We start from the raw sequence: 57671 nt of genomic DNA, 5'->3' as shown, positions 1-57671 counted from the left end.
AATTCCGCCTGTCATAACATTACTATCATAAGAAATCACACCACCTTCCAGAAGAATTCCTGCATATAATAAAGGAGGCAACGTCTGAGTAGATTTATCAGTTTCCTTGAGATATTCTTGTCTTGTAGATCTTATAATTTGTCTTTCATTAAGGAGATTCGCGATATTTTCTCTTTCTATTGGTAAAAACCATCTGCTGTCTTCCAAAGCTTTTATCAGAATCGTTGTTGTTCCTTGAGGAACTGCTGTGCTCCAGTTGCTTCCTGTTTCCGAAGGTTTATATTGCCCCGTCTGATCTCGGAATTTATAAACTCCTATCACGATTTTTTCTTTTGGTTGAGGAAGATTTTTGAGCTCAGTTGTATAAGAAGTTATTTCACCTAAAGAAGATTTTTCACTATTGATAGGCAAATTGAATAACGTACTGCAATTTTGAAATAATGAAAGTACGAAAACACAAAGCCATTTAGGATTAATATAAGTTTTCATCAGATTTGGTTTTAATTTTTATTTCGGAATTACAATTTCTGTTTGTTCTCCGTTATCGGTATTCAAAATATTGATTAGTAAACCTTGGGAAGATTGTGTAACCTGCAGATATAAAGAACCGAACATATAATTACCTGGCGTTAAAGGTCCATTCCCAAACTGATCTTCAAATAATTTTTGAGATAATTGACTAAGGATTTGTCTGTTTAGACTTTCCGTAAAACTATCCATAGAATTAAGACCGTCAAGAAGATTCTTGTAACTATCTTCATCATCAAATGGATTCTGTGCATTAGCCGAACTCAAAAGCCATTGATAATTAAAAGTATCACCGCCAAATGCGGGATTAATCGGTTTATAAACTAACTGTTGGGATTTCGCAAGGATTCCACCAACAGTTAGTAACATAAGAATAAATATAGTTTTCATCTTTTGTGTTTTTAGAATAAGAATTCGTTTTTAATAAGACTTTTTTTGAAATTATAATCTTTGATATACCGAAAAGTCATTGCAAGCTGCTCTTTCTGATAATCCTCATTAGGATTGGTCATAAAACTGTAAATTGTTTTATCATCAATCACGATATTAATTTGTCCGTTTGTTCCTCTGGAAGGCAATTCTGAGATGACAATTGTATTATTAATTTTATCCGGCATTTGGCTGTATTGGAGATAGAAAGCATCATAAAAATCTCTTCCGATTTTGGTTTTGGTTTCATCTATCGTGAGTCCATTCAGTTCAAATGATTCGGTTTCTTCAACTTTATTGAGTTTTTTTCGGAAAGAATCATCATTAATATTAAGACTATCTTTTGCAATGAGTTTTTGGGTTTGTTCATCTCGAATGTACAGGAAAGCTTTTAACGCATCTTTATCGTTTAGATTAACACTAATCTCAGAAAGTTTTTTAGTTTCATTGGGATTAATAGAGAACTTGCCACTTTGTTTGTTATTAGAAAGATTTCCATTACTTCCTTTTTTAATAGAAACCAATAGATAATTCAGTTCTTGAAAAATGGCGGAATTATTAGTAACTGTTGCATTTAGTTTCAATTGTCCTTCTATATCTTTGCTTTCTATTTTTGCTATAATTTTTTTCTCATCTTGTCCTTTGATTTTTAGAATCGGAAAGCAAATCACTATAAGAAACATTAGAACATATAAATTTTTCATCTTCAATAATTTTAGTAGTTTCTCATAAAAATGATCATATTATCACCTTTGACGGTTAGTTTCAGATTTTCAGAAATACTGTTATTGCCTGTGATATCTATGATATTGTTAAATCCCTGAGTTATAATGGAAGTTTTAACTTCTGTCTCTGTAAAAGAATTATTATAGAAAAGTCTGTTATAATCTCCAATCTGCTGTAATAAAATATTGCTTTTATCATTGAGATAAAGCTCAGCGTTATTAGAATTACCAATTTGCAATGTAGAAGAATATGATTCCAATGTTGGAGTTTGTTTAGTAATAATTTCTATAACATTATTGCTATTAATCTGCATCCAGCTAATCTGTTGCGATTTAGTTTTCATTGAAAAAAAAACAAGAATCAAACAAAACAATATGGTAAATATTCTTTTCATCTTTTTTATATAAAGTTACGCTGGAACAAAATGGTAAAAAACACGGTTAGTTGGTAAAGATTAAAAATCACGGTTTTCCGTTAGTCTTAATTAATTCAAAAGACAAAAAAATAGGAGAAACCTCAACTTCTCCTATTCTTTTTTACATAATCAAAAACAAAATAACTGTAATTAATTAGATTGATTTACAATCAACGAGTTACTGTTACCAACTTGTAATCCCATATGGAAATGAGAATCTCCAGTTTGAGTTACGCTTGTATAGTTGCTATTTCCGATTTGAGCATCCAAAGCAACATTATCATCGCCATATTGGTATTGGCTCAAATAGTTACTATTTCCAACTTGCAACCCCATAGTTGTGTTATCATCACCATATTGATGAGAATCCGCAACATTATCGCTACCAAACTGAAGATGAGTTGCGCTGTTATCATTACCAGACTGCAATTGATGGATGTAGTTATCTGATCCTAGTTGAAATGCATAAGCCTCATTTCTTCTACCCATTTGGTCTTGCCAGATATCGTTATCTGTACCAATTTGGAGAGCAGTTGCGCTGTTTCTTCTACCATTTTGATATTGACTGATATAATTCCCAGCTCCTAATTGGGTAGCAGAAGCGTCATTTCTTCTACCGATTTGTAATTGATCCACTTCATTGAATAATCCAATCTGTAAAGTCTGTGCAGAGTTTCTATTACCATATTGGCTGGTAGTATTAGAGTTTCCGATTCCCCATTGGTCTACATCTATAGAGTTTCTGTTTCCCATACTTAGAGCAACATTGCTGTTTACCCATCCTACTTGGTCTATATCTGCATCGTTACGATTACCGTCTTGTAATAAGGCGTTGAAGTTCAAGATTCCTGTTTGATCCACTGTAGCAGTGTTAAGGTTTCCAATCTGTGCACTCAAATCAATGTTAGATTGTGCGGATACGAAGCTCACAAAAAATAGTGTGATAACTCCAAAAATAAATTTTTTCATTGTAGTAATTTTTATTGATTAATTGTAGAACAAATGTAGAATGATAAGCAAAACCAAAAACCACCATAAAAGTGTAAATTCTAAAAATCACTATTTATAATGACAAACCAACAATGATCTTCCAAATACTTACCTTTGCAAAATGGAATTACAACCAATCTTCGAAAAACTGCAGATTCAGGATATGAATCAAATGCAGAAATCTATATACAAAGCATCTGAGAATGAAACCGACGTGGTTTTATTGTCACCAACCGGTTCAGGAAAAACATTAGGATTTTTATTTCCTGTTCTTAGAAATTTGAAATCTGACGTCAAAGGAATTCAAACCTTGATTTTGGTTCCGGCAAGAGAATTAGCTTTACAAATCGAACAGGTTTTCAAATCGATGGGAACAGATTTCAAAGTTTCTATTGCTTATGGCGGACACGATAAAAAGATAGAAATCAATAATTTGATTGAAGCACCTGCAGTTTTAATCGGAACACCGGGAAGAATTGCTTATCACTTGAAAAATGAAAATTTCAATCCGGAAACCATCAAGACTTTGGTTTTGGATGAGTTTGACAAAGCTTTGGAATTGGGCTTTCAAGAAGATATGGAATATATTATTGGTTCTTTGACAAGCCTTTCTCAAAGAATCTTGACTTCTGCAACGGTGATGGACAACATTCCGAAGTTTGTAGAACTCAATAACGAAAAGAAAATTAATTTCCTCAAAGAAAACGAGTCAAAACCGAACATTCAGCTAAAAAAGGTAATGACAACGCCAGAGGAAAAACTGAATACTTTGTTCCAATTGATCTGTAAAATTGGCAACAAAAGAACATTGATTTTCTGTAATCACAGAGATGCAGTGGACAGAATTTCTGAACTTCTGAGGGAAAAAGGAATCCAGCGGGAAACTTTCCACGGCGGAATGGAACAGGACGAGCGCGAACGTGCTTTGCTCAAATTCAGAAATGATTCTGCGAGAATATTAATCACAACAGATTTAGCTTCCAGAGGTTTGGACATTCCTGAAGTAGAATCGATTGTGCATTATCAATTACCTCCGAAAGAAGATGCTTTCATCCACAGAAACGGGCGAACGGCGAGAATGAACGCGAAAGGTTTTGCTTATCTTATAATGACCGAGGACGAGAATTTCCCATTCATCAAAAGCAATACGCCGGAAGAAAATGTTTCGGAAAGTAACCGTGTTCCGGAAAGAACACCAAATCAAACGATTTACATCAGCGCCGGAAAGAAAGACAAAGTCAATAAAGTTGATATTGTTGGTTATCTAATCAAAAAAGGCGGTCTTGGAAAAGATGACATTGGATTGATTGAAGTAAAAGACACGACTTCTTACGTCGCTGTCAACCGTAAAAAAACCATCGAATTGCTCAAACAATTAGCCAACGAAAAACTGAAAGGCAAAAAGATAAAAATAGAAATCGCTTATTAATAAGCGATTTTTTTATTTGATTCCGGAGACATTCATAGGCAAAACATAAACAGAATGCGACGCTGTGATGAACAAAGTAGAGTTATTTTTTCCGCCAAAAGTCACATTGGAAGTCCATTCCTCATCAATCGGAATATAGGTTAATTTTTTGCCTTTATTATTGAAAATCGTTACACCATTTCCTGTGAGATAAAGATTTCCTTTACTGTCCAAAGTCATTCCGTCCGAACCCATTTCGCAGAACAATTTCTTTTCAGATAATTTTCCTTTACCAAGGATATCGTAAACATAAGTTTTCCCGGCATTGATATCAGAAACATAAAGTTTCTTAAGTTTTTCAGAACCGATAATTCCATTAGGCTGAACGAAGGTTTCCAGTTTTGTAATCGTTCCGTTTTGATTTCTGTAATAAAGGTTTTTCTCAGGAATCTCCTCTTTGAAGTTTTTCCAATAATCTCTTTTGTACAACGGATCTGTAAAATAAATTCCTCCAAATTTATCGATCCAAAGATCATTTGGTCCGTTCAGTCTTTTACCTTCAAAACCTTTTGATAAAACCTGAATATCCTTATTTTTATTGATTTTCCAGATCTCACCGTTGTCATCGGAACAAGTAATGAGATTATCATCTTTATCAAAATAAGTTCCGTTCGCTCGTCCTGTTTTAGCAAGAAATAATTCCAACTGATTGGTTTTCCAGTTCCATAAATAGATCTTATCATTGGGCTGATCTGTAAAATAGACATTTCCTTCTTTATCAAAAGCCGGTCCTTCCGTAAAAGTAAATTGACTTGAAAGTAATGTCGGCGGAACGTCAAACAATTTTTCATTGGTATTTTGAACTTTGCAATTCATCAGAATCAACAAAATCGCCACATAACGAAACTTCCAAAAACTTTTCATAGCATAAATAATAAAGTCGCAAGTTACAATTTGCTTAAAAGAATTAAAAATAATTATCTTTGAGAATTCGATTTTTATCAATGAAACTCAATCTTCCGGACAAACTCTACTATTCTATTGGCGAAGTTGCCAAGGCTTTTGATGTAAACACGTCCCTAATTCGCTATTGGGAACAGGAATTCCCTATCATCAAACCTAAGAAAAACAAGAAAGGAAACCGCTATTTTACACCTTCTGACATCGAGAATTTGAAGATTATTTATCATCTCGTAAAAGAAAAAGGTTATACGCTGGACGGCGCAAGAGTTGCATTGACAACCAATACAAAAATCTCTGAAACCATCACGATTATTGACAGATTGGAATTTATCAAAGCGGAACTTTTGAAGTTAAAAAACTCTTTGAACGATTAAATAAAATTATTTTTTCCAACTATTAATTTTTCGATTCATTTTTTATTTAACTTTGGTTAAAACACAAAAGATGAATCCAAAATTACCTTTCCAAATCCGGAAAAGGCAGATTTTCAGCCTTGCAATTTTCGGGATTCTTGTTATTTTTTCGCAGACTGCTTTTTCGATTTATAAGAAAAATCAGCATTATGAAAAGCCTCAAATCACTTTCATTACACCGAAAGTTGAAGAGATTATTCTGACTGAATTTAATCCAAATGATTTAGACGAAAATCAGTGGAAGAATCTTGGTTTCAATGAAAAGCAGATCAAAACAATTTTGAAATATAAGGAAGTTGTTGGCGGAAATTTCAAATCTAAGGAGCAGTTCAAAAAATGTTACGCACTTACGCCAGAGAAGTATGAACAGCTGAAAAATTACATTCTTCTTCCTGAAAATAATTCTGATTTTAAAAATAATGAATTTGCTTACAAACCTTACGAAAAGAAGAAACTCAATATCAAAGGGAAATTTAACCCAGATTCTTATTCTCAAAAAGATTGGGAAAACTTAGGTTTTTCTGAGAAGCAATCGGCTGCCATTTTAAAATATAAGAATTATCTCGGCGGAAGTTTCATCAGCAAAGAAAAGCTGAAAGAGTGTTTTATGATTAATGACGAGCAATTTTCCCAAATGTCACCTTTCTTGATTTTACCTAATAAAACGCCGGAAAATCTGGCTAACAAATTTGAGAAAAAGAAAGAAAAAGAAGTGGTGAAAATCAGTCACTACTTTGACCCCAATGAGTTGAATCAAGAACAATGGCAACAATTAGGATTTTCTGAAAAACAAGCTATTTCAATTTTGAAATATCGAGATAAGATTCTAAAAGGCTCTTTCAAATCACTGGAAGATGTTCAGAAATGTTTTATGATTTCGTCGGAAAAATTTGAGGAAATGAAACCTTGGATTAAGCTTTCTGTTGTTGACAAACCTAAACAAACTGATGAAAAAATTACAGTTGCGGAAAAAACTGATTTTTCAAAAATTAATCTCAATCAAATCACTTTCAAACAACTGCAGGAATTTGGATTTACTGAAAAAGATGCGGCAGGAATTTTAGCTTTCAGAAAGAAACTTGGTGGTTTTATCAATAAAAACCAACTGCTAGAAACATATGAAATCGACCGAGCTTTGGGCGAAAAATTAATCTATGTTGCAAAGCTTGACAACTCAGATGTTCCGAAATATTCTTTAGCCGAAGCACCTGAAGATTGGCTGAAAAAACATCCCTATTTCCGATATTCTGCCGACAGAATAATCTTTTACAGAATTTCTTATCCTGATGATAAAAAGATTTGGAAATATTTGAAATTGAAGCCAGAATACGAGGAAAAAATGAGACTTTATATTATTAGTTATAAATGATAGTTGATAATTGAAAATTGAAAATTATGTATAAAAAAAACTCGCAGATTTTAGAAATTAAGCAGATTTAAAAAAATCACTCAAACGTTTTGCTGGAATCTTCTAATAATCCATTTAATTCTTTCATTTCTTCTGCTGTCAAATCGCGCCATTTTCCAACGGGAAGATCAAGTTTGATATTCATTATTCGGATTCTCTTGAGTTTCTTTACTTCATAATCCAGATGTTCGCACATTCTTCGGATTTGTCGGTTGAGACCTTGCGTTAGAACAATTCGGAAGTTCATTGTGTCAATTTTTTCGACTTCACACTTCTTAGTTACTGTATCAAGAATAGTAACGCCGTTTCTCATTTTTTCAAGGAACTTTTCCGTGATTGGTTTATTGACTCTTACGTAATATTCTTTTTCGTGATTGTTTCTAGCCCTAAGAATTTTGTTGACGATATCGCCATCAGAAGTTAATAAAATTAGACCTTCGCTAGGTTTATCCAATCTTCCGATTGGGAAAATACGTTTTGGATGGTTGATGTAATCAATAATATTATTTTTTTCACGCTTCGTATCTGTTGTACAAACGATTCCAACAGGCTTATTGAAAGCGATATAAACAAACTCCTCTTCTACTTTTTTGATGGTTTTTCCATCGACAAAAATTTCGTCTTCATCAGAAACTTTAGTCCCTAATTCTGGAACTATACCATTGATTGTAATTCTGCCTTCTTCCAAAAGCTTATCAGCTGCTCTTCTGGAGCAAAATCCAACTTCTGACAAATATTTATTGATTCTAATTTTTTCCAACTCTTCTAAATCTATATGCAAAAATATGCTTTATTAAAACTTAACACAATAAAAAAAGCCTCACTTTAAAAGCGAGGCTATGATTACATCAAAATAAATGATTTATTTTTTGATTACTTTTTTAGTATAAGAAGCATTTTCTGTTTGTACTTTAACTACATAATTACCTTTGCTAAGTTCAGCTACGTTTAATGATTTTTCTCCATTTTTAGACGTTTTAACTAGTTTACCAGCAGCATCATAAACTTCAACAGAATTAATTTTTCCAGCAACATCAAAATTCACAACATCTACAGTTGGATTTGGATAAACTCTGAAGATGTCTTTTTTACCTGCTTCAGCAACAGCTAACGTAGCATCTTTAACTTGGATATTATCAACACTGAAACCAGAACCATAATTTTCTATAGATAGGTCTAAAAATGAAAAATTTGTAGCTGTCAATGTTGTTGAGTAAATAACATTTCCGTTCACATAATATTCAAGTGTGTTATTTGCTTTATCAATTACAGTTTTGAAGTTATACCAAGTTGTAGAGTCCCATTCTAAATCAGTTTCCACATAAGTTTCTTGAGCCGGATCATAGACCACAAAATTCCAGCTTTGGTATGTTAACCAAAAATCTGCAACTACATCTCCATCTTCAGTATATAGTCCTACTGCATAATCAGAATCAAAACCATCAAGATAAACATCTGCAGATACTTCCGTTTTACTATAGTTTGGTATTGTTGTGAAAGCATTACTCCACTCTTCACTCGCATCATCCTCGATATATAAAGAGCTTGTTCCATCTGTAGCTCTATTGTTTGATACTTTAAAATAAGAACTTGAAGCAGTCCAATCTTTTTGACCATCTACATTACCAGCAGTATAACCTTCTGAAGTTTCAAAAGAGATTTTTGTTTGTGCGTTAGCTGAAAAGAAAATTGCCGATGTAGCAATAAAAGATAATAGAAGTTTTTTCATATTATTTATTTAAATTAAACGATTGTTTTAAAAAATGGAAGGCGAAAATAGAGATTCCCTTCAGAATAAACAAAAGAATTAAACAAATATTTAGTTTTTAACTTCTCTTTAAGATTAATAATTAATTTTAAATAAACATTATAAAATAAATTATATTCAACAGTAATAGCAAATACATTATTAATAATGTAAAATAAAATTCTTTAATTATTAAAATGGAAATCGTTTTCGAGATAATCAGAAGTAGCACTTTCTATTGAATAATTTCCAATTTTTGTCCTTCTGAGCTGTGTCAAATAAGCGCCAACCTTTAATTCTTGTCCAATGTCGTGAGCCAAACTTCTGATATAAGTTCCTTTGGAACAACCTACAATAAAAGAAACATAAGGCAGATCAATCTCTATATTATTAAGATAATGAATCGTAGTTTTTCTGGACTTCATTTCTACTCCTGCTCCAGCTCTTGCCAGATCATAAGCCCTTTTTCCATCAACTTTTAAGGCTGAAAAAACAGGTGGTTTCTGATCAATTTCTCCAATGAATTTTTCTAAAGCTTGATGAATATCTTTCTCGGTAATGTGAGAATAATTGATTGGTAGGATTTCTGGCTTCTCGGTGTCGTAAGATTCGGTTTGAACTCCGATTTTTATTTCTGTCCAATACTCTTTCGGCGCATCTTGGATTTCCGGAATTTTCTTTGTGAATTTTCCTGTACAAATAATCAATAATCCTGTCGCTCGCGGATCCAAAGTTCCAGCATGACCAATTTTGAATTTTTTAGGTAATTCCTTGAACTCATTTTTAAGTTTATATTTCAGCTTATTGACAGCCTGAAAACTTGTCCAATCCAAAGGTTTGTCCAATAAAAATATCTGTCCGGATTGTAATTCTTCTGCTGTCATTTATTTGAAGAAATAAAAATAAATCAACAGTGCAATTCCAACAAAAATACGATACCAACCCCAAGGTTTGAATCCATATTTATTCAACAAAGCAATGAAGGATTTGATAGCAATCCAAGCAACAACAAACGCAACGATATTTCCGATTACAAAAATCAAAATATGATCTTGTGAAGCTAAAATCATCTCATAACCTTTTTGTGGATTCCCATTTTCTTTGCCCCAAGTTTTTACAAAAACCGAGTAAAGCGTTACAGCCAACATCGTGGGAACAGCCAAGAAAAATGAAAATTCCGCTGCAGCTTTTCTGGACAATCCCTGAGACATCCCACCAATAATAGAAGCTGCACTCCTACTCGTTCCAGGCATCATTGCCAAACATTGCCAAAAGCCTATTGCCACTGCTTTTTTAATCGTGATTTCCTTCTCGTCGTGAATAATTGGATTCTTGAACCAATTATCTGCAAACAACAAAACGACTCCACCTAAAACCAAAACAGATGAAATAGCGATTTGATTTCCCAGAACAGATTCAATAACATCATCTAAGAAAAAACCAATTCCCAAAGCTGGCAAAACGGCAAAAGCTAATTTGTAATAAAACTGCAGATTGCTGAAATCAAAGAATTTTTTCCCATAAGCCACAACCACAGAAAGTATTGCCCCGAACTGGATAGAAACCTGAAACATCTTGAGAAATTCAGTTTCTTCTAATCCCATCAGGCTTGCAGCAAATCCCATATGAGCAGTTGAAGAAATTGGTAAATATTCGGTAAGTCCTTCTATGATTGCAATGATAATTGCCTTGATCAAATCCATAGTTTGTTTGTTTATTAAAAAAAACTTTGTCTCAGTTTCACCAAGACAAAGTTATTATTGTATTTCTTATTAAAGTTTAATCTTTGTTTCTCTTCAGAATTGCAAAAACCTGAACCACAAATCCTGCAATGACCAACATTGGCGCTAATCTGATTCTTCTGAAAGAGAAAATCTCTTCGTTCCAGTAATTCGGGTCAAATTTTCCGTCTGGTGTTGTATTAGCGTCCGCTCCCATCATTAGAACAAATCCTAAAAGAATCAATCCCAATCCGATTAACATCAATTTAAAATTCTTGTTTCCGAAATAAAAAGCATTTTTTTCAGCAGTTTCAGTAGGTTTTCCTATTTGATCTGCAGAATATTTATTCATTTTTTTTGCCATTGTTAAGAGTAATATAGATCATCTACGTTGCTTCGTAAAAATCTCCAGGTTGCAAAGATAGTACTTGCAATGGTTATAAAAACCCCTACTAATAAAATTATTATTACCAAGAAAACATATTGGTTTGTATCCTGAACAAAAGGTGTCCCAATCTGGCTTGTGAAATAATACCAAACACCTCCTAAAGCTAAAAGTCCTATAAATGCACCAATTAATCCAAGTACCAAGGCTTCTTTTATAAAAGGCATCAGAATAAATCTCCTCTTAGCTCCAACCAATTGCATGGTCTTGATGATAAATCTCTTTGAGAATATTTTCAGTCTGATTGAATTATTAATTAGAACCATTGCGACAATCAAGAATAAAATTGAAAATGCCAAAATCCAAGTCAGAATTCTATTCAAATTGTTATAAACATCGATGGTTAATTGATTATCATTAGCCACATCTTTTACGCCTTTTATCGCCTTAAGTTGTGTTACAACACCATCAATTTTTGCAGGATCAACAAATTCCGGTTTTAAAGTCACTTCGACAGAAGCAGGAAATATATCTTCTTCAAAAAGCGCATCAGCGTCTATTCCCAACTGTTTTTTCGCCAAAACAGTAGCTTGTTGCTTGGAAATATATTTAGCTTGCTTTACATAATTCTGCTGCTTGATAGTGGTAAACGTTTCCTCTTGGAATTTAAGCGTTTTAGCAGAGTCGCGTGGATCCAAATACTCATCAAAATAAGCTTCCACCACCAATTGCTCCTTGATATAATCCGAATATTTTTGAGCATTGATCAATATCAATCCAAATAATCCCACAAGGAATAAAACCAGCGAAATACTGATGACCACAGTAATATTACTTGATCTCAGTCTGCTTTTATTAAAATCGTCAACTGTCTTTGGCATCAAAAAAATTTTTGCTAAAATAGAAATTTTCGTTTAAAAAGCCGTTGTGACCTCTGTTAATAAAATCATAAAAACATCATTATGACTTAATTTTTACAACTTCTTTCCTCCTAATTCTAAAATTGAAAAATCGGCATTTTTATTGTTTAGGAAAATTATCAAATCAAAATTATGAAACTTACCCGCCAAGCTACAGGAAAAAATTTTTCTTATTTCGATAAAAATAAAGAGAAACTAAAAGACCCACAAAAAATCGAATATATAAAGTCGTTGGTCATTCCACCAGCTTGGACCAATGTTGAAATCACAACCAATAAAAGCGCAAAAGTACTGGCAATCGGGAGAGACCAAAAAGGCAGAAAGCAATACATCTACAATCCAAAATTCCGAGCTAAGAAAGACGCGGACAAGTTTGACAGGATTTTACATTTTGCCGAAAATCTCGAACATATGCGACGTGTAACTGGACAACATCTGAGAAAGAAAAAAATGACCCGTGAAAAGGTTTTAGCGGCAATGGTCAGACTTTTAGATTCTGCTTATTTCAGACCAGGAAGTCCAAAGTATACACAACAAAACCAGAGCTATGGCTTAACAACCATCCGCAAAAAACATCTTAATATTGAAGGTGACGAAATGATTTTTTCATACAAAGGAAAATCAGGAAAATTTCAAGAAAAACATATTATCAATGCTAAATTGACAAAAGTCATTTCCGATTTGGAAGATCTCCCAGGTTACAGACTTTTCAAATATTATGATAAAGACAACAATCTTATTACGGTTGAAAGTCAGGATTTGAATCAATACATCAAAGAAATTATGGGTGAGGAATTTTCTGCAAAAGATTTCAGAACCTGGGCAGGGACAATGATTGCCGCCGGAATTCTGGACGAATTGGGAATCTGTGAAAAAAAACAACAAAAAGAATTGAAGAAAAGAATCCGAAATGCAATTGTTGCCGTTTCTGAAAAATTAGGTAATACACCTTCTGTTGCGCGCGACTCTTACATTGATCCCAGAATTTTTGAACATTATAAAAACGGGCATACCATCCAATATTTCAGAAAAGAAATTAAAAAATTGTTGAGGAAAAATGAAAATCTGTCCGAAACTGAAGTTGGTGTTTTGTATATGTTAAAATCAAAATTGAATTAATTAAGACGTTTAAAAACTTCACCAATTTTATTGATGAGATCGGTTGGTAACATTGCTTCTTTCGAAAATTCTTCAGCAGCCAAATCACCAGCTTTTCCGTGAAGCCAAACGCCGAAAATGCAAGCTTTTTCAATATTATATTTTTGAGAAATCAATGATGTCAAAATCCCTGTCAGAACATCTCCGCTTCCACCTTTTGCCATTCCGGAATTGCCTGTGATATTATAAAACACTTTATTTTTTGGTGTAATGACAGCCGTATGATGATCTTTTAGAATGATAAAAATCTGTAATTCTTTTGCTTTCTGTTTTGCCAATTCTATTCTCTCAAAAGAGTTATCAGTTTTACCAAATAACCTTTCAAATTCCAGAGGATGTGGCGTGATGACAGCATTTTTTGGAATTAAGCTTAATTTATCATTTTCAGCTAAAAAATTCAATGCATCAGCATCGAGAATTACAGGATTTTGATAAGATTCCAAAAAATCAAACAAGGCTTTTTGGGTTTGTTCTTCTTTTCCTAATCCGGGACCAATTCCATAAACAGCTTTTTCCTGAATTTCGATTGTATCAATATAATTTTCTCCTGAACCAATAAACATCGCTTCCGGAATTCGAGATTGCAAAATGATATTGCCACATTCTGGCGCAATAGTAAAAGTCAACCCATTTCCAGTTTTCAGAGCTGATAAAGTGGACATCAGAATCGCACCGATTTTACCATAACTTCCACCAACCAAAATACTTTTACCGAAAGTTCCTTTGTGACTGAAATCTCCGCGTGGTTTGTAAATTTCTCTGATTAATTTTTCATCAATTATAAAATAATCAGTTTCAACTTCATCAATAAAATCCTTATCCAACTCAATATCTAAAACTGTAATTTTCCCACAAAATCGCCCCGTTTCAGGATGAAGAAAACTTCTTTTGTAAAACTGAAAAGTCAAAGTAAAATCAGCTTTTAAAACAATAGAATTTTCTTCAATAATCTTATCTGCATAAAGTCCAGTTGGAATATCAATAGAAATTTTCGGAACTGGAATTTGATTTAATTTTTCAATTAAATTTTTAAAATCATCAGACAATTCTCGATTCAGTCCATAACCAAACAAAGCATCAACAATAACAGATTTTTCATTATTGACATTAAAAACTTCAGAAAAATCTTTAATATCAATTCCGCTTATTGTCTTTATTTTTTTGAAATTGATTGCTGCATCTGGAGAGAATTTCAAATCATCTCCATTGATAAAAACTTCGACATCAAATCCCTTTTCATAAAGCATTCTTGCAATCGCAAAACCATCACCTCCATTATTTCCATGACCACAAACAACCAAAAACTTATTCTTAAGTTCAAAATTTTCTTCAATCCAATCAGCACAAGCTCTGGCGGCTTTTTCCATCAGATTGATAGACGAGATTCCTTTTTCTATCGTAACAGAATCACATTTTTTAATTTGATCAGCGGTGAGAATTTTCATTTTAGGAATTGCATAAACATCAAAATTAGACAATAATTTGTTTAATAAGCTTTAATTAATAAAGCATTATAAATAAAAAAACTATATTTTTGTTTATACTAACTATTAAAATACAATTATGGGCTTTGTAAAAGAATTTAAAGAGTTTGCGTTTAAAGGCAACGTTGTAGATCTGGCAGTCGGTGTTATCATTGGTGGAGCATTCGGAGCGATTGTAAAATCTCTAGTAGATGATGTCATCACGCCACTTTTATTAACTCCTGCTTTGAAAGCAGCCGGCGCAGAAAACATTAAAGAATTAGCTTGGAATGGTGTAACTTATGGAAACTTCCTTTCATCGGTAATCAGCTTTTTGGTTATTGCATTTGTTTTGTTTTGGCTAATCAAAATAGCTAATAGGGTCAACAAAAAGCCAGAAGCAGCTCCCGCTGGACCGTCTTCTACAGACCAATTGCTTATGGAAATCCGTGATGAACTGAAGAAAAAATAAATTATCAAATACAAAAACTCCACTTAGAAAAGTGGAGTTTTTTTAATTCACAATATTAAGTTCAATTCTGTTATTATCTTTTTTGATTTGATTTTTCAATCGGTCTTCCTGATCTTTTGCAATTTTTGTCGAGGTTCCATCTTTTCCGGTTAATACGATGGATGTCCCGCCCATTTGGATTTGTTTAATTCCTTTTGTTGGATCATTTTCGTATTCCTTAATCACTTTTTGGAACTGCTTGGAATTGACCACAATTTCTTTAGCATTCCATACATTGACATCTACATTTCCAGCAATATTTTTAATACCTCTCAATTCCAGTTTGTGAGAACCTGTTTTATCTTCAATCTTAACAATCAACCCCGGCAAACCTCTGAATTTATAAGGACCGTCCTGAATCGGAATTTCCGTCGAAAACCAAGCAATCCAATGTCTTCCTGCAAAATCGGCTTCAGCTTTTTGGGCATTCCATTCGCCTATTTTTTCTTTTTCTGATGAGATTTTCCAGTTGATTTTTCTGTCCTCGGAAATATTGTAAGCATCCATACCTAATTTTCTGTGAAGATTAGTTTTGTAATCTGGATAGGTTTTCGTTACAGAATATCTCACGTTCCCTTTTCTCATATCGGTTTTTACATTGATAGAACCTGTGGCTTTTAACTGTTGTTCTAAATCTGCTTTCATCAAAGAATCGGAATTGAAAACCGTGTAACTATAATATTTGGAACCATCTTTTGTAGTGTCGAGGAACATCATTTCTGTTTTAAGATCTTCAAGATTGGTCGAATCTGAAATGAATTTGTATTCGTAAATGAATCTCTTATTCTGAGCAAAAGTCAGAATCCCAAAAATCAGAAATAAATTAATTAATAGTTTTTTCATTGTTATAAGTATTAAAAAAGCCGGCGAACCGGCTAAATGTTATGAATGTAAATTGTTTATTTTGTAATGATTTCAATTTTACCAGCATCATTTGCACTAAAAATATTAACTGATGCAATCATATTGGGGTCTAACTTGTCAACCTCCTTTATATCAGTAAGTTTTCCATTAATATAAACTTTTGCTTTATTAGGATTAAATGAACCTTTAGTATCAGATGTATTAATTATTTTAATTGCATCTGCTTTAAAAACACGCTGTGGATTACCATCTGTAGTTTTATCAAAAATAATAACCTGGTTTGATTTACTGATTCTTTGTGGCGGCGTAATATTTTTATTATAAACCAATGTTTTAGGAGAATCCAAATTAGAATTAAAACTGATTTTCAGCGGATTATTCTGACGCGCTTCTTTATTCAATTCCTGTTGTTTTTTCTGAAGCTTTTTTTGTTCCTCCAATAATTCTTTTTGCTTTTTTTGAAGCTCTGCTCTTTTCTTTTCAAATTTTTTCAACTCTTTTGGAGTAAGCGTCGTTTTTTCTGTATTATAAAATACATCATTAGAAAAATTATAATTGAAATTGGAAGAAAAATCTTTAAAATCTGGCAGATCAGAAGCATCAAAACCATAAGCTACAGTTCCATCCGCAAAAGCATCTTTCCCATATTGGTCTTTTATCATTTTCTGAAACTCTTCGCCCGTATAAATTTTTCCATACTTTTCAACCGCATCTTGTGCTCTTTTTTGAGCATCTTGAATCATTTTTTGAAACTCAGGCGAATTGACTTTAATCTGCATTTTCTCGGCTTGATTCTGCGCATTCTTCAAATCTCTCTGGAACTTCGGAGAATTCATCATTCGTTCTGCAATTTTTGCCTGTTTTTCTGCATCAGCAATTCTCTTTTTGAACTCCGGAGAATTAACCATTGCTTCAGCATCTCTGCCTGCTTTTTCGGCATCAGCTATTCGTTTCTTGAACTCTGGAGAATCATACATTTTAGCCATCGCTTCAGAATGTTCTTCTAAACCTTTTAGATTCTTCTGGTAATTGTCAGAATCTACAATAGACTGCATTTTATTAGATAGATTTTCCAAATCATTTTCTAAAGCCTTATATTCTGATGAATCTTCTTTTTTAGCTTTTTTAAGAGCCGATAATGCTTTGCTTTTTTCAGCCATTTTTGTACTGAGCGCAGACATTTTCAAATGGTCTTCTTTCAAAGCCTCAGAATATAATTGTGTTTGTTTTTGATGACTCATCGATAAACTGTCAAACTCGGAAGTTTTAGGTTTTATCGTGTCATTTTTCATTTCGTTTACAGCAATTTCAATTGCTTTGTTCGTTTCTTTGATTTCTTTGTTTTTAGCATTTACCATATAAGCAAATACCATAAAAAATAAGATTGGTAGCGCAAATAATTTGCGTGCATAGCTGTACTTGGTTTGATTTTTTGTAATCATTGTAAGTCTTTTTTTGAGGTTAGATGATAAAAAAGGACTTGTGACAGGCAAAATAGAACCAGAGAAATGACTCTCCAACAGCATCTGCGCAAATGCTTTTGTGTCCGATTTTTTGACTGCTTTCTTGTCCGCCAAGTATTCGTGAATAAGATTGATTTCCTTGTTGATGAAGTAAAACACGGGATTGAACCAGAAAACAGATTTCGTCACCTGCATCAGGAGTTTGTCCCAGCTGTGTTTTTGTTGAATATGAACCATCTCGTGCTTCAGGATCTGCTGTCCGACAGGCGAATCCAACTGAATCGTCTGCTTCCAGAAAAGATTTCTAAAAAATGAGAAAGGTGCGTTGTTTAAGTTAGTCTGATAGAATTTGATTCCTTCGATTGTTTCATTTGGGAATTGTTTTTTAATAGATTGGATTCTTAGGATTCCGACAATTAATCTAATTAAAAGAATGATTGAAACCACTCCAATAATTGCATAAAAAACCGAATAAATAGTGATATCATAGTTTGTAGTTGTTTGTAATTGATTTTGATTGAGCTGACTAAGCAGCAGATACAAGTTCTTATCGGTCTCTATCGTAAAATAGGAAACCTTTATAAGTGGCAGAACCAGACTTATAATAACCGACAACAAAAGATAAAACCGATTGTAATGATGGAAAGTTTTATCCTTCAGGAACAAAAGATAATAAGCAAACATCACCGCAGAGCAGAGAATCATTTTGCCAAAATACAGTAACAGTGGTTCCATTATTCCTTGTTTTTAAGTTCGTCTAATAAAAGTTCCAAATCCTTCACACTGATTTCGTTTTCTTCTACCAAAAATGAAACAGCATTGGTATAAGAACCTTCGAAATAATTCTTAACCAGGCTTCTGATAGACTTTCCGCTATAATTCTCTTTACTTATCAAAGGAAAATACTCGTGTTGTCTTCCAAAAGTTTTATGATTAACAAATCCTTTTTCCATCAATATTTTCAGAATCGTGGAAATCGTGTTGGTATGCGGTTTTGGCTCGGGAAACAATTCTAAGACGTCTTTCAAGAATCCTTTCTCTATCTGCCAAAGGTACTGCATTACCTGTTCTTCTGCTTTGGTTAACTTATTCATATTTTTTAACTTTAAAAACAATCAATCTTATATCACTAAAAACTTAGTAATACAAATGTAGGATTAATTTTCATCCGTACAACTATTTTTATAGTTAAAAGACGTTAAATATCATAACTCATTGAAAATCAAAATATAAATAATTATTAATTTAAAATTTGATTATAAACTTGACTTGTATCAGAAAAGTCTTATCTTTGCACCACAATATCGCGAGGTAGAGCAGTAGGTAGCTCGTCGGGCTCATAACCCGGAGGTCGCACGTTCGAGTCGTGTCCTCGCAACCAAACTAAGAGAATCAATTTTTTGATTCTCTTTTTTATTTTAAAAATTAAGATTCATCTGTAAAATTAGTTAAAATATCCTCTTGCAGATTTTGCTAATTAAGCAGATTATTGATTATCAGCAAAATTAGCTCAATCTGCGAGAATTTAAAATCAGTAAAAAAAATAAAAATTCCAATTCACTTGACTTATATCGAAAAATTCGTATATTTGCAGAACAATATCGCGAGGTAGAGCAGTAGGTAGCTCGTCGGGCTCATAACCCGGAGGTCGCACGTTCGAGTCGTGTCCTCGCAACCAAACTAAGAGAATCAAAAAATTGATTCTCTTTTTTATTGAACCCTTTCATAGTTTCAAACTATGAAAGGGTTTTTAATTCGTAATAAAAAGTCTTTAAATAAATTTGTACCTTTGATTATGGCAAAAATCTTAAAAATATACCCGCAAAATCCGCAAGAAAATTTAATAGACGAAGCCGTAAAAGTCCTTCAAAACGGTGGCGTTATCATTTATCCTTCGGATACGATTTACACGATTGGCTGTGATATTTATAATCACAAAGCAATGGAAAGACTCGCTCAGATAAAAGGAATCAAGATTGATAAACATAAATTTTCAATCATCTGTAATGACCTAAGTCATCTTTCCGAATTTACGAAACCGATAGAAACATCTACTTTTCGTTTTCTGAAAACGCATTTACCCGGCGCGTTTACATTCATTCTGGAAGCGAACAGAAATCTTCCGACAGCTTATAAAGGACACAAAACGGTTGGTATCAGAGTTCCAGACCACATTGTTCCGCAAATGATTGTAGAAAAATTGGGACATCCGATTGTTTCCACTTCTATCCACGATGATGATGAGATTTTGGAATATTCTACCGACCCAGAACTGATTGCCGAAAAATATGACAAACTGGTTGACATCGTCATTGATTCTGGTTATGGAGATAATACCGCTTCTACAATTGTAGATTTGACTTCCGGAGAACCGGAAATCATCAGACAAGGAAAAGGAGTTTTATAACAGATCCAAAAAATCATAGATTCGACGAAGTCAAAAAAGGAAAAATAAACAAAGTTTTTAATTAAGTCTTCGAGAACCACAGACTGACAACTTATCAACTGACATTAAAAATGAAATTCATAACATCGCCTGCAAAATTGATGAATGTAGAGAATTCTACAGAATTTTTAAAAAGTACAACACCTAAATTTATCAAGGACTCAGAATTTATCCAATCATTTTTGAAGGAAAAATCTCCAAAATTCTTAGCAGAATTAATGGAAATCTCTCCAAAACTGGCAGACGAAAATTGGGAAAGAAATCAAAAATGGACCTCGAAACCGACAGCTAAAAACTCAGCACCCGCAATGTTTGCTTTCACAGGAGAAGTTTACAGAGGTTTGGACGCTCAAAGCTTGGACAAAAATGCGGTTGATTACCTTCAGAAGAATTACAGAATTTTATCCGGACTTTATGGACTTTTGAAACCTTCGGACAAAGTGATGTTGTATCGTTTGGAAATGGGAAGACCTTTCCAGTTCGATTCTTATAAAAACCTCTACGAATTCTGGACTGAAAAAGTGACAGAGCAAATCAATTCTGAATTAAAAAAACGTGAACTTTTGATCAACCTTGCAAGTACAGAATATTTTAAAGTCATTGAAAGAAAAAAATTGAAGTCGAAAGTGATTGATTTTGAATTTAAGCAAATTCAGCCTGACGGGAAATTGAAAACGATTGTTGTCTATACAAAACACGCTCGTGGTTTGGTGCTTCGTTTCTGCGCAGAAAATAACGTTCAGACTATTGACGAATTGAAAGCTTTTAATTATGAGAATTATTTGATTGATGAAAAGCTGTCGACTGAAACTAATTTGGTTTTCACAAGATAAATTATTAAAATATAAATCTCGCAGATTTTGCTGATTTCGCAAATTTAAAATATGACAATTTCTGAACTTAAAATTCTTTTTCAAAATGAGCTTTCTGAGCTTTATTCCAAATCAGAAATTGAAGAATTATTATCTATTTTTTGTGAACATTTTCTTGAATTGAATAAAATTGAGTTGAGACAAAATCTCGATAAAGATTTATCTAAAATCGATTCAAAAAGATTCTCAGAAGCCATTTCGGAATTGAAAACAGGGAAACCATTCCAGCAAATCCTTGGAAAAACTGAGTTTTATGGAATGAAATTCTTCGTCAATGAGCACGTTCTTATTCCAAGACCCGAAACGGAGGAATTGCTGGAGTTAGCAATTGGGAACATTCAAGAGAAAAGTAAAAAGATTCAAATCTTCGACTCCGCTCCTCAACTCAAGATTCTTGACATTGGAACCGGAAGCGGGATTATTCCGATTATTTTGAAGAAATATTTTCCGGAAGCTCAAATTTCTACCATTGATATTTCTAAAGATGCTTTGGATATTGCTAATAAAAACGCTAAATTTCATAAAGTTGAAATCAATTTCATCAACAAAGATTATCTGAATGAAAAGCTGGATGAAATCTATGATATTATCATCAGCAATCCGCCTTATATAGGAATTGAAGAAAACACGGAAATTAAAGACTCGGTCAAAGGTTTTGAACCCAATATTGCACTCTTCTCTCCTACTTCTGATGCTTTGATTTTCTATAGAAAAATTGCTAATGATTCTATAAATCATCTTTCCGAGAACGGAATGGTTTTCCTTGAAATTAATCAGAAATTAGGAAAAGAAACTTTGGAATTATTCCAAAATTTTTCTGAAGCTGAACTGTTGAAAGATATCTCTGGAAATGATAGAATGATTTTTGTGAGGAAATAATCTTGAACACAAAGCACAAAAAGATTTTTGTAAATCCTATGTTGTTAAGTTCACAAAGGCGCTTCGCTTAGGAAAGATTTTAATGAGATTTTGAAACCGGTGGAAGAAGGGAAAAACCTCAACATAGCCCCGATGGTAGCGGCATCCTTTTTTGATAGTGCGTTGTAGAAATTTTTTTTTGAAAACTTATAATTATGGCACTATCAAAAAAGATATAGCGGACAGCGGGTTAGAGAAGTTCTAACAAAACTGAAAATGTGATGCTCCCGAAAATAAATTATCCAATTCTTTTTCTGACAAAAATCTCATAAGATAAATAGACCAATGGCAAAGCCATAATCCCAATGTACAAAGCATTTTGCTGCGCTAATTCCGGATAAGCAATCACGGCGTAAACCAATCCGAAAAATGCGCCACCGAGATGCGCAGCATGACCGATGTTGTCGTTTTGCCTTGGATTCAGCATCATATAAACGGAGTATCCAAAATACAATGCACCGAACAAAAAGCCTGGAATAAACCATATTTCAATTTCTCTTGGAGCCAAAGCTACTGCAGCAAATAGAATCCCTGAAACGCCTCCACTAGCTCCAATTGCGGAATAAAACGGTACATTTTTGTAGTGGTAGAGGCAAAATAAATTCCCCAAGATTATCGAGCCAAGATAAATGATTAAAAATCCGCCTACTCCAAATCCGCCTAGTCCATCTTGGTAATAATCAACAGGAATCAATACTATAGGTGAAAAAATGTATAGTGTGTACATATTGAAAAACAAGTGCAGGAAATCTGCGTGGAGAAAGCCGGAAGACAGCAATCTGATATATTCTTTTCTTCTCTGGATTGCGCTAACCTCGAATTTGTATTTTTGGAATAATTCGGGTTGTTGGAATCCGATGTAACTTGTGACACAAGTAATTACGATTATGAGTAGTAAAACGATGTTCATTTTTTAATAAATTAGTGTGTTTTTTAATTTTCTTCTTCGTCAAAAAGACTTCCGATTGTTCCACCGTCATCGTCTAAATCTTCAACGGTTTTTTCTTCGATTTCCGGTTCTTCTTCAATGATTTCCGGTGGTTCCGGAATGGTGATATTGATGTTTTTGACTTTATCTTTGGTCAATTGATTTCCAATTGCCTTGATTCCTTTCACTGCGATAAACTCATCCAAATCTATGGTTTCTGATTCTTTTTGCTTGCCTTTGATGGTTGGATAAATCAATTCTGCAGTTGCTCCAACTTCCGTGGTTACAAATTCTAAGAACGATTTTGGATTCTCGTTGCTAAAGAAGGATTGAACATTGCTCGTATTCTCCAAAAGGAAACGTTTAACAAAATATTTATCTTTCTCGCCATCAAAATAGATGCAAGTGATTGGCTGTTCCGGCTTCCATTTTTCGAGAATCAAGTAATCATCATCAAAACGGTTCATCAAATCGAATGAAACTAATTTGGTTTCGCCTTGAGAATTGATGGTTAAAATCTTGTCATCACCTTTGAAACTTCCGAGCAAACTTCCTCTTCCATCCGCATTAAGACGACGTACAGAGTCATCGAACCAAATTTTTCTAGGTGCTAAAGTGGAAACGCCTTCTTCTTTCAAATCGACTTTCTTCACAGCATATTTGGTGACCAAATTCCCTTTGGAATCACGACCTTTGATCATGACATCAGAGAAATCTATATCAATTTTATTCTTTCTGACTCTTGCATTTGGTTTTAACAAAACAGAAACAACTTCGGCTTCTCCATTTGGATTGGCTGAGAAATAAAGCATTTCTGAGTATTTTTTATCTGAGGCTAATTTATAATCTGTGTTTCTAGTAACACCAGTCACAGAAAAACGTTTCATATAATAAGGACCTTCTCGACCTTCTCTGTAAATGGAATTGTAAACTGTACGTTTGTCATTCTTTTTCCAGATTGCAACGTGTACAATATTTTTCCCGATGAATGTTTTGCCTTCAACCTTTACAACTTTCATCGTTCCATCTTTCTGGAATGTAATAATATCATCAATATCAGAACAATCAAACAAATATTCGTCTTTTTTGAGTGATGTTCCGATGAAACCTTCTTCCCGATTGACATACAGTTTTTCGTTGGCTACAGCAACTTTACTTGCATCAATCGTATCGAAAATTCTAAGTTCTGTTCTTCTTTCTTTTCCTTTTCCGTACTTTTTCTGGATATTCGTATAATAGTCTATTGCATAAGTAATCAGATTCGCCAAATGATGTTTCACTTGCTCAATCTTACCTTCCAAAGCCAGAATATTTTCCTTGAACTTATCTAAATCAAAACGAGAAATTCTCTTAATTCGGATTTCCGTTAATTTGACAATATCTTCTTCTGTTACAGCTCTCAGAAGATGTTTGGTATGAGGTTTCAAACCTTCATCAATAGTTTTTATAACATCTTCCCAAGATTTAACTTCCTCAATATCATGGTAAATTCTATTCTCGATAAAAATTCTTTCCAAAGAAGAAAAATGCCAGCTTTCCTGTAACTCGTGGAGCTCGATTTCCAATTCTTTTTTTAGCAAAGCAACCGTATGATCTGTGTTGTGCTTCAGAATATCAGAAACTGACAAGAACATTGGCTTATCACCAACAATTACGCAGGCATTTGGAGAAATTGGAACTTCACAATCTGTGAATGCGTAAAGTGCATCAATTGTTTTATCCGGCGAAACATCTGGATGAAGATGAATATTGATCTCAACAACATCAGACGTGTTATCTTCTATTTTTTTAATCTTAATCTTACCTCTTTCATTGGCTTTCAGAATACTGTCGATAAGATCACTTGTGTTCTTTGAAAAAGGTAATTCTGTAATGGTCAATAAATGTTTTTCTTTCTGCGAAATCCTAGCTCTTGCTCTGATTTTCCCACCTCTATGACCATCGTTATAATTGGAAACATCTAGCATTCCCGCAGTTAGGAAATCCGGATATAATTCAAATTTTTTGCCTTTCAGGTAAAGAACTGATGCATTAATTAACTCATTAAAGTTATGAGGCATTATTTTCGTAGAAAGCCCTACTCCAATTCCCTCAACACCTTGCGCTAAAAGCAGAGGGAATTTTACAGGAAGGTCGATTGGTTCATTATTTCTACCATCATAAGATTTAGTCCAGTGCGTTGTCTTAGGATTGAAAACAACATCTAAAGCAAATGGCGTTAATCTCGCTTCGATATATCTTGCAGCAGCTGCAGAGTCACCTGTATAGATATTTCCCCAGTTTCCTTGGGTATCAATCAATAATTCTTTTTGACCTATTTGAACCATAGCATCGGTAATCGAAGCATCACCGTGCGGGTGGTATTTCATTGTATTCCCGACAATGTTCGCAACCTTGTTGTAACGACCATCTTCCAATTCTCGCATAGAGTGCATAATTCTACGCTGAACCGGCTTCAAACCATCAAAAATAGAAGGAATTGCTCTATCTAGAATTACATAAGACGCATAATCTAAAAACCAATCTTTATACAGTCCCGAAACTTTTTTCAGGCTCTCTTCGTGATGTGTACTTTCTTCCATTAAACTGCAACTGTATTATCTTCGTTTTCGTGCCCAATTTCGTTATTGGTCTTTACTACTTTATTTAAAGAAAATTTCAAATCTTTTACTTGCTTTTTGCTGAGATAATTGATATCATATTTCAAGATGGTAATATGATTTTTTTTACTGCTGACATAAACATACAATCTCTTGAAAATAAAAGCATTAACGATATTATATTTTATTAATTTGTATTTTGGAAATTCATCTTTTGCGTTTTTTTTGGCCAATAGATAGAGAATATGATTATTTCTAAAATTGAGTGCTTCGCCATCACTGTCATACTCAAAAATAGGTCTACCAAATAGATAAAGTAATAAAAACAGTAAGCAGGGAGCTGCTAATAAAACCCAAGCTTTTTTACCGAAAATATCAAACTTATTGATTTCCAGAATATAAGCTATAACTCCCAAAATAAAAACTATCCCCACAAGTGAGTATATGAAGCTAAAATAGGCGTATCTATTTCTATTACTGAGTCGCATTATGCAGATTCTAAATTTTTCTTCTTATCAATATTGGAGTCGTCTTCCACCACCAGATTATCCAAAATGAATAATTGTCTGTCTGGTGTATTTTTACCCATATAAAATTCTAAAAGCTGATCAATAGTTTGATCTTTTCCAAGAACAACAGGTTCTAATCTAATATCTTTTCCAATAAAATGTTTGAACTCGTCAGGAGAAATCTCTCCCAATCCTTTGAATCGTGTGATTTCTGGATTTTTGCCTAATTCATCCAAAGCTTTTAATCTTTCTGAATCCGAGTAACAATATCTCGTTTCCTTCTTATTTCTAACTCGGAAAAGTGGCGTTTGCAAAATATACAAATGTCCATTCTTTATCAAATCTGGGAAAAACTGAAGGAAGAATGTAATCATCAATAATCTAATGTGCATCCCATCGACATCGGCATCTGTAGCGATAATTACGTGGTTGTATCTTAAATCTTCAAGACTTTCTTCGATGTTAAGAGCAGCTTGCAAAAGGTTGAATTCCTCATTCTCATAAACCACTTTTTTCGTCAATCCATAACAGTTCAAGGGTTTACCCTTCAATGAAAAAACGGCTTGTGTTTCCACATCTCTGGACTTGGTAATAGATCCAGAAGCAGAATCTCCCTCTGTAATGAAAATCATTGTTTCGGATTTTCTGGATGCTTTCTGATCGTTATAATGATGTCTGCAATCTCTCAATTTTTTATTGTGAAGCGAAACTTTTTTCGCTCTTTCTCTTGCGAGTTTCTGAATTCCGGAAAGTTCTTTTCTTTCTCTTTCCGAAATCATTATTTTTTTGAGAATTGCTTCTGCAGTTTCAGGATTTTTATGAAGGTAATTATCCAGCTTATTTTTAAGATAATTGATAACAAAGGTCTTGATGGTTTCTAATTCTTTTCCATCCTTATCCTGACCCATCGTTGCCGATCCCAGCTTTGTCTTGGTTTGGGACTCGAAGACAGGATTACCAACGTTGATATAAACCGCACCAATAATTGCTTTTCTAATATCAACCGCTTCAAAATTCTTATTAAAAAACTCCCTAACAGTTTTTACATAAGCTTCTTTAAAAGCATTTAAATGCGTACCACCCTGCGAAGTGTATTGTCCATTAACAAAAGAAAAATAAGTTTCAGACTGAGATTTGTCAGAATGTGTAATCGCTACTTCCATATCTTCATCTTTGATATGAATGATTGGATAAACAATTTCTCCATCAATCTCTTCCTCCAACAAGTCTTTTAAGCCATTTTGAGACTCGAATACTTCTCCGTTGAAATAAATCTTCAGACCTAAGTTAAGGTAGGTGTAGTTGCGGAGCATTTTTTCCACATACTCATTCCTGAATTTGTAATTGATAAAAATACTTTCATCCGGAACAAAAGTAATCTCGGTACCATTTCTATCAGACGTTTCAGCTTCGTCGTGTAAAATATCTAATTTTCCTTCTCTGAATTCTGCGACTCTGGTTTTGCCCTCGCGTACGGATTTTACTTTAAAATAAGTGGACAAAAAGTTCACTGCTTTTGTACCAACACCATTCAAACCAATCGATTTTTTGAAAGCGCCATCGTCATATTTTCCACCTGTATTCATAATGGAAACCACATCCACAATTTTCCCCAAAGGAATTCCTCGACCGTAATCACGTACGATGACACTACCATCCTTGATTTTCACATCAATTCTTTTTCCTGCTTTCATTCTAAACTCATCGATAGAGTTATCCAAAACTTCTTTGAGCAAAATATAAATACCGTCATCAACCGATGATCCGTCACCCAATTTTCCAATATACATCCCAGGTCTCAACCTTACGTGTTCTCTTGGCTCAAGGGTACGGATATTGTCTTCGGAATAATTTGCAGGATTGATTTCGCTCATAAAATTGAATTTCTAAAAAAAGTTTAGATTGGTAAGAATCGGTAACTCACAAATTTAACGAAATGGATTTTAATTTGAAAGTTTTATGGATAATTTTTTAGATACATTTTTTTGAAATCCACTTATGAAAAAAGCCTTCGAATTGAAGGCTTATAAAATTTATTTTTTAATAATTTTCTTAGAAATAATTTCTGATTTTGTATGAACATTCAGAATATATTGTCCAACGGGAAGTTTTCTAATATCAGCTTCTGAAGCCTGATTTTCTAAAACCATTTTTCCATTCATGTCAAAAATTCTGATTTTTTCTATATTTTCAACACCTTGGATTTTGACAAAATCTGAAGCCGGATTTGGAAAAACTTTAATTGATAAGGCTGATGAGTCAGAAACTGCCAATCCTGCATTATCTTTAATCTCGATATCATCAATTCCCATATAGAAAACATCCTCACAATCATAATGCCTAAAAACAAGTTTAATGTCTTGACCAGCATAAGATGAAATATCGATGTTAATTATTTTTGCAGTCTCAGTATATCCCTGATCGAAAGTTTCTTCAAAGACCGGCGTTTCATTTCCACTGAAAGTAGAATTTGCAGGGATAACATAAACAGCATAATGCTCTTCAAAAAGCTCTTCATCTCCTGCTGCTGCTTTAAATGACAATGACAGAGAATTAGAAGCTGGAAGAGTAATTGCCGGACTTTCCAAAAGATTATCAGGCGTGAATGCTTCCAAATACCAAGAAAAGGAAACAGCCAAATTCCCTGTAAAATTAGGAAGTTCATTAAGTTCAGCATTTAGAATTTCCCAAGTCTGCTCATCTCCATCACGATCGTAAACTTTCCACAATGCAACAGATGCCTCATCTTCAAAATCTTCTTTAAATACTGATGTTTGGGAAAAACCCATCAAACTAGATAATGCAAATGAAGCAAATAATAATTTTTTAACCATAATTTTTTATTTTTTTAAAAATTCTTGCTAAAGTACAAATAAAAAACTCCCGACAAATCGAGAGTTTTTAATCTATATAAAATGGTGATCAATTATACATTAAATCTAAAATGCATAATGTCTCCATCTTGAACAACGTATTCTTTTCCTTCTACAGATAACTTTCCAGCTTCTTTCACTTTCGCTTCCGTTCCGTAAGTCATATAGTCATTATATTTAATTACTTCTGCACGGATAAAACCTTTTTCAAAATCTGTATGGATAACTCCGGCAGCTTGTGGCGCAGTCCAACCCTGACCAATTGTCCAGGCTCTAACCTCTTTAACACCAGCTGTGAAATAAGTCTGCAATTTCAAAAGATCGTAAGCTTTCCTGATCAATCTGTTAACTCCTGGCTCTTCCAGACCAAGCTCTTCCAAAAACATTTGTCTTTCTTCGAAAGTTTCCAGTTCATTGATATCAGCTTCGATTTGAGCTGCTAAAACTACAACTTCAGCGCCCTCGCTTTTAGCCATCTCTTCAATTTTAGCAATCCAATCGTTTCCGTTTTTGATAGAATTTTCATCTACATTACAAACGTAAAGAACTGGCTTATTGGTCAACAATTGAACTTCTCCAATAATTGATTTTGTAAAATCATCCGTTGAAAACTCTCTGGCATTTTTTCCATCTTCAACAAATTTTTGAAGATTTTGTAATGTTTCATAAGTTAAAACATCCTCTTTTTTACCAGATTTAATGAACTTTTTAGCTTTATCAACCGCTTTTCCGATAGTTTCCAGATCTTTTAACTGCAACTCTATATCGATGATTTCTTTATCTCTCAAAGGATCTACAGAACCTTCAACATGGATAATATTTCCATTATCGAAACATCTCAAAACATGAATAATCGCCTCGCACTCACGGATGTTGGCTAAGAACTGATTTCCCAAACCTTCACCTTTGCTCGCTCCTTTTACCAAACCAGCAATGTCCACAATCTCTACAACTGCAGGCAAAACACGCTCAGGATTTACAATTTTTTCCAGTTCGAAAAGTCTTGGATCCGGAACGGAAACCGTTCCTAAGTTAGGTTCAATCGTACAAAACGGATAGTTGGCAGATTGCGCTTTGGCGTTGCTAAGACAGTTAAAAAGGGTTGATTTTCCTACATTCGGAAGACCTACGATTCCACATTTCATAAAATAAGGTTTAAGGTTTTGAGTTTAAGGTTCAGAGTTAAAAAAATTTGAACAATAAACTTTGAACTTTCAGTGCGCAAATATACTATTTTGAATTTGAATTTTCTACTTTTACAATCTTAATTATGAGCAGAAAAAAACGCGAATATCAATCATCCGAACTTGTGAATTCTTTCGCCAGAATTTATGGTTTTGAGGATAAACTGAAAGCTTTTGAGATCAAGGATTTTTTGGAAGATTATCTTTCCAGCGATCTTTTTTCAGAAATCGAAATGGTGAATTTAAAAGAAAAAGTGTTGGTTTTGAGAATCAAATCACCTCTTCTGAAAAACGATTTCCGAATGAGAAAATCCTTTTTTCTAAAGAAATTTCAGGAAGTTTTAAAAGACGAATCTTTGATTAATGACCTTCTGATTTTGTAGAAACATCCTGAATCATTCGCTTACTCTTCTCGTCCAATCTAGACCTCAAAGGAAAGAAAAACCTAAATGGATTTTTCACAAAATATCTGAAAATTTCTTTAAAAATCTCGCGCGCTTCGCTCATTTCCACTTTTCGGCTTCGGAATGCCAATAACATGGACAATCCAAAACTAACGGCGAAGTTGAAAAAACCTATCACAAAAACCGTGACAAAGGAAATCCAAAACGTGTAAGAACTCACTACAAAATCTTTCCCATATAAGCCTAAAGCAAAATTTCCAGCTGCGAAAGTAATGTGACGAATATCCAAATCTAAACCTAAGAAAAGCCCAATTGGCGCCGTCGCTCCTAAAAAAACACCAAACCAAAAATTGGAAACAATGCCTGCCCAGTTCTTCGAATAATAATCGGATAGACGCTTTGCTATACTTTGACCAAAGAAATAATTGATAAACGGATTTTTTGCAATCCTTCTCGGAATCTGATAAAAAACTGAATTATTACTGATATTACCGGAAATCACACCCGAAATAAAAAGGAAAACTCCAGCAATACAAGCATGTAAAATAGCTTTGGAATCAAAAGGATTAAGATCATAGAGCAATCTTGAAGATTTTTCGAAAGCAAAATTCTGCTTAAAAAGAATTTCTAATCCATAAATGATTATCAATGAAACAGGAAATGACAACAGAACATTTCCGACAAATGCGATGAACTGCGACCTAAACAGCTGAGAAACCACGTGTGCAAATTCTACATAAGTATTTTTGTTATCGCCTTCTGAGAGAACTTTTGCCATAGTAGCAGCCGTCATCGCAGGCTGTTTGGTTGCCAAAGTAAAACGCATCAGATATATCATCACAAATCCCATCGCATAATTCATAGAAAACAAAAATGCGTGCGCAAAATCACTGGCAGGAACATAGCTGTAAAGCATCTTCAGAACACAAAGCGCTCCGACAATAACTCCACCTCCGGAAGCTTTCCAAAACATTTTCATATAGGCTTTGAAAGTGGATGTGATATAATGCGTTCCTGTTTCTGCAGTATGATTTGTAATGAGATGCGACATCAATCTCGTACTATCAGAAACCAAATCCCGAAGATTATTTTTATGAGATTTGTACTTGATAATATTAAAAAACAGCTGTTTTGAATTGATCAAATAATCTTTTTCCTCATCAACAACAAATAATTTAATAATATCAGCCATTCTTTGTAGCTGTTGTCTGATTTTTAGTAATGATTGATTAGTCTTGCTGGAAATCCCGTATTTTGAGGAATTTTTGAAAGCAATAGTGACAAAATCAAGGCACTGCTCAAGGTAAATCTTGGTTTGCTTATAAATTTCATCTGAAGAAGTCAATTTAAAACTTGAACTCTCTTTGAATTTGGCATTCAGCAGATCCAACTCATTTTGTAGTGCTAAAAATGGGTTATCAAAATTTCTATATTCCGGAACCATTTTCATCACCTCAACATCCAGCGCGTTTCCAATTACACGCCAAGCCAAAATATTAATTGAAAAAAGTAATTCCTTTTTGACGTGATTATTATTGATAAACTGATCAATTCTCAATAATTGAAAAAGTTCATCCATCTTGTCTTCTGGCGAATTCTGAAAAAACTGAAGGTCTTTTCTAGGTGTTACCAGAACATTATCCACCAAATACCAAATCGTTTTCTCATTTTCTATCGGTGGCAAAACTTTGTTAAGGATTCTCTTTTTGAATTCCGGGTAAAACGCATTCTCAGAAAGAATATCCGCCTCGGTTAACGAAAGATTGAACGGTCGATCTTTAAAAACGTTATAAATATAATAAATCAGATTCTCCTTAATCTTATCATTATCCTTCAAATAAGCCGTAAAGACATCAAGGTCTTCTCTTTTAAGACTCGAAATAATTTCCGATAAAGGCTGTAAAGATACAGTCTCATTTCTTTCACTAAAATGATTTTTCAGAATAGTGCTGAAACTGTCTTTATTGAGTAATCTAATCGCCATATTACTACAAAAGTAATTATTTCAGAACAATATTGTTCATTTGGCGCATAATCCAGTTGTGTTTTTTGTTAAGATACGGACTAGGATTTTTTGGATCGTATTTTTTTGGGTTCGGTAAAACAGCAGCAATCCAAGCTGCTTGACTTTTGGTTAAATCCTTTGCTGGTTTACTATAATAATATTGAGATGCAGCCTCAATTCCGAAAACACCCTGACCCATTTCTATCGAATTGAGATATCTTTCAAGAATAATATCTTTTCCCCAAACCTTTTCTATAATGAATGTATAAACAGCTTCCAGCCCTTTCCTGAACCAACTTCTACCCTGCCAAAGAAAAACATTTTTTGCAGTCTGCTGAGAAATAGTACTTCCTCCTCTTACAACCTTTCCTTTCTTATCATTTTTTTTCAAGGCTTTTTCGATTTGTTTATAATCAAATCCATTATGTGTAAAGAACAATTGATCCTCTGAAGCAATTACAGCTTTCTTGATATTGCTTCCCATATCTTCATAAGAAATATAATCGCGATGTAGCTTTCCGTACTTTATAAGACCTCCTAACTGCGTTAATGTAATTGGTGGATTAAAGAATATTCCGAAAATCACGAATAGGATATTTGCTACAATAAGTATAAAAAACAGTTTCTTGATAAACTTCCACATTATAAAAAAGTAATTTTCAGCGAAAATAAAACAAAATTATTTTATTTCACTGAAGAATAAGCAAAATATGGATATGAATTTAACATTAGAATATTGAACCTAAAATATCAAAAAGAAAAAGAGAAATTGTAATAATTAATAATAAAATAAAATCATCAAAACTAAATTTATGAGGTTCTACAATGGCTCTATTTTTAAGATTTTGTCTATGCAGTCTTTCTAACTCTTGTTTTTTCTCACGCTTAGACTCGTAAGATATTTTTTCATTCATCGTTTATTAGGGAGTAGTTTTTATTACCAATTACCTGAAGTTTGTATTTTGGACTGCAAATATTAGAAAAATATTGATACAAAAAACATATTCAAGAAAAAAAATGAAAAATTAATATCATATTCCAATATGAATGAGAAAAATTAAATAATAATTATAAAATATTTAATAAATGAATAAATAAAAACAAATAGAAATTTTAGATTTGAAATAAAAAAACTCACAATAAAAATTGTGAGTTTAAAGTGAGCGCGAAAGGATTCGAACCTTTGACCGTCTGCTTAGAAGGCAGATGCTCTATCCAGCTGAGCTACGCACCCATTTGTAATTTTAAAAATTACTAAAACTGTCGGGGCGGCAGGATTCGAACCTGCGACCTCCTGGTCCCAAACCAGGCGCGATGACCGGACTACGCTACGCCCCGAAGATTAAGACTTTATATTCAAATCTAGAACACCAATCTTATGATATAAAAAAAGAGACCAAACGATCTCCAATTTGTGAGCGCGAAAGGATTCGAACCTTTGACCGTCTGCTTAGAAGGCAGATGCTCTATCCAGCTGAGCTACGCACCCATCGTAATTTTTAAAATTACTAAAATTGTCGGGGCGGCAGGATTCGAACCTGCGACCTCCTGGTCCCAAACCAGGCGCGATGACCGGACTACGCTACGCCCCGATTAGCCATCTTTAGTTGCGGAGAGTAAGGGATTCGAACCCTTGGAACCGTTTCCAGTTCGCTTGTTTAGCAAACAAGTCCTTTCGGCCTCTCAGGCAACTCTCCTTGCAGTTTTGGGGACAAATACTATCCCGTTATTGCGAGTGCAAATATAGAAGACTTTTGCATAACTACCAAAATTTTTTATTTATTTTTTTTCATATTTTTGAATCACAAAAATAAACTTAAAACTAGCACGAATGCGTAATTCATTATATCTCATAACCTTAGGAACCTTAATTATTTCTTGCGGAACACAACAAAAAACTGCAAAAAAAATTAGTCCAGCGCTTCCTAATGCTCCAAAACCAATTGTTCAAGTAAAAAAACCGGAAATAAAAGAAGAAGACGGAGAATATTATAGAGTCAATATTGCTGATATTACTAAGAATGATAACACCGCAAGTTATGGATCTATAGTAAGCGCAAATCCATCAGGTTTCAAAATTGTAAAAACTTATTTCCCTGCCATTGGTCAAAACTTCAGACAGAAATATGTTATTTTACATTATACTGTTCTTAATGATGAGAAATCTATCACAACTTTGACACAGCAATCTGTCAGCGCGCATTATCTTGTAAGTACACTTCCTGACAAAGAAATCTATCAATTAGTGGATGAAAATAAAAGATCCTATCACGCAGGCGTCAGCAATTGGAGAAAAGACCAAAACCTGAACGACACTTCAATTGGAATTGAAATCGTAAATCTTGGCTACACAACAGATTCTTTGAACAATCGTGTTTTTTATCCTTATCCGGAAGAACAGTTCAAAAAAGTGGCAGCTTTGGTAAAAGATATTGTGACGCGATATAATATTCCGCCAACTAATATTTTAGCACACTCTGATATTGCGCCAACCAGGAAACAAGATCCAGGACCACTTTTTCCTTGGAAAAGACTTTATGACGACTATCAAGTTGGGATGTGGTATGATGAAACAACGAAACAGAATTTCCTCAATCAAATATTAACAACCAACGATATTGTTTTACAGTATAACAATCCGGAATTTGTGTCTAAGATTCAACAGCAATTGGTTCAGTTTGGATATACGTTATCAGTTAATGGTGTTTGGGACAAAACTACGAAACAAACGATTGAGGCTTTCCAATTTCATTTCCGACCGAGCAATTACAGTGGAATTTTAGATGCAGAAACCTGGGCGATTTTGCAGGCTTTGATTCAGAAATATCCGCAAAAGTAGATGAACATTACTTTAAAAACTGAGAGACTTAGTTTAAGACCTATTTCTGAAAGTGATTTTGAAAACGTTTATAACTTACAAAGCTTAGAAGAAACTTCGAAATATAATACTTCCAAAATTCCCGAAAACCTCAACGAAACTAAAATCACAGTTGAGAATTGGATTCTTGAAAATAACCAGGAGAATCCTAAAAAATTCACATTTGCGATTGATTTGGTAGCTGAGGAAAAATTCATTGGATTGATTGGAATCAATCTAGGAAAAGAGCATTACAAAAATGCCGAAATCTGGTTTCAGTTTGATTATAGATTTTGGAATAAAGGTTACGCAACAGAAAGCCTAAGAAAAATTATAGAATTCGGTTTTGAAGATTTGAAACTTCATAGGATTGAAGCTGGTTGCGCTGTTGATAATATGGGGTCGTTCACTGTTTTAGAAAAGGTTGGAATGTTGAGAGAAGCGCATACAAGACAATTGCTGCCACTTAAATCTGGTTGGTCGGATAATTATGGTTATGCGATTTTATCAACTGATGAGAGGAAATAATTATACAATATATAAAAAACACAAATTATGAATTTCGACTTTGAGCAAAATTACATTCTAGAAAATGAAGTTGTAAGATTAGAGCCTATTAAAACTTCTGATTTTGACGTTCTACTAACCTATTCTGAAAATGAACCAGAGATTTGGAAATTCAATGCTGGCGGCGCAAACGGAAAAGATAATCTTGAAAAATATATCTCTAATGCAATTTTCCAAAGAGAACAAGAAAAAGAATACGCATTTATAATCTTTGACAAAAGGACAAATAATTATGTCGGAAGCACTCGTTTTTATGGGATTTTTTTAGAAAATCAAACCATTGAAATTGGTTACACTTGGTATGGAAAAGAATACCAAGGAACGGGAATCAATAAAAATTGCAAATACTTGTTATTAGAATTTGCTTTTGAAAAACTGAATATGGAACGTGTTGCCTTTGCTGCAAACAGTAAAAATTCCCGAAGTTTAAATGCAATGAAAAGTATTGGCTGTGTTGTAGAAGGCATTCTGAGAAATTGCAGTAAGGATGCTGAAGGAAATAGAATTGACGTCACAAGACTGAGCATTTTAAAAAGCGAATGGTATGAAACAGTAAAAACAAAATTAAAAAATAGCACAGAAAGCCTTGTAAGAAAATAAAAAAAGCCTCGAAAATTAGTTTTCGAGGCTTTTACTTTTATCAATAAACATTATTTACTCAACAACAAAGAAACCCATTCTTCCCTCTGGATTTTCTTCTCAAGCTTCAGATTTTGTTCTGTGCAGACTTCCAGAATATCATCAACATCGAAGAAGCAAAGTCCGGAAAGCAACAATTTTCCACCATCTTCCAAGACGGAAACATAAGTCGGAATGTCAGAAATCAAAATATTTCTGTTGATGTTTGCTAAGATAATTTCGAATTTTTCTTTGCCAAGATTGTCAGCAGTTCCCAATTCGATATCCAATTCCACATTATTACGCGTTGCATTTTCTTTGGAATTCTCTACAGACCATTCATCAATATCGATGGCAACAGTTCTGCCCGCTCCTTTTTGTTTTGCGAAAATGGCCAACACCGAGGTTCCGCAACCCATATCAAGCACTTTTTTGTTCTCCAAATCCATATCCAACATTTGTTGAATCATCAGGTGCGTCGTAGGATGATGCCCGGTTCCAAAAGACATTTTCGGCTGAATCACAATCTCGTGCATTTCTGGATTCGGTTCGTGAAATTCTGCTCGGATTAGGACTTTATCTTCCACATTAATTGGTGAAAAATTCTTTTCCCATTCCTCATTCCAGTTGATATTTGGCATTTCCTCGTAGGTGTATGAAATCTCAACTTCATCATTTTGCAGAAGGTAAATATTTTTCAAATCCTCTTCTTTAAAAAGGTCTTTTTGGATATAACCAAGAATACCGTCATATTCTTCTGTGAAGCTGTCAAAACCAATTTCTATCAGTTCTGCCATCAATATTTCGTTCCAGGGTTGAAGAGGTTTTATTTTGAAATTGAATTCCAGGTAAGCTGCCATTGTTTAATTTTTTGCAAATTTAGGTTATTTTGATAGACATTTCGACAAGCTTAATGTGACAACTCTTATCCTAACTTCAGTGTTGTCAGACTGAGGCTCTCGAAGTCATTTTACAAAATTAATTCATTTTAATTTGATAAGTAAATCCGACGTGAAACCATCTTCCCGGCATTGGAACTAGATTGGTTTCTACATACTTTGCATTCGTCAAGTTATTGATTAAGACATAAAAATTAAGGTCTTTGATTCGGAAATTAAGTTGTTCATCAAGAATATTATAACTTCCAAGATTCACACGTTCCGAATATTTGTAAATCAATTGATTGCTGAAAAATTTCAAAAACTTCACATCTAATTGTGCCACAAACTGATGTCTCAGATTCTGCAAAGCGTATCTGGAAAGCTCCTCATTTTTGTATTGATTATCAAGATACGTGTAGCCCAAACGGTAATTAAGGAAAGAAAATAATTGATGTTTAAATTCTGTTTCGAAACCTTTAAGATGAATCTTTCCTACATTTTCAGCTTTCCAAGGACTTTCCGGCGTTTCTTTCAACCAATCGATTCCATTGTTTGTATTTCGGATGAAACCGCTGACTTTCGCCAATATTTTTTCATTCTGAAATCGATAACCTAATTCTGATGAAATCGCACTTTCAGGAACCAAGTTTGGATTTCCAATTTCAGCCGGACTCACGTAATACAAATCGGTGAAAGTCGGAATCCTGAAACCTTTCGAAACCGCTCCAAACACTTTATGATTGGGATTGAAAATAAACCCAACATCCATCCCAGGATAGAAAAAATTCTGACCCGAATAATTTGCCAAACTCGCACCAGGATTGACTTCCAGTTTCTGATTAAAGAATCGGAATTGATGGTCAAAAAATACCTGCGTCACATTCCGTTCTCTGTCGCCAAGATTACTGCTCGCAAGAAATTCTTTCCTATAATCAACACCAATTCCCGTGGTTCCAAGTGATGATTCATAACTCGCATTCACGGTTCCGCCAACATTATTTCCGATGTGCATATTTCTGTAACCACCTGGATTTGAGCGTGTGTACAGATACATATCCTGTCCTCTTCGCCAATAAACACTAGAGTTGACAGACAATTGATTAAATTTCTGCTGATACTGCAAACTTACCACAGAAGCCTGCGTTTCCTCATATTGATTAATGGCTGAAGGCGAAGCATAAAAACCATTCGCCCCAAATTTCTTTTCAGAAAAACCAGCCTGTAAACTCAGACTTCCTTCATTCAGTTTTAATTTATTTTGATAGAAGAAATTCCTGATTTGATAATCTGTATTGAATCGATAACCATCGGAAGCGCCATTGCTAATTGTAAATAGATTGGTGAATTTCTCCGAACCAAAAGTTGCAGAAGCCGACAAATCATAAGTTTTGAAATCACCGCCTTGCGCTTTTATCGTCACTTGTTCTTCGGAAGATGATTTCGTAACGATGTTGATGACACCTGCGTAAACATTCTGTCCATAGAGTTTTGCTGATGAGCCTTTCATAATTTCCACCCTTTCCACCGCCGAAATATCAAACGGAAGATTGAAGGTATTATGTCCAGTCTGCGAATCATTCATTCTAATGCCATTCACCAAAATCAAAACCTGCTCAAACGAACTTCCGCGAATTGTAATATCACTCTGAACACCGTTGGAACCTCGTCTTTTGATATCCAACCCAGAATGGAATTGCAACAATTCATCGATGCTGGTTGCTGGACTGTTTTGGATTTGTTGCTTGGTTATAACTGTCACATTTTCATTCACATCATTATAAGGAATCGATAAAAACCGACCCTGTAAATTGACCTCATCAATTTCATTTTCTTTGTTCTGTGCTAAGCCGTTGATTGACAAAACAACAGCCGACAAAGCCACAATTATTCTCTTCATAGTTTAATTTCCTTTTCAGATAATCGGGCGCAAATATAGAGATTCACTTGAGTTAAGTTGCTAAATTCATTAAGAAAATCTTAATAGTTTTTAATACAAAAACTTACCCGAAAACGATTAAATTTTGCGTAATTTTGTGGGTCTTATTTTTACTATGGCTACAACAACCGACATCGATATCAAGAAATTTCTTTTCGTTAAAAATGCGCACCTTAACAATCTGAAAAACATAGATGTTCTGATTCCAAAGAACAAACTAATTGTGATTACGGGGGTATCTGGAAGTGGAAAATCATCTCTGGCTTTCGACACCATTTATGCCGAAGGACAAAGGCGTTATGTGGAAAGTTTGAGTTCATACGCACGCCAGTTTTTGGGCAAATTGGAAAAACCAAAAATTGATGACATCAAAGGTTTGGCTCCGTCAATTGCGATTCAGCAAAAAGTGATTTCGTCCAATCCGCGTTCTACGGTTGGGACTTCTACGGAGATTTACGATTATATGAAATTGTTGTTCGCCAGAGTTGGAAGAACTTATTCACCAGTTTCCGGAGAGGAAGTAAAAAAAGACAGCGTAACGGACGTGATTGATTTCATCAAGGCTTCCAAAAAAGATTCTACCTTTTTACTTTTGACGCCTTTGACATTTGAAAAAGAAACATTTGCTGAATTACTGAAAACCCTTAAAGTCTCAGGATTCACGAGGTTGGAAGTAAATGGAAATCTTGCTGGTATTGAGGATTTGGAAAGTTTCGGATTCACGCCTGAGAAAGATATGACGATTAATCTCGTGATTGATAGATTCAGTTACGAGGAAGATGAGAATTTCCTGCAACGTTTGGCAGATTCTATCCAAATGGCTTTCTATGAAGGCCACGGCTATTGTTCACTTAAAAATACGGATACAGGAAATATCCGTGAATTTTCTAATAAATTTGAATTAGACGGCATCGTTTTCAATGAACCAAATGTTCATTATTTCAGCTTCAACAATCCTTACGGTGCTTGTCCGACTTGTGAAGGTTACGGAAAAGTGATTGGAATTGATGAAGATTTGGTAATTCCAAACAAAAACTTGTCGCTTCACGAGGATGCAGTCGCTTCTTGGAAAGGCGAAAGTATGAGCGAATGGAAAAAGGATTTTATCAAAAAAGCTAAAGATTTCCCTATCCATAAGCCTTATCATCAATTAACGAAAGAACAGAAACAATATCTTTGGAAAGGCGACAAAACGAAAACATTCCCGAGCATTGATAATTTTTTCAAAATGCTGGAGGAAAATTTATACAAAATTCAGTACAGAGTTATGCTTTCGCGTTACCGTGGAAAAACACTTTGCCACGAATGCGAAGGTCTTAGATTACGAGAAGAAACAAGCTGGGTAAAAATTGACGGACATAATATCCAATCCTTGATTGAACTACCTTTGGACGAATTGCTTCCATTAATCAAATCTTTAAAACTCAACGACCACGACAGAGAAATCGCCAAACGTCTGACTTACGAGATCGAAACAAGATTAGAGTTTTTGACTAAAGTTGGTCTTGGTTATTTGACATTAAACAGAACTTCGAACACGCTTTCCGGCGGAGAAAGTCAGAGAATTAATCTGGCGACTAGTTTGGGAAGTTCATTGGTTGGTTCTATTTATATTTTGGATGAGCCAAGCATTGGTCTTCATTCCCGAGATACCGAAAATCTGATTGGTGTTTTGAAACAATTGCGAGATTTAGGAAATACCGTGATTGTTGTAGAACACGATGAAGATGTGATGCGGGAAGCAGATTATATTATCGATATTGGTCCGGAAGCGGGTTATCTGGGTGGCGATTTGGTTTTCAGTGGCGATTATAAAGCGATGATGAAAGCGGATACTTTGACCGCAAAATATCTGAATGGCGATTTGGAAATTGAAGTTCCAAATAAACGAAGAAAGACAAAAGAATTCATCGAGATAAAAGGCGCTCGTCAAAATAACTTGAAAAATGTAGATGTCAATGTTCCTTTAGAATGTCTGACCGTTATCACAGGCGTTTCCGGAAGTGGTAAATCGACTCTGATGAAAGAAGTGATGACGAATGCCATTCAAATTCAACTTGGAATGGGTGGAAAAAAAGCGGATTATGATTCGGTGGCATTTCCTTCAAAATTGATTCAAAATATTGAATTGATTGACCAAAACCCGATTGGAAAATCGTCGCGTTCCAATCCAGTCACTTATCTGAAAGCTTACGACGATATCCGTGACCTTTTTGCCAAACAAAAATCAGCGAAAGTTCAGGGTCTGAAACCAAAGCATTTTTCTTTCAACGTAGATGGCGGGCGATGCGACGAATGTAAGGGTGACGGCGTGATTACCGTTTCAATGCAGTTTATGGCGGATATCGAGCTGGAATGCGAACATTGCCACGGAACGCGTTTCAAAAAAGAAATCCTAGAAATCAAATACGACGAGAAAAATATTTCGGATATCCTTCATATGACGGTTGACGAAGCGTTAGAATTCTTCAAGGAAAACCACGAAGAGAAAATAGCAACCAAATTAAAACCTCTTCAGGATGTTGGTTTAGGTTATCTACAATTAGGTCAATCTTCTTCTACTCTTTCCGGAGGTGAAGCGCAGAGAGTGAAGTTAGCCTCTTTTCTTGTGAAAGGTGTGACGACGGACAAAACGTTATTTGTATTTGATGAACCTTCAACAGGTCTGCATTTCCACGATATCAAAAAATTACTGAAATCGCTTCAGGCATTGATAGAATTAGGACATTCTGTGGTGGTGATTGAGCATCAGCCCGATATTATCAAATGTGCCGACCACATTATCGACGTTGGCCCCAATGCAGGAAAATACGGTGGCGAAATTGTTTTCACAGGAACTCCGGAAGATTTGATTAAAGAGAAAAAGTCTTTTACCGCTAAATATATTGCGGAGAAGTTGAAATAAAAAAGAGAGTCATTTGACTCTCTTTCTTTTATAAGTTATACAAAAACGGACTTTTCTTAAAATAAGTTTCGTCATCAATCTGAGAAATCAAAAATTCCGATAAATCATTGGCACTGATTTTTTCCCAAATGCAATCATATAAATTGGTTTCAGTTGCAAAACTTTCATCAGTTTGAATTATCAAAGGTAATCTTACCAAAGTCCAATCCAGATTGCTTTCCGTCAAAAGTTCATATTCTTTTTGTTTATCCAAAGTCGTTTCAGGATAATTCTGATACATCCATTCGGTTGCCATTTTCACTTTTTCATTTTTATTATCAAACGGTGTATTAACGTTTAAACCTGTTATCACGATATATCTTTTGATTTCATTAGATTTCATAGATTGGATAACATTTCTCGTTGAATCAGAAAATATTGATTTTTCTCCTTTAGGCTGACCAATTGTACTGATTACAGCATCGCAAGTTTTTATTAATTCATTAACTGAATCATAATCTCTTGCATCGCCTTTTACAATTTCGAGCAAAGGATTTTGAATAGAAAATTTTTCAGGATTTCTTAATAGTAATTTGATTTGAAAACCTTTTTCAAGAAGTTTCTTTACGAGAAAGCTACCCGCTTTTCCTGTACCGCCAATCACGGCAATTTTATGTAGTTTCATTATGTTCTCTTTATATTATTGTTGGAAAATAGAATTTTTAAGAATCAATGAAAAATTGATTCTTAATATTCAAGCCTTCACAGAATTGGGCTTGATAAAATGTGATATTTTTATAAAGAGATTGTAATGGAACAAAAATATCAAATTATTTATAAGTGCAAAAAGAGCTGAAATGATAAGTTATCCACAAAAAAATGTGGATAAGTATGAAATTTTAACATTCAGTTTACATTTCGTATTGTTTTTCTTTCTAAATTTACAATAGAGATTTAGGAAATGAACACAAAATTTGCTTTTGACCCAATCGGAATTACTCAAATTAAATTTGATATAAAAATTTAAAGGATAGCATTGTCGGCTGTCCTTTTTTGTTGTTGTCTAACTAAAAAAATGAGATGTTTATCTACTGAACCGGCTTCTAAAGAGTCGGTTCTTTTATTGTTAGATTTTTCAAAAAAATAATTTCTCGTAGATTTTTTGATTGTGCAGATTTATTTTCAGCATTTTCAATCTGCAAAATCTGAACAATGAGCGAGAATTAAAATATTCAAATCAATCATTATAAAAAAAGACCATCTCTTTCGAAACAGTCTTTTCATTTTCATTTTTACAATTTACTTATTTAGAAGCATTGACATTAATTCCAATTTCTATGTCTTTGCTGATCATCCATTCAGCTGGGTCAGTTTCATCAGTCCCGAATTTGATTCCCCAATCCGCTCTGTTCACAGTAAATTTAGCTTCAATAGCCGCTTTTCCTTCAGCAACAGTTACTTTCGCAGGGAAAGAAACATTAAGTGTTTTTCCTAACAATGTCAGGTTTCCGCTCACAGTTTTGTTAGCACCCGCAACAGCATCTTTTGGAAGTTCTCCAGCCAAGTCTGCTACCGCAGTGATTTTGAAATCAGAAGTTGGTTGTTTTTCAACATCAAAGAAATCAGCATTTTTAAGGTGTGCTTCCAGGTCAGCTGGTTTTTTATCAGCCTCCGTTACAGATGCAGGATCAACTTTCAAAGTTGTCATATCGATTACAAAATCTCCGGAAGTCACCGCATCATTTTCAACTGTAATTTCTCCAGATTTCAGGTTAAGTGTTCCCCATCTTGGTGCAAATCCACCTTTGTGGAAAGCTTTCCAGTTCACGTTGGAGGTAGCCAAATCTACTTTGTAAGCTTCACCAGTTTTTGCTGCAACTTCCTGTGCATCTTTTACTGTTTCTTTTTTGTCGTTACAAGCTGTGAACATCAAAGCAGCGCCTGCCAATGCTAATACCGTTAATTTTTTCATAGATAATATTTTAAATTAATTATTGTTTTTCTTGCAGCAAAAATAAGACCTTAAATCCTCTCCCTACATTGATGTACATCAAGAAAGTAAATCATCAAAATTATTTGGGCAGCTTTATCCGCCTTCCACTCTCGCTATTTTTTGCCGTCACCCAATTCCAGTCACAAAAAATGAGCTCCGTTCAAGTCGGGCTGCATAAGATTCTACGTTTTAATTTACATTTAAATTTAACACAATATTCCTTTCATTAAAAAAATTCATAAACAACTGAATATCAATATAAAAATATTTTAGTTAAAATTCAAAAATATGAAAATCAGGCATTAAATTTGATAATAAATTTTAACTTAATTAACATTTTTTAACAATTTAAAATCTTTGTTTCCAATGAAAAAAACTTTTGCTGAAAAATCAAATCATTTGGTTTTTCTTGGGACTGCTGCTTTAATCGTTAACGCAGTATTTTTTTTGAATTCCTGTAACAAAAAATCAGAACAGGTGGCAGATTCAAAAACAAATTCAGAAAAAGTTGTCACCAAACCAGCAAAAGTGATTTCCACAAAACCCGAAATTCCTGATGACCCCAACAAACGTTATATCTATCTAACCTTTGACGATGGCCCAAATAAAGGAACGGAAAACCTTCTGAAAATCATTAACAAATATCAGATTCCTGTAACGTCTTTTATCGTAGGAAAACACGCTTATGATAGCAAAACGCAGGCAAAAAACTTGAAAGAATTAGAAAACCACGAGTTGGTAGAATTGGCCAATCACAGCTATTCTCACGCAGAAAACAAATACTCTGAGTTTTATAAAAATCCGGGAAAAGTAGTCCACGATTTTGACAGAGCCAAAGACAGTATAAAATTCAAGAACAAATACGCCAGAACGCCCGGAAGAAATATCTGGAGAACTTCTGACATCAACAATACCGATATCAAAAGTTCTAAAACTGCAGCGGACGAATTGCAAAGAACTGGCTATGTCCTAGTAGGTTGGGATCTCGAATGGAAACCAGACAATACAATGAAACTGAAAGGCTCTCATCAACAAATGGCAAAACGTGTGGATAGTATATTCTTCAACGATTTGGAAAAGACTTCCCGACATTTGGTTTTTCTGACGCACGACCAGTATCTTCAGGATGATGATTCGGTAAGGGAATTGGATTTGTTTATTTCCGGTTTGCAGAACAGCAACCGTTTTGAATTCAGAAAAATTTCGGATTATCCTAAGATTAATAATATTTTAAAATAAGAAAATCTTCTTTTTTTCATCTCGCTGATTTAGCTAATTTCGCAGATTAATTACCATAAGAATCAGCTTAATCTGCCAAATCAGCGAGATTTTTAATTTCATTCAAATTCCTTAGAAACGCCTAATCCAAACAATGCAAAATCATAGACTGCCGGGTCATTAGAATTATATTTTCTAAGAATCAAATCCAATTCCTCCACAGCTTTCCAATCATTTTGTTTTCTGGTAAGAATTCCTAATTTTCTGGAAACATTAGCCGTGTGAACATCCAAAGGAATCGACAAAAACTTTGGGTCAATCTTTTCCCAAATTCCAAAATCAACACCTTTTTTATCTTTACGAACCATCCAACGCAGAAACATAATCAGTCTTTTGGAAGCCGAATTTTTGTAAGGCGAACTCACATGTTTTTGTCCTCGATGGTTTTCTGATATGAAATGATTTCTGAAACGTTCAATGGAATGAGAGAAGTTGATTTCGTTTTCATTAATCAAAAAAGCATCTTCCAGACTTTCAAACCGAGTATAAATTCGTCTAAAATTCTTTAGAAAGAAAATAAAATCTTCGTGATTGAAAGTTCTGTGAATCGCTTTTTGTGGAATTCTTTGTAAATCAGAATCGGTAAAATTCATCACAAAATCGTACGGCGAATTTCCCATCAATTCCATCATTTTGTTGGCGTCATTAATAATTGATTTTCTGTTTCCCCAAGCAATGCTGGCAGATAGAAATCCTGAAATTTCAATATCCTGTTTCAAAGAAAAACGATGTGGAATCTGAATTGGGTCATCGGTAATAAAATCTGGAGAATTGTAGAGTTCAGCTTTCTCATTCAACAAATCGAAAATATATTTTTCTTTCAAAATCATTGTTCAAAAATACGAATTGTTTTTGTTGCAAATCGAAGATTCGACAAGTCAAAGGTGGAAGAGAATTAATCTTGAAAATAAAAAAGTCGCAAAGTTCTTATTGAAAAGATTTGCGACTTAATATAGATATTGGCTTTACCAACATTTCGGTGCTTCGCACCTCATTATTTATTCTATTTGATAGATTTCTACCAATATTTTGCGACATTGTCGCTTTGCAATTAAGACATCAAAATATTAATCTAACATCTAGCATCCTTTTTATCTCCCAATCACTTCTGTAATTGGGTTTCCAACATTCCCACTAGGAAACTGAATATGCAGCAAAGCAGAAACAGTTGGAGCAATATCAGTCATAAAATAAGGCTTATTACTTTCTCCATGATTGATTCCCCAACCCATAAAAATCAATGGAATATGAGCATCATAAGAATTCCAAACGCTGTGTGTTGTTCCTTTTTTAGCATAGGTCGGAAGCATAGAATCATGAGAAATCAATTGGATATCACCACTTCTTTCCCTATTGATTCCGTTAATAATCCTTTGTTTGATAGGTTCCGGAATTGTAGCTTCCTGAACTTTGGTTGTAGAAACTGCATATAAAACTGTCGGGTCTTTTTCAAGCTCGTTAATTGCAAAAGCTTTGATGGTTTCAAGGTCTAACTTGTTGTCAGCAATTAGTTTTCTATCAAAATAGATTTGGTAATTATCAACACCATTAATTAATTTATCAACTCCAAATTTCTCTTTCAACTTCGCAGTCATATTTTTTTCCATTCCTTCTCCAAAGAAGCCTGTAGCAATCTTATGTTCTTGTAAAAATCCTACAGAATGCGCGCCACCGTGGTCAGCAGAAAGGAAAACGGTATATTGCCCTTTACCAACTTTGTTATCAAGATATTTGAAAAACTCAGCCAAATCTTGGTCAAGTCTAAGATAAACATCTTCAACCTCTATGGAATTTGGCCCAAATTTGTGTCCTGCATAATCTGTTGATGCAAGGTTGATTGCTAAAATATCTGTGATATTATCACTTCCCAACTTTTCGCCTTCTACAGAAGCCTCAGCCAACTTCAATGTCAACGTATTTCCAAAAGGCGTATATCGGATATTATCTTTTCTCGATTGATAATCTGCCGGTAAATTAATGTAAGGAAAAGTTGGCGTTTTCGCACTTCCCAACAAACCTTCCCAATCAGAATTATCGGGAGAACTTTCTGTGTATTGATTAATTGGCAACAAAGTATCCCACCCATTTGCAACTAATTTATCCGGAATATTTTGGGAATTAAATGACTTTATCCATTCCGGAAGGTCATTCATATAATAAGTACTCGTGATGAAATTTCCAGTGGAATCATCAAACCAAAAAGCGCCAGTCGGTGTATGACCTGCAGGTAAAATAGAAGCTCTATCTTTCAAAGAAACACCTATTACTTTCCCTTGAAAATTGGTTGCTAATCTTAACTCGTCCGTAACCGTTGTTGACCAAAGATTTTTTGGAGAATGACTTCCTACTTTAACATTAGTTGTTCCGACAGGTTTTACACTTTCGTCTGTTGTACAATAGACATTTTTACCTGTTTCTTTGTCTGTCCAATCATTCCCAGCAATCCCGTGAATAGCAGGAACCGAACCTGTATAAATTGATGTATGACCCAAAGCTGTTACAGTAGGAACATACGGAATATGAACATTGTTAAGAGAATATCCGGAATTTAGGAGTCTTTTGAAACCATCATTCCCGAATTTGTTATAATAACGATAAAGATAATCCCACCTCATCTGGTCTACTACCAAACCAACGACCAATTTTGGTCTTTCTAGTTCTGTATTTTTTTTCTTCTGTGCATTCAGGGTGATTACAGTCAGAAAAGCAACTGTTGCAATCGTAAATTTCTTTAACATTTTAAAACTTTTTATTGATTCCAAATTTACGGCTTTCAAAAGTTTTGGGAAAAGAACTTCTTTAATTTTAATTTAAATCCTTATCAACTAGAAACAAAAAGAACGAGCAAGTGCCCGTTCTCTTTAATTTATCATTGAAAATTTATTTACTTCCGCCTGAGTTTTTCTCGACATCGGTTTTAGTATTTTCCTTTACTTTTTGATTTCCGAAACGTTTTACAAAAGTGAGCGAGAATCCGTACCAATCCCATTTGTTATAATTTCGAATCATCCCTGTTGAACTGTAAGTTGTATTGTCTACACTTGGTCTTTTGAAGATGTTCATCAATTGAAGACTGGTTTCAATTTGAGAATTTGGGAAAATCTTGGTTACGGAGATGTTATGAAAAAAATTGTATTTATTCGCAACAGAGTTTCCGTAATTCTGATTATCAACACTGAACCAACCACTGATATTGATGTTCTTATTGAATAGATTAGTATAAGAAAGATTGGTAGAACCACCGATATAACTGATATAGTTGTTTTCCTGATTCAGTCCATTTTTTCTATTGAAATCGCTGTTATCAATATAATACCAACCGATTCCGAAATTAACATTCAATTTATTTTTGAAGAGATTCTGATTCGTATTGGCAAAAAGATAAAACTTCTCAACCTTTCCTTTGAAATTTTCCGACACTGAAATTGTTTTCCCATCTTCTTCTACAAATTTGTTCCAATAATCCTGGTCTGTAAACATATATCTTGCTGATAAAAAATACTTTTTGAATAAACCGAACTTCAGTACTACTCTATCACTTGGATTAGGAAGCAAGTCCATATTTCCACGGTAGTACATCCCATTATTTCCGGGCAAAACAAACGGGTTGAATTCCGAATACCAGGGTCTCCAAAGGCTGTGGTTGTATGTTAGACTCAAATCATAGTTCGGTGAAAAAGCATACTTCAGTAGAAGATTAGGCATAAAAGTTCCGTAAGAATTTTTTCTTTCATTAGCATTTTCATTGATTTTGTAATCAATATGCTCATATCGTAAACCTATCCTTGTCTCGAGTTTTTCAAAAAAAGTTTTACTGTAAGTGAAATATAACGAGTTGATATTGTCTTTATATCGGAAATCACTAATTGCATTATTAGTATTATTCAAAAAATCAAAATAATTATTTGGAATAACATTATTATTAAAATCAATTTTTCCACCAACTTCCAAGGTTCCGCCATTTTTCCCCAAAGGTGTTGTATAATCTACCTTTACGTAATAATTTCTAGTCTGATTATAAGAATCGATTCTATAAAAATTTGGAATCAAAGCTGTTTCATTGAAAATAGTATTTCCGTTATCAGAATCATAATTGATTCCTAAGTTGACATCCAGAATTTTATTTTTCTCCTTGTCATAGTATTTATAAAAAAGATTACTGCCAAGTGTTTTCGCAACTGAAGATTTTGTCATATCCTGAACAAAAGTATCCTGCAAAACATTATCTATATAAGTTGTACCTTCGGAATTGGAAGTAGAGTTTCTTTTTCCCTGGTAGTATTCTAGGACAAGCCCTACATTGTTTTTATCATTGAGCTCAAATTCTGAAGTTGATGATACCGAAGGATTTTTATTTTTGAATATACTTTCCGCATCAATATTTTTTACTGTTTTGGTATCATAAATAGTGTTGACAGAAAAATTTTGTGTGATAAAAATATTGTCTCCATAACTTCCTCCAAACGTCTGAGTGAAATTCTTTTTATGATAATTAAGATTCAAACTTCCATATTGGTTGTTCTTAGTATTCTGCGTATTAGTCAAAGAAATACTTCCTTTCAAACCTTCATCGTCACGCTTTTTCAGAACAATATTAATAACTGCTCCGGTTGCTTCATATCTCGAAGACGGACTTGTAATGACTTCTATTTTCATCAGGTTATCCGCAGGAATTGTTTTGAGGTATTCCTTCAGTTCCTTACCCGTGAAAACCGATTTTCTGTCGTTGATATAAACCGTTACAGATTCCCCTTCTGCCCTCACATTATCATTGTTATCAATGCTAACCAATGGCGTCATTCTCACAATATCCCAAGTCGTATTTCCTGCAAGAATAGAACTGTTTTCCACATTAAAAACGGTTCTATCGGCTTTGCTTTGGACAGTCGGTTTTTTAGCAACCAAAGTCACAGATTCTATTTCCTTTGATTTTATAGTGTCTTGAGTAGATTGTGCTAATAATAAAGTAGTTGAGAGTAATCCTAAGGAGGATAACAATAATTTCATAATTTCGTTTTGCTTATAAGACAACCGTTACAGTAGAAATGTTACATCTGAAATCAATTAAATTTATATTAATTCGAATTTTAATTAAATTTGGGAAAAACATCATCTTAAAATGAATTCAAAAGTTGACGAACACATCAATCAGTCCAAACAGTGGAAAGATGAGATGAGCGCATTGAGAACCATTATTCTGGATTGCCAATTGGCAGAAGATTTAAAATGGGGAAAACCGTGTTATTCTTTTCAAGGGAAGAATATTGTAATTATTCAAGGCTTTAAAGACTATTTTGCACTACTGTTTTTTAAAGGCGGGTTGATGAAAGATTCGCAACAACTTCTGGTAAAAATGGGAGAAAACACACAGGTAGGAAGACAAATGCGTTTTGAAAACGTTCAGGATATTTTGGATAAAAAACCAATCATCAGAGATTATATTTTCGAAGCTGTTGAAATTGAAGAACGTGGAGAAAAAGTCGAAATCAAAAAAGAAGCAACACAAATTCCTGAGGAATTTCAAGTTAAACTGAATGAAAATCCCGAATTGAAATCTGCTTTCGAATCTTTAACTCCAGGAAGACAGCGCGCTTATCTCATTCATTTCTCTACGCCAAAACAATCTAAAACCAGGGAGTCCAGGATCGAAAAATCAATCCCAAATATTCTGTACGGAAAAGGTATGAATGATTGACGATATTAGGTCTCGCTGATTTGGCAAATTTTGCAGATTAATACAATGAAGTAGATTTGCATAATCTGTTAAATCTGCGAGAGAAATATTTATATCTAAACACAACTAATCAATATGAAAAACAAACCTCAGCTTTCATCAGAGCAACAGGAAGAATTAATCAAAATTTTGAAAATCCGCTTTGAAAAAAATCCAAATCGTCACGAAAATATCCAATGGGAAGATGTCCAGAAAAAACTGGAATCCAATCCTGAAAAATTATGGTCACTTAACGAAATGGAAAGAACCGAGGGCGAGCCTGATGTTGTTGGTTACGATAAAAAAACAGACGAATATCTTTTCATTGATTGTTCCTCAGAAAGTCCAAAAGGCAGACGAAGTCTTTGTTATGACCGAGAAGCACTCAATTCCAGAAAAGAAAATAAACCCGCAAACAGTGCAGTAGATTTGGCAAACGAAATTGGAATTGAAATTTTAAATGAAGAACAATACCGGGAATTACAAACGCTTGGCAACTTTGATTTGAAAACATCAAGCTGGGTAAAAACACCTGACAACATCCGAAAATTAGGCGGTGCTGTTTTTTGTGATAAACGTTATAATACAGTTTTCCTCTATCACAATGGCGCGGAATCTTATTATGCTGCGCGCGGTTTTCGAGGTATTTTAAGAGTTTGAAAATATACTAAAGATGAAAATAAAATTTTTGATTCTTAATTTGATTGTATTAGTCTTAATTATTTTGGCTAATATTTTTCAGTTTTATTTCATCAATTATCCAATAGAATTTAATTTTCAGCTTGCTGTGGAGGACAGTAATTGGATAATGTTACTAATCATCATTATATCTTTAGCGGTATTTTCTATGGTTTTGGGATTTCTAAAAATTAGACAATTAGATTTTCAGCGTATTTTTTTATGCTTCAATATTTTACTTTTAATTTTTATGATTTATTATTCCACAGATTCTTTTATAAAAACAAAAAAAGAAATTTCCAAAAGAGAAAAGGAATATATTATTAAGGCTGAACAAGATATAAAAAGTGATAATGTGATTTTTGAATATTCTGGCGGATTAGGGATCATTTTGGATAATCAGAAAATGTTAGATAAAATTAACGATATTCATAAAAAATATGGGGTTAAATATAAGAATATAGGTTGTATTATAAATTCTGTTGATGACGAAGCTCGCCAAAAATATGATGAAACAGTTAAACTTTATCTAGACAAGAGAAATGGTAGAAACTGGGAATCAAAAATGAATGCGGAAATTGAAAAAATGAGAAAAGAAAATCTTTCCCTTTATTAAGTTTAAGCGCAATCTTTACAAACTCCAGTCAAAATACAGTTTACACTTTCCACAGAATACCCTTTCTCTAAGGAAAACTGGACAGCAATCGGCAGACATTCTATCGTTTCGCATTTTGTACATCTGAAATGAAAATGATGGTCTGCCAGTTTCTTTTCTTCACATTTGATGCAAACTGCGAAATATTGTTTTCCGTCTTCAGCAACAATTCTGTGGAGAATTCCGTCTTCACAAAATCTGTTCAAAACACGATAAACTGTAGCTCTGTCGATATTAATATCGACTTTTTTCATAATTGCTTCCTGACTCATTGCTTTTTTTGAATCTGCTAAAACATTTAAAACAGCATCTTTCGTAGGTGTACTTCTTCTTATCATTTTGTTAATGCGATTTAGTTGCAATAATAAAAATTTATTCTAACTTTGACAAAATTTTCAGGGAAGAATATTTTATTAAACTTAAAAATCAAAAATTATGAGCGAAGCACAATATGAAGTAATCATCATAGGCGGAAGCTATTCCGGACTTTCTGCGGCAATGTCTTTGGGAAGGTCATTGAGAAAAGTTTTGGTTATCGATAGTGGAAAACCTTGCAATATTCAGACACCGCATTCTCATAATTTTCTGACTCAGGACGGAAAAACGCCAAAAGAAATTTCAACCGTTGCAAAAGAACAGGTCAAAAAATACAATACTGTTGAGTTTTATGACGGATTTGCTACAGAAGGCAAGAAAACAGAAAATGGATTTGAAATCAGAACAAAGCGAGGCGAAATTTTTGAAGCTAAGAAACTCATTTTTGCAACAGGAATTGTAGACGAAGTCCCTAATATCAAAGGATTTTGGGATTGCTGGGGAATTTCTTTAATCCATTGCCCTTACTGCCACGGCTATGAATTCAGAACCAAGAAGACAGGAATTATTGCCAATGGTGACCGTGCTTTTCATATTGCATCATTAGTTAATAATCTGACCAATGATTTGACAATTTTGACCAGAGGAAAAGCCGAATTCACGGAAGAACAAACACAAAAACTCAAACAAAATAACATCAATATCATCGAAACAGAAATTGATGAAATCCAACATCAGAATGGATATATAGAAAATTTGATTTTATCCGATGGTGAAATTTTGAACTTCGAAGCTGTTTATGGAGCTTTTCCTTTTAGACAACATTCTCATATTCCAGAATCGTTGGGTTGCGAAATGACAGAAATGGGTCATATTAAAATTGACCAATTTCAGAAAACAAATGTTGCAGGATTATTGGCTTGCGGTGATAATTCCAGCCTGATGCGCTCCGTTGCCAATGCAGTTTATACAGGAAATCTGACGGGAGCAATGGTTAATATGGAACTTACAAATGAGGGTTTTTAGTTCGGAACATTTGTGTAAATTTGGAAGTCAAAATTAGATTTGAATGATGAATAAATTTTTAATTGCCACAGTTTTTATAACTCTCTTATTATCTTGCAATAAGGACAACAAAGAAACAATTGAAAATCCAGTAGCTAATACAAATAAAACAGAATTAAAAACTCCCGAAAAACCAATTTCTAAAGAAGAACCCACAATCAACTTATCAGAATATAGCAAGCTTACACCGATTGAAATCAAGGATTCTAAGCAGAAAGATGTTTTCAAAAAATATGGAATAGAATTCGGTGGCGTTTGTTATTCCTGCGACCTGGCTATCTTTAAAATTAATAAAAAGAATTTTGATATTGTGGAACTTTGTGATGAGAAGAATTTCCACAGATATAAAGATTACAGTTATGAAAAGACAGGAAATAGTTTAAAAATCAAAACTCCGGAATCTACTTTTACTTTTACTAAAGTTGAAAATGAGCCTATCTACCAACTTAAAATTGAAGGTCAAAAACCAGAATTTAAAAATATGAGAATCTCAGAATTTTATACTCAGGAAAGCTTGTTAGAAAAATTTGAAGAACACGATTGTGGCGATTTTCAAGGATAAATGAAATTAATAAAAACAAAAAAACCATCTCTAGTTGAGATGGTTTTTATTTATATGGAATCTTAAGATTAGAATTTAAGGTCTCCGTTGACTTCTCTTACAGCTTGTGCAGCTTCAGCAAATTTCAATTGCTCTTCAACAGTCAAAGTGATGTTTACGATTTTCTCAACACCATTTTTCCCAATGATCGCTGGAACACCAAGACAGATATCGTTTTGTCCGTACTCACCTTCAAGCATCAATGAACAAGGAATCATTTTCTTCTGGTCGCAAAGAATAGACTGAACCATAACAGAAACAGCAGCACCTGGCGCATACCAAGCAGAAGTTCCTAATAATTTTGTCAATGTCGCGCCACCCACTTTAGTTTCTTCGATAACAGAAGCTTTTTGCTCATCAGTCAAGAATTCAGAAACCGGAACACCGTTTCTTGTTGCTTTGCTGAATAACGGTAACATTCCTGTATCGGAGTGCGCAGCGATTACCATTCCGTCAACATCAGAAATAGGACTTTCCAATGCTTCCGCTAATCTATACTTAAATCTCGCTGAATCCAAAGCACCTCCCATTCCGATAATTCTTTCCTTTGGAAGACCTGATGTTTTGTGAACCAAATACGCCATTGTATCCATCGGGTTAGAAACCACAATGATAATGACATCTGGTGAATGTTTTACTAAGTTTTCAGTGACTTCTTTTACAATTCCTGCATTGATTCCGATTAGTTCTTCTCTTGTCATCCCTGGCTTTCTAGGAATCCCGGAAGTAATAACCGCTACTTTTGAACCAGCAGTCTTAGAATAATCTCCGGTAGTACCTGTGATTTTGGTATCGAAACCATTAAGAGAAGCTGTCTGCATCAAGTCCATTGCTTTTCCTTCTGCAAATCCTTCTTTGATATCCACCAAAACAACTTCTGAAGCGAAGTCTTTCATTGCGATATATTCTGCACAGCTTGCTCCTACTGCACCAGCTCCAACTACGGTAACTTTCATAATGTATTTTTTATTTAGTTTAAATTTTGTTTTGTCTTGTTCGTAAATATAATAAACTTAATTATTTTGTTAATCATATTAAGTTTGATTTTTGTCATATCGCCATATTATTAATTCTTTAACATATGATATATTTTGTCCAACTAAGATAATAGTAGGGCTAAAATGTGATTGATATTTCGTAAATTTGCTTTGAAAAAAATTAAAAATATGTCAGAAAACAACATTAAATCTATTGCGGTTCTGACTTCTGGAGGCGATGCGCCGGGGATGAATGCCGCACTTAGAGCAGTTGTAAGAACAGCAAATCATTTCAATATAGACTGTTATGGTATCCGTGAAGGATACAATGGTCTTATTGCTGGTGATGTTACAAAAATGGGACCGCGTTCCGTAAAAAATATAATCAATCAGGGAGGAACAATTCTAAAGTCTGCAAGGTCTAAAGAATTTATGACGCCGGAAGGAAGAAAAAAAGCGTACGAACAATGTCAGAAGTTAGGAATTGATGCGATTGTTTGTATAGGTGGGGACGGAAGTTTCACTGGTGCAAAAGTTTTCAACGAAGAGTTTGGAATCAAAGTAATTGGTGTTCCTGGAACTATCGATAATGATATCTTCGGGACTGATAAAACCATCGGTTATGATACTGCCCTTAACACAGCAATGGATTCTATTGATAAAATCCGTGATACTGCCACTTCCCACAACAGAGTTTTCTTTGTAGAAGTAATGGGTAGAGATGCTGGTTTCATCGCACTTAACAGTGGAATTGCAACAGGAGCTCTTGATATCTTGATTCCCGAAAGAAGAGATAGCTTAGATGATCTTTTTGAAACTTTCGAAACAGCCGAGAAAGTTGGTAAATCATCCAGCATCGTTGTAGTTGCAGAAGGTGAAGAGCTTGGAAACATCTATGACCTTGCCAAAGCAACAAAAGAAAAATTCCCTAACTATGATATCAGAGTAACCATTCTTGGACATATCCAAAGAGGTGGTTCGCCTAGCTGTGCAGACAGAGTTTTGGCTAGCCATCTTGGCTACGGCGCTGTTATCGGATTGATGGAAGGCAAGAATAAAGTAATGGTTGGAATGCAGTCTAATAAAATTGTCTACACGCCGATTGAAGAAGCAATCAAAAAACATAACGAAATTGATAAAGACTTGCTGAAAATCGCTGAAATACTTGCGATGTAGGTCATTTTTTCGTAAATTTATAGTAACAAAAAAAACCTTAATATTTTAAATAATATGTCAACAATTAAAGTAGGAATTAACGGATTCGGTAGAATCGGACGTCTAGTTTTCAGAGCAATGGCTGAAAGAAGCAACATCGAAGTTGTAGGTATTAATGACCTTATCGATGCTGAATATATGGCTTATATGCTAAAATACGATTCGGTTCACGGAGCGTTCAAAGGAGAAGTATCAGTACAAGGAAATAACCTTGTTGTAAACGGGAAAACAATCCGTGTAACTGCTGAGAAAGATCCTAACAACCTAAAATGGAATGAAGTTGGTGCAGAATATATCGTAGAATCTACAGGTTTATTCCTTTCAAAAGATTCAGCTCAAGCTCACATCAACGCTGGTGCAAAGAAAGTTATCCTTTCCGCTCCTTCAAAAGATGATACGCCAATGTTCGTAATGGGTGTAAACCACAAAGAACTAACTGACGATATCAAAATCTTCTCAAACGCTTCTTGTACTACAAACTGTCTTGCGCCATTGGCAAAAGTAATCCACGATAATTTCGGTATCGCAGAAGGTCTTATGACAACTGTACACGCAACTACTGCTACTCAGAAAACTGTAGACGGACCGTCTGCAAAAGACTGGAGAGGTGGCAGATCTGCACTTAACAACATCATCCCTTCTTCTACAGGTGCTGCAAAAGCAGTAGGAAAAGTAATCCCTTCTCTTAATGGAAAATTAACTGGTATGTCTTTCAGAGTTCCAACTGCTGACGTTTCTGTAGTTGACCTTACTGTGAAATTGGACAAACCAACTTCTTACGAAGAAATCTGTGCTGCTATCAAAGCAGCATCTGAAGGTGAATTGAAAGGGATTCTCGGTTACACAGAAGATGCTGTGGTTTCTCAGGATTTCGTAAGTGATGCAAGGACTTCTATCTTCGACAAAGAGGCTGGAATTATGTTGAATCCAACTTTCGTTAAATTAGTATCTTGGTATGATAACGAGTGGGGTTACTCTAACAAATTAGCAGATATGCTTGTTCACTCAGCTTCTCTATAATCTGAAGTTGAAATAAAATAAAAAAGCCTCTGAATTTTTTCAGAGGTTTTTTATATTTTGAAATAGTAGGCTTAGCCATCGATAAAAGCAAGCTTGGTTTTTTACTCCTGTAGATTCAGATATATTAATTATCCTAGAATAAGCTTATTGAAACTATAACTCATTCT

At 34.2% G+C, this 57671-nt stretch carries 55 protein-coding genes and 7 tRNA genes (1 of these 62 only partly in view); 23 read left to right on the top strand and 39 right to left on the bottom strand.

The genetic code is table 11. The features are described from left to right. The 5 genes from BUR19_RS02840 to BUR19_RS02820 form a co-directional block, all read right to left on the bottom strand. Positions 1–489, bottom strand: partial view of a CsgG/HfaB family protein gene (locus BUR19_RS02840; protein ID WP_074233409.1) — the 5' portion only. The gene continues 873 nt to the left of window position 1, outside the view; the window shows 489 of its 1362 coding nt (coding positions 1–489); it begins with the start codon at positions 487–489; its stop codon lies beyond the left edge, outside the window. An 18-nt stretch (positions 490–507) separates the two neighbouring features. Continuing rightward, a complete protein-coding gene (locus BUR19_RS02835; protein WP_074233408.1) occupies positions 508–918 on the bottom strand; it encodes a curli assembly protein CsgF in 411 nt (136 codons plus the stop codon). A gap of 11 nt (positions 919–929) precedes the next feature. Next, a complete protein-coding gene (locus tag BUR19_RS02830) occupies positions 930–1661 on the bottom strand; it encodes a CsgE family curli-type amyloid fiber assembly protein (RefSeq protein WP_074233407.1) in 732 nt (243 codons plus the stop codon). 11 nt (positions 1662–1672) lie between these two features. After that, entirely contained in the window at positions 1673–2026 is a 354-nt protein-coding gene (locus BUR19_RS02825; protein WP_245799008.1) for a hypothetical protein, read from the bottom strand. Positions 2027–2248: 222 nt separating this feature from the next. Continuing rightward, positions 2249–3067 (bottom strand): hypothetical protein, encoded by an 819-nt coding sequence (locus BUR19_RS02820; protein WP_074233406.1) that lies wholly within the window; start codon positions 3065–3067, stop codon positions 2249–2251. Between the two features lie 142 nt (positions 3068–3209). Here BUR19_RS02820 and BUR19_RS02815 point away from each other — a divergent pair, with 142 nt between their 5' ends. Then, complete coding sequence (locus tag BUR19_RS02815) at positions 3210–4517, top strand: DEAD/DEAH box helicase (RefSeq protein WP_074233405.1); 1308 nt, start codon at positions 3210–3212, stop codon at positions 4515–4517. 12 nt (positions 4518–4529) lie between these two features. On the opposite strand, the gene BUR19_RS02810 is transcribed toward BUR19_RS02815, so the two are convergent. Continuing rightward, positions 4530–5420 carry an SMP-30/gluconolactonase/LRE family protein gene (locus tag BUR19_RS02810; protein WP_074235515.1) on the bottom strand — a complete coding sequence of 297 codons (891 nt, stop codon included), beginning with the start codon at positions 5418–5420 and terminating at the stop codon, positions 4530–4532. Between the two features lie 80 nt (positions 5421–5500). On the opposite strand from BUR19_RS02810, the gene BUR19_RS02805 reads away from it, so the two are divergent. Both BUR19_RS02805 and BUR19_RS02800 read left to right on the top strand, forming a co-directional pair. Continuing rightward, positions 5501–5833, top strand: a complete 333-nt coding sequence (locus BUR19_RS02805) for a MerR family transcriptional regulator (RefSeq protein WP_034965019.1) — start codon at positions 5501–5503, stop codon at positions 5831–5833. Positions 5834–5903: 70 nt separating this feature from the next. Further along, a complete protein-coding gene (locus BUR19_RS02800; RefSeq protein ID WP_074233404.1) occupies positions 5904–7241 on the top strand; it encodes a helix-hairpin-helix domain-containing protein in 1338 nt (445 codons plus the stop codon). A 76-nt stretch (positions 7242–7317) separates the two neighbouring features. On the opposite strand, the gene rluF is transcribed toward BUR19_RS02800, so the two are convergent. From rluF to BUR19_RS02770, 6 genes are all read right to left on the bottom strand, one after another. After that, the gene (rluF, locus tag BUR19_RS02795) at positions 7318–8040 is read right to left on the bottom strand and encodes a 23S rRNA pseudouridine(2604) synthase RluF (RefSeq protein ID WP_074233403.1); all 723 of its coding nucleotides are present in this window, start codon (positions 8038–8040) and stop codon (positions 7318–7320) included. Positions 8041–8142: 102 nt separating this feature from the next. Further along, complete coding sequence (locus BUR19_RS02790; RefSeq protein WP_074233402.1) at positions 8143–9009, bottom strand: T9SS type A sorting domain-containing protein; 867 nt, start codon at positions 9007–9009, stop codon at positions 8143–8145. A gap of 203 nt (positions 9010–9212) precedes the next feature. Then, positions 9213–9911, bottom strand: coding sequence for a tRNA pseudouridine(55) synthase TruB (truB, locus tag BUR19_RS02785; RefSeq protein WP_074233401.1), 699 nt, complete (start codon positions 9909–9911; stop codon positions 9213–9215). Beyond that, complete coding sequence (locus BUR19_RS02780) at positions 9912–10730, bottom strand: undecaprenyl-diphosphate phosphatase (RefSeq protein ID WP_074233400.1); 819 nt, start codon at positions 10728–10730, stop codon at positions 9912–9914. A gap of 76 nt (positions 10731–10806) precedes the next feature. Next, on the bottom strand, positions 10807–11100 hold the full coding sequence (locus tag BUR19_RS02775) for a DUF3098 domain-containing protein (RefSeq protein ID WP_139297247.1): 294 nt from the start codon (positions 11098–11100) through the stop codon (positions 10807–10809). Positions 11101–11114: 14 nt separating this feature from the next. Further along, complete coding sequence (locus BUR19_RS02770) at positions 11115–12014, bottom strand: cell division protein FtsX (protein ID WP_074233398.1); 900 nt, start codon at positions 12012–12014, stop codon at positions 11115–11117. A gap of 171 nt (positions 12015–12185) precedes the next feature. Here BUR19_RS02770 and BUR19_RS02765 point away from each other — a divergent pair, with 171 nt between their 5' ends. Then, positions 12186–13172, top strand: a complete 987-nt coding sequence (locus BUR19_RS02765; RefSeq protein ID WP_074233397.1) for a DNA topoisomerase IB — start codon at positions 12186–12188, stop codon at positions 13170–13172. Here the strand turns inward: BUR19_RS02765 and BUR19_RS02760 are convergent. After that, positions 13169–14656, bottom strand: coding sequence for a bifunctional ADP-dependent NAD(P)H-hydrate dehydratase/NAD(P)H-hydrate epimerase (locus tag BUR19_RS02760; RefSeq protein WP_074233396.1), 1488 nt, complete (start codon positions 14654–14656; stop codon positions 13169–13171). The two genes, BUR19_RS02765 and BUR19_RS02760, sit on opposite strands and share 4 nt — an antisense overlap. A gap of 118 nt (positions 14657–14774) precedes the next feature. Between BUR19_RS02760 and mscL the strand changes: the two genes are divergently transcribed. Beyond that, complete coding sequence (gene mscL, locus BUR19_RS02755; protein ID WP_074233395.1) at positions 14775–15146, top strand: large conductance mechanosensitive channel protein MscL; 372 nt, start codon at positions 14775–14777, stop codon at positions 15144–15146. Between the two features lie 42 nt (positions 15147–15188). Here the strand turns inward: mscL and BUR19_RS02750 are convergent, their stop codons facing one another. The 3 genes from BUR19_RS02750 to BUR19_RS02740 are packed head-to-tail and all read right to left on the bottom strand — an operon-like array spanning position 15189 to position 18606. Then, on the bottom strand, positions 15189–16028 hold the full coding sequence (locus BUR19_RS02750) for a GLPGLI family protein (protein WP_074233394.1): 840 nt from the start codon (positions 16026–16028) through the stop codon (positions 15189–15191). Positions 16029–16084: 56 nt separating this feature from the next. Further along, positions 16085–18247: a M56 family metallopeptidase gene (locus tag BUR19_RS02745; protein ID WP_074233393.1), complete on the bottom strand. Its 2163-nt coding sequence runs from the start codon at positions 18245–18247 to the stop codon at positions 16085–16087. After that, on the bottom strand, positions 18247–18606 hold the full coding sequence (locus BUR19_RS02740; RefSeq protein WP_074233392.1) for a BlaI/MecI/CopY family transcriptional regulator: 360 nt from the start codon (positions 18604–18606) through the stop codon (positions 18247–18249). Before BUR19_RS02740 ends, BUR19_RS02745 begins: the two co-directional genes overlap by 1 nt. Before the next feature lie 211 nt (positions 18607–18817). Between BUR19_RS02740 and BUR19_RS02735 the strand changes: the two genes are divergently transcribed. The 5 genes from BUR19_RS02735 (at position 18818) to prmC (ending at position 21709) form a co-directional block, all read left to right on the top strand. Then, positions 18818–18893 (top strand) — tRNA-Met (locus BUR19_RS02735). Positions 18894–19114: 221 nt separating this feature from the next. After that, a tRNA-Met gene (locus tag BUR19_RS02730) sits at positions 19115–19190 on the top strand. A gap of 117 nt (positions 19191–19307) precedes the next feature. Next, positions 19308–19919, top strand: a complete 612-nt coding sequence (locus tag BUR19_RS02725; RefSeq protein ID WP_074235514.1) for an L-threonylcarbamoyladenylate synthase — start codon at positions 19308–19310, stop codon at positions 19917–19919. Between the two features lie 110 nt (positions 19920–20029). Continuing rightward, positions 20030–20791: a peroxide stress protein YaaA gene (gene yaaA / locus BUR19_RS02720; protein ID WP_074233391.1), complete on the top strand. Its 762-nt coding sequence runs from the start codon at positions 20030–20032 to the stop codon at positions 20789–20791. Between the two features lie 51 nt (positions 20792–20842). Then, complete coding sequence (gene prmC, locus BUR19_RS02715) at positions 20843–21709, top strand: peptide chain release factor N(5)-glutamine methyltransferase (RefSeq protein WP_074233390.1); 867 nt, start codon at positions 20843–20845, stop codon at positions 21707–21709. Between the two features lie 277 nt (positions 21710–21986). Here the strand turns inward: prmC and BUR19_RS02710 are convergent, their stop codons facing one another. The 6 genes from BUR19_RS02710 to ychF all read right to left on the bottom strand — a co-directional run bounded on the left by BUR19_RS02710 (position 21987) and on the right by ychF (position 29803). Beyond that, positions 21987–22658: a rhomboid family intramembrane serine protease gene (locus tag BUR19_RS02710; RefSeq protein ID WP_074233389.1), complete on the bottom strand. Its 672-nt coding sequence runs from the start codon at positions 22656–22658 to the stop codon at positions 21987–21989. A 23-nt stretch (positions 22659–22681) separates the two neighbouring features. After that, a complete protein-coding gene (locus BUR19_RS02705) occupies positions 22682–25258 on the bottom strand; it encodes a DNA gyrase/topoisomerase IV subunit A (protein ID WP_074233388.1) in 2577 nt (858 codons plus the stop codon). Continuing rightward, a complete protein-coding gene (locus BUR19_RS02700; RefSeq protein ID WP_074233387.1) occupies positions 25258–25764 on the bottom strand; it encodes a hypothetical protein in 507 nt (168 codons plus the stop codon). Before BUR19_RS02700 ends, BUR19_RS02705 begins: the two co-directional genes overlap by 1 nt. After that, a complete protein-coding gene (locus BUR19_RS02695) occupies positions 25764–27659 on the bottom strand; it encodes a DNA topoisomerase IV subunit B (protein WP_074233386.1) in 1896 nt (631 codons plus the stop codon). Before BUR19_RS02695 ends, BUR19_RS02700 begins: the two co-directional genes overlap by 1 nt. Before the next feature lie 159 nt (positions 27660–27818). Then, the gene (locus tag BUR19_RS02690) at positions 27819–28619 is read right to left on the bottom strand and encodes a T9SS-dependent choice-of-anchor J family protein (RefSeq protein WP_074233385.1); all 801 of its coding nucleotides are present in this window, start codon (positions 28617–28619) and stop codon (positions 27819–27821) included. Between the two features lie 92 nt (positions 28620–28711). Beyond that, positions 28712–29803: a redox-regulated ATPase YchF gene (ychF, locus tag BUR19_RS02685; RefSeq protein ID WP_074233384.1), complete on the bottom strand. Its 1092-nt coding sequence runs from the start codon at positions 29801–29803 to the stop codon at positions 28712–28714. Between the two features lie 125 nt (positions 29804–29928). On the opposite strand from ychF, the gene BUR19_RS02680 reads away from it, so the two are divergent. Then, entirely contained in the window at positions 29929–30225 is a 297-nt protein-coding gene (locus BUR19_RS02680; protein ID WP_074233383.1) for a hypothetical protein, read from the top strand. On the opposite strand, the gene BUR19_RS02675 is transcribed toward BUR19_RS02680, so the two are convergent. The 8 genes from BUR19_RS02675 to BUR19_RS02640 all read right to left on the bottom strand — a co-directional run bounded on the left by BUR19_RS02675 (position 30203) and on the right by BUR19_RS02640 (position 33948). Further along, positions 30203–32230 (bottom strand): recombinase, encoded by a 2028-nt coding sequence (locus BUR19_RS02675; RefSeq protein ID WP_074233382.1) that lies wholly within the window; start codon positions 32228–32230, stop codon positions 30203–30205. The genes BUR19_RS02680 and BUR19_RS02675 overlap by 23 nt on opposite strands. Positions 32231–32246: 16 nt before the next feature. Continuing rightward, the gene (gene mtgA, locus BUR19_RS02670; RefSeq protein WP_074233381.1) at positions 32247–32894 is read right to left on the bottom strand and encodes a monofunctional biosynthetic peptidoglycan transglycosylase; all 648 of its coding nucleotides are present in this window, start codon (positions 32892–32894) and stop codon (positions 32247–32249) included. An 85-nt stretch (positions 32895–32979) separates the two neighbouring features. Then, the gene (locus tag BUR19_RS02665) at positions 32980–33165 is read right to left on the bottom strand and encodes a hypothetical protein (RefSeq protein WP_074233380.1); all 186 of its coding nucleotides are present in this window, start codon (positions 33163–33165) and stop codon (positions 32980–32982) included. Positions 33166–33411: 246 nt separating this feature from the next. Continuing rightward, a tRNA-Arg gene (locus tag BUR19_RS02660) sits at positions 33412–33485 on the bottom strand. Between the two features lie 29 nt (positions 33486–33514). Continuing rightward, a tRNA-Pro gene (locus BUR19_RS02655) sits at positions 33515–33589 on the bottom strand. Positions 33590–33666: 77 nt separating this feature from the next. Next, positions 33667–33740, bottom strand: a tRNA-Arg gene (locus tag BUR19_RS02650). Positions 33741–33768: 28 nt separating this feature from the next. Further along, positions 33769–33843 (bottom strand) — tRNA-Pro (locus BUR19_RS02645). Between the two features lie 18 nt (positions 33844–33861). Then, positions 33862–33948: transfer RNA gene (locus BUR19_RS02640), tRNA-Ser, on the bottom strand. Positions 33949–34082: 134 nt separating this feature from the next. Between BUR19_RS02640 and BUR19_RS02635 the strand changes: the two genes are divergently transcribed. From BUR19_RS02635 to BUR19_RS02625, 3 genes are read left to right on the top strand one after another with little or no spacing between them, the layout of a single operon-like run. Next, complete coding sequence (locus BUR19_RS02635; RefSeq protein ID WP_074233379.1) at positions 34083–35090, top strand: N-acetylmuramoyl-L-alanine amidase; 1008 nt, start codon at positions 34083–34085, stop codon at positions 35088–35090. Next, complete coding sequence (locus BUR19_RS02630; protein WP_074233378.1) at positions 35091–35636, top strand: GNAT family N-acetyltransferase; 546 nt, start codon at positions 35091–35093, stop codon at positions 35634–35636. Positions 35637–35663: 27 nt separating this feature from the next. Further along, positions 35664–36275: a GNAT family N-acetyltransferase gene (locus tag BUR19_RS02625; protein WP_074233377.1), complete on the top strand. Its 612-nt coding sequence runs from the start codon at positions 35664–35666 to the stop codon at positions 36273–36275. A 50-nt stretch (positions 36276–36325) separates the two neighbouring features. On the opposite strand, the gene prmA is transcribed toward BUR19_RS02625, so the two are convergent. Both prmA and BUR19_RS02615 read right to left on the bottom strand, forming a co-directional pair. Next, on the bottom strand, positions 36326–37153 hold the full coding sequence (gene prmA / locus BUR19_RS02620) for a 50S ribosomal protein L11 methyltransferase (RefSeq protein ID WP_074233376.1): 828 nt from the start codon (positions 37151–37153) through the stop codon (positions 36326–36328). 118 nt (positions 37154–37271) lie between these two features. Beyond that, positions 37272–39071, bottom strand: coding sequence for a TonB-dependent receptor plug domain-containing protein (locus tag BUR19_RS02615; protein WP_074233375.1), 1800 nt, complete (start codon positions 39069–39071; stop codon positions 37272–37274). Between the two features lie 154 nt (positions 39072–39225). On the opposite strand from BUR19_RS02615, the gene uvrA reads away from it, so the two are divergent. Then, positions 39226–42015 (top strand): excinuclease ABC subunit UvrA, encoded by a 2790-nt coding sequence (gene uvrA / locus BUR19_RS02610; protein ID WP_074233374.1) that lies wholly within the window; start codon positions 39226–39228, stop codon positions 42013–42015. Positions 42016–42043: 28 nt separating this feature from the next. Here the strand turns inward: uvrA and BUR19_RS02605 are convergent, their stop codons facing one another. Together BUR19_RS02605 and BUR19_RS02600 are read right to left on the bottom strand one after the other, a co-directional pair. Beyond that, positions 42044–42679 (bottom strand): NAD(P)-dependent oxidoreductase, encoded by a 636-nt coding sequence (locus BUR19_RS02605; protein WP_074233373.1) that lies wholly within the window; start codon positions 42677–42679, stop codon positions 42044–42046. Positions 42680–43297: 618 nt separating this feature from the next. Further along, positions 43298–43966, bottom strand: a complete 669-nt coding sequence (locus BUR19_RS02600; RefSeq protein WP_074233372.1) for a YceI family protein — start codon at positions 43964–43966, stop codon at positions 43298–43300. 387 nt (positions 43967–44353) lie between these two features. On the opposite strand from BUR19_RS02600, the gene BUR19_RS02595 reads away from it, so the two are divergent. Beyond that, entirely contained in the window at positions 44354–45226 is an 873-nt protein-coding gene (locus BUR19_RS02595; RefSeq protein ID WP_074233371.1) for a polysaccharide deacetylase family protein, read from the top strand. 98 nt (positions 45227–45324) lie between these two features. Here BUR19_RS02595 and BUR19_RS02590 read toward each other — a convergent pair whose 3' ends face one another. The 3 genes from BUR19_RS02590 to BUR19_RS02580 form a co-directional block, all read right to left on the bottom strand. Further along, on the bottom strand, positions 45325–46095 hold the full coding sequence (locus BUR19_RS02590) for a TIGR02757 family protein (RefSeq protein WP_074233370.1): 771 nt from the start codon (positions 46093–46095) through the stop codon (positions 45325–45327). Positions 46096–46356: 261 nt separating this feature from the next. Continuing rightward, a complete protein-coding gene (gene pafA, locus BUR19_RS02585) occupies positions 46357–48003 on the bottom strand; it encodes an alkaline phosphatase PafA (RefSeq protein ID WP_074233369.1) in 1647 nt (548 codons plus the stop codon). 142 nt (positions 48004–48145) lie between these two features. Beyond that, positions 48146–50272: an outer membrane beta-barrel protein gene (locus BUR19_RS02580; RefSeq protein WP_074233368.1), complete on the bottom strand. Its 2127-nt coding sequence runs from the start codon at positions 50270–50272 to the stop codon at positions 48146–48148. A 112-nt stretch (positions 50273–50384) separates the two neighbouring features. Between BUR19_RS02580 and BUR19_RS02575 the strand changes: the two genes are divergently transcribed. From BUR19_RS02575 to BUR19_RS02565, 3 genes are all read left to right on the top strand, one after another. Beyond that, on the top strand, positions 50385–50960 hold the full coding sequence (locus tag BUR19_RS02575; protein WP_074233367.1) for a YdeI/OmpD-associated family protein: 576 nt from the start codon (positions 50385–50387) through the stop codon (positions 50958–50960). 114 nt (positions 50961–51074) lie between these two features. After that, positions 51075–51638 (top strand): DUF4256 domain-containing protein, encoded by a 564-nt coding sequence (locus BUR19_RS02570; RefSeq protein ID WP_074233366.1) that lies wholly within the window; start codon positions 51075–51077, stop codon positions 51636–51638. Between the two features lie 13 nt (positions 51639–51651). Next, positions 51652–52272: an FEKKY domain-containing protein gene (locus tag BUR19_RS02565; protein WP_074233365.1), complete on the top strand. Its 621-nt coding sequence runs from the start codon at positions 51652–51654 to the stop codon at positions 52270–52272. A gap of 2 nt (positions 52273–52274) precedes the next feature. Here BUR19_RS02565 and BUR19_RS02560 read toward each other — a convergent pair whose 3' ends face one another. Then, positions 52275–52649, bottom strand: coding sequence for a Fur family transcriptional regulator (locus tag BUR19_RS02560; protein WP_074233364.1), 375 nt, complete (start codon positions 52647–52649; stop codon positions 52275–52277). Between the two features lie 97 nt (positions 52650–52746). Here BUR19_RS02560 and BUR19_RS02555 point away from each other — a divergent pair, with 97 nt between their 5' ends. Beyond that, the gene (locus tag BUR19_RS02555; protein WP_175565859.1) at positions 52747–53652 is read left to right on the top strand and encodes an NAD(P)/FAD-dependent oxidoreductase; all 906 of its coding nucleotides are present in this window, start codon (positions 52747–52749) and stop codon (positions 53650–53652) included. Positions 53653–53695: 43 nt separating this feature from the next. Beyond that, the gene (locus BUR19_RS02550; protein WP_074233362.1) at positions 53696–54253 is read left to right on the top strand and encodes a hypothetical protein; all 558 of its coding nucleotides are present in this window, start codon (positions 53696–53698) and stop codon (positions 54251–54253) included. A 68-nt stretch (positions 54254–54321) separates the two neighbouring features. Here the strand turns inward: BUR19_RS02550 and BUR19_RS02545 are convergent, their stop codons facing one another. Then, a complete protein-coding gene (locus tag BUR19_RS02545) occupies positions 54322–55248 on the bottom strand; it encodes a malate dehydrogenase (RefSeq protein WP_074233361.1) in 927 nt (308 codons plus the stop codon). A gap of 210 nt (positions 55249–55458) precedes the next feature. Between BUR19_RS02545 and pfkA the strand changes: the two genes are divergently transcribed. Together pfkA and gap are read left to right on the top strand one after the other, a co-directional pair. Beyond that, positions 55459–56445: a 6-phosphofructokinase gene (gene pfkA / locus BUR19_RS02540; protein WP_074233360.1), complete on the top strand. Its 987-nt coding sequence runs from the start codon at positions 55459–55461 to the stop codon at positions 56443–56445. A 54-nt stretch (positions 56446–56499) separates the two neighbouring features. After that, complete coding sequence (gene gap, locus BUR19_RS02535; RefSeq protein WP_072998891.1) at positions 56500–57504, top strand: type I glyceraldehyde-3-phosphate dehydrogenase; 1005 nt, start codon at positions 56500–56502, stop codon at positions 57502–57504. The last annotated feature ends 167 nt before the right edge of the window (positions 57505–57671 follow it).

It is taken from the genome of Epilithonimonas zeae, from assembly GCF_900141765.1.
Lineage (GTDB): Bacteria > Bacteroidota > Bacteroidia > Flavobacteriales > Weeksellaceae > Epilithonimonas > Epilithonimonas zeae.
This window is presented reverse-complemented; position numbering and strand designations above follow the sequence as displayed.

Bases quoted from the DNA above. Each gene is read 5' to 3' on its own strand.
- BUR19_RS02760 (WP_074233396.1), bottom strand. From the start codon at position 14,656: ATGAAAATTCTCACCGCTGATCAAATTAAAAAATGTGATTCTGTTACG.
- pafA (WP_074233369.1), bottom strand. From the start codon at position 48,003: ATGTTAAAGAAATTTACGATTGCAACAGTTGCTTTTCTGACTGTAATC.
- BUR19_RS02765 (WP_074233397.1), top strand. From the start codon at position 12,186: ATGAAACTTACCCGCCAAGCTACAGGAAAAAATTTTTCTTATTTCGAT.
- BUR19_RS02625 (WP_074233377.1), top strand. From the start codon at position 35,664: ATGAATTTCGACTTTGAGCAAAATTACATTCTAGAAAATGAAGTTGTA.
- BUR19_RS02775 (WP_139297247.1), bottom strand. From the start codon at position 11,100: ATGAATAAATATTCTGCAGATCAAATAGGAAAACCTACTGAAACTGCT.
- BUR19_RS02790 (WP_074233402.1), bottom strand. From the start codon at position 9,009: ATGAAAAAACTTCTATTATCTTTTATTGCTACATCGGCAATTTTCTTT.
- BUR19_RS02810 (WP_074235515.1), bottom strand. From the start codon at position 5,420: ATGAAAAGTTTTTGGAAGTTTCGTTATGTGGCGATTTTGTTGATTCTG.
- truB (WP_074233401.1), bottom strand. From the start codon at position 9,911: ATGACAGCAGAAGAATTACAATCCGGACAGATATTTTTATTGGACAAA.
- yaaA (WP_074233391.1), top strand. From the start codon at position 20,030: ATGAAATTCATAACATCGCCTGCAAAATTGATGAATGTAGAGAATTCT.
- ychF (WP_074233384.1), bottom strand. From the start codon at position 29,803: ATGAAATGTGGAATCGTAGGTCTTCCGAATGTAGGAAAATCAACCCTT.
- mtgA (WP_074233381.1), bottom strand. From the start codon at position 32,894: ATGTGGAAGTTTATCAAGAAACTGTTTTTTATACTTATTGTAGCAAAT.
- prmA (WP_074233376.1), bottom strand. From the start codon at position 37,153: ATGGCAGCTTACCTGGAATTCAATTTCAAAATAAAACCTCTTCAACCC.
- gap (WP_072998891.1), top strand. From the start codon at position 56,500: ATGTCAACAATTAAAGTAGGAATTAACGGATTCGGTAGAATCGGACGT.
- BUR19_RS02750 (WP_074233394.1), bottom strand. From the start codon at position 16,028: ATGAAAAAACTATTAATTAATTTATTTCTGATTTTTGGGATTCTGACT.
- BUR19_RS02675 (WP_074233382.1), bottom strand. From the start codon at position 32,230: ATGGCGATTAGATTACTCAATAAAGACAGTTTCAGCACTATTCTGAAA.
- BUR19_RS02600 (WP_074233372.1), bottom strand. From the start codon at position 43,966: ATGAAAAAATTAACGGTATTAGCATTGGCAGGCGCTGCTTTGATGTTC.
- BUR19_RS02550 (WP_074233362.1), top strand. From the start codon at position 53,696: ATGATGAATAAATTTTTAATTGCCACAGTTTTTATAACTCTCTTATTA.
- BUR19_RS02580 (WP_074233368.1), bottom strand. From the start codon at position 50,272: ATGAAATTATTGTTATCCTCCTTAGGATTACTCTCAACTACTTTATTA.
- BUR19_RS02825 (WP_245799008.1), bottom strand. From the start codon at position 2,026: ATGAAAACTAAATCGCAACAGATTAGCTGGATGCAGATTAATAGCAAT.
- BUR19_RS02605 (WP_074233373.1), bottom strand. From the start codon at position 42,679: ATGAAACTACATAAAATTGCCGTGATTGGCGGTACAGGAAAAGCGGGT.
- BUR19_RS02745 (WP_074233393.1), bottom strand. From the start codon at position 18,247: ATGGAACCACTGTTACTGTATTTTGGCAAAATGATTCTCTGCTCTGCG.
- BUR19_RS02690 (WP_074233385.1), bottom strand. From the start codon at position 28,619: ATGGTTAAAAAATTATTATTTGCTTCATTTGCATTATCTAGTTTGATG.
- BUR19_RS02590 (WP_074233370.1), bottom strand. From the start codon at position 46,095: ATGATTTTGAAAGAAAAATATATTTTCGATTTGTTGAATGAGAAAGCT.
- BUR19_RS02780 (WP_074233400.1), bottom strand. From the start codon at position 10,730: ATGGATTTGATCAAGGCAATTATCATTGCAATCATAGAAGGACTTACC.
- BUR19_RS02680 (WP_074233383.1), top strand. From the start codon at position 29,929: ATGAGCAGAAAAAAACGCGAATATCAATCATCCGAACTTGTGAATTCT.
- BUR19_RS02595 (WP_074233371.1), top strand. From the start codon at position 44,354: ATGAAAAAAACTTTTGCTGAAAAATCAAATCATTTGGTTTTTCTTGGG.
- BUR19_RS02615 (WP_074233375.1), bottom strand. From the start codon at position 39,071: ATGAAGAGAATAATTGTGGCTTTGTCGGCTGTTGTTTTGTCAATCAAC.
- BUR19_RS02740 (WP_074233392.1), bottom strand. From the start codon at position 18,606: ATGAATAAGTTAACCAAAGCAGAAGAACAGGTAATGCAGTACCTTTGG.
- BUR19_RS02705 (WP_074233388.1), bottom strand. From the start codon at position 25,258: ATGGAAGAAAGTACACATCACGAAGAGAGCCTGAAAAAAGTTTCGGGA.
- BUR19_RS02545 (WP_074233361.1), bottom strand. From the start codon at position 55,248: ATGAAAGTTACCGTAGTTGGAGCTGGTGCAGTAGGAGCAAGCTGTGCA.
- pfkA (WP_074233360.1), top strand. From the start codon at position 55,459: ATGTCAGAAAACAACATTAAATCTATTGCGGTTCTGACTTCTGGAGGC.
- BUR19_RS02630 (WP_074233378.1), top strand. From the start codon at position 35,091: ATGAACATTACTTTAAAAACTGAGAGACTTAGTTTAAGACCTATTTCT.
- BUR19_RS02695 (WP_074233386.1), bottom strand. From the start codon at position 27,659: ATGAGCGAAATCAATCCTGCAAATTATTCCGAAGACAATATCCGTACC.
- BUR19_RS02710 (WP_074233389.1), bottom strand. From the start codon at position 22,658: ATGAACATCGTTTTACTACTCATAATCGTAATTACTTGTGTCACAAGT.
- BUR19_RS02800 (WP_074233404.1), top strand. From the start codon at position 5,904: ATGAATCCAAAATTACCTTTCCAAATCCGGAAAAGGCAGATTTTCAGC.
- BUR19_RS02665 (WP_074233380.1), bottom strand. From the start codon at position 33,165: ATGAATGAAAAAATATCTTACGAGTCTAAGCGTGAGAAAAAACAAGAG.
- BUR19_RS02560 (WP_074233364.1), bottom strand. From the start codon at position 52,649: ATGATAAGAAGAAGTACACCTACGAAAGATGCTGTTTTAAATGTTTTA.
- BUR19_RS02565 (WP_074233365.1), top strand. From the start codon at position 51,652: ATGAAAATAAAATTTTTGATTCTTAATTTGATTGTATTAGTCTTAATT.
- BUR19_RS02835 (WP_074233408.1), bottom strand. From the start codon at position 918: ATGAAAACTATATTTATTCTTATGTTACTAACTGTTGGTGGAATCCTT.
- prmC (WP_074233390.1), top strand. From the start codon at position 20,843: ATGACAATTTCTGAACTTAAAATTCTTTTTCAAAATGAGCTTTCTGAG.
- BUR19_RS02830 (WP_074233407.1), bottom strand. From the start codon at position 1,661: ATGAAAAATTTATATGTTCTAATGTTTCTTATAGTGATTTGCTTTCCG.
- BUR19_RS02820 (WP_074233406.1), bottom strand. From the start codon at position 3,067: ATGAAAAAATTTATTTTTGGAGTTATCACACTATTTTTTGTGAGCTTC.
- BUR19_RS02815 (WP_074233405.1), top strand. From the start codon at position 3,210: ATGGAATTACAACCAATCTTCGAAAAACTGCAGATTCAGGATATGAAT.
- uvrA (WP_074233374.1), top strand. From the start codon at position 39,226: ATGGCTACAACAACCGACATCGATATCAAGAAATTTCTTTTCGTTAAA.
- BUR19_RS02575 (WP_074233367.1), top strand. From the start codon at position 50,385: ATGAATTCAAAAGTTGACGAACACATCAATCAGTCCAAACAGTGGAAA.
- BUR19_RS02555 (WP_175565859.1), top strand. From the start codon at position 52,747: ATGAGCGAAGCACAATATGAAGTAATCATCATAGGCGGAAGCTATTCC.
- BUR19_RS02805 (WP_034965019.1), top strand. From the start codon at position 5,501: ATGAAACTCAATCTTCCGGACAAACTCTACTATTCTATTGGCGAAGTT.
- BUR19_RS02700 (WP_074233387.1), bottom strand. From the start codon at position 25,764: ATGCGACTCAGTAATAGAAATAGATACGCCTATTTTAGCTTCATATAC.
- BUR19_RS02770 (WP_074233398.1), bottom strand. From the start codon at position 12,014: ATGCCAAAGACAGTTGACGATTTTAATAAAAGCAGACTGAGATCAAGT.
- BUR19_RS02635 (WP_074233379.1), top strand. From the start codon at position 34,083: ATGCGTAATTCATTATATCTCATAACCTTAGGAACCTTAATTATTTCT.
- BUR19_RS02725 (WP_074235514.1), top strand. From the start codon at position 19,308: ATGGCAAAAATCTTAAAAATATACCCGCAAAATCCGCAAGAAAATTTA.
- mscL (WP_074233395.1), top strand. From the start codon at position 14,775: ATGGGCTTTGTAAAAGAATTTAAAGAGTTTGCGTTTAAAGGCAACGTT.
- BUR19_RS02570 (WP_074233366.1), top strand. From the start codon at position 51,075: ATGAAAAACAAACCTCAGCTTTCATCAGAGCAACAGGAAGAATTAATC.